General features: G+C 39.2%; 44 protein-coding genes (2 of these 44 cut by a window edge). 13 read left to right on the top strand and 31 right to left on the bottom strand.

The window, feature by feature from the left end:
- The 14 genes from ACP6L2_RS08200 to nagA form a co-directional block, all read right to left on the bottom strand.
- On the bottom strand, positions 1 to 302 hold the start of the coding sequence (locus tag ACP6L2_RS08200) for a putative porin (protein ID WP_440508768.1). The gene continues 1687 nt to the left of window position 1, outside the view; only the first 302 of its 1989 coding nucleotides appear in the window; its start codon is at positions 300 to 302; its stop codon lies off the left edge, out of view.
- 53 nt (positions 303 to 355) lie between these two features.
- A complete protein-coding gene (locus ACP6L2_RS08195; protein WP_440508767.1) occupies positions 356 to 1171 on the bottom strand; it encodes a purine-nucleoside phosphorylase in 816 nt (271 codons plus the stop codon).
- A gap of 277 nt (positions 1172 to 1448) precedes the next feature.
- Positions 1449 to 2966 (bottom strand): sodium:solute symporter, encoded by a 1518-nt coding sequence (locus ACP6L2_RS08190; RefSeq protein WP_344673319.1) that lies wholly within the window; start codon positions 2964 to 2966, stop codon positions 1449 to 1451.
- An 8-nt stretch (positions 2967 to 2974) separates the two neighbouring features.
- Complete coding sequence (gene murQ, locus ACP6L2_RS08185) at positions 2975 to 3805, bottom strand: N-acetylmuramic acid 6-phosphate etherase (protein ID WP_440508766.1); 831 nt, start codon at positions 3803 to 3805, stop codon at positions 2975 to 2977.
- 73 nt (positions 3806 to 3878) lie between these two features.
- Positions 3879 to 4538 carry a polysaccharide deacetylase family protein gene (locus ACP6L2_RS08180; protein ID WP_440508765.1) on the bottom strand — a complete coding sequence of 220 codons (660 nt, stop codon included), beginning with the start codon at positions 4536 to 4538 and terminating at the stop codon, positions 3879 to 3881.
- 20 nt (positions 4539 to 4558) lie between these two features.
- Positions 4559 to 6352, bottom strand: a complete 1794-nt coding sequence (locus ACP6L2_RS08175; protein ID WP_440508764.1) for a glycoside hydrolase family 9 protein — start codon at positions 6350 to 6352, stop codon at positions 4559 to 4561.
- A 10-nt stretch (positions 6353 to 6362) separates the two neighbouring features.
- Positions 6363 to 8210 carry an outer membrane protein assembly factor BamB family protein gene (locus ACP6L2_RS08170; protein WP_440508763.1) on the bottom strand — a complete coding sequence of 616 codons (1848 nt, stop codon included), beginning with the start codon at positions 8208 to 8210 and terminating at the stop codon, positions 6363 to 6365.
- A gap of 38 nt (positions 8211 to 8248) precedes the next feature.
- Complete coding sequence (locus tag ACP6L2_RS08165) at positions 8249 to 9697, bottom strand: glycoside hydrolase family 10 protein (RefSeq protein WP_440508762.1); 1449 nt, start codon at positions 9695 to 9697, stop codon at positions 8249 to 8251.
- Positions 9698 to 9800: 103 nt separating this feature from the next.
- Complete coding sequence (locus ACP6L2_RS08160; protein WP_440508761.1) at positions 9801 to 11219, bottom strand: DUF4623 domain-containing protein; 1419 nt, start codon at positions 11217 to 11219, stop codon at positions 9801 to 9803.
- A gap of 31 nt (positions 11220 to 11250) precedes the next feature.
- Positions 11251 to 13053, bottom strand: a complete 1803-nt coding sequence (locus tag ACP6L2_RS08155) for a RagB/SusD family nutrient uptake outer membrane protein (protein ID WP_440508760.1) — start codon at positions 13051 to 13053, stop codon at positions 11251 to 11253.
- A gap of 19 nt (positions 13054 to 13072) precedes the next feature.
- Positions 13073 to 16486, bottom strand: a complete 3414-nt coding sequence (locus ACP6L2_RS08150; RefSeq protein ID WP_440508759.1) for a SusC/RagA family TonB-linked outer membrane protein — start codon at positions 16484 to 16486, stop codon at positions 13073 to 13075.
- A gap of 205 nt (positions 16487 to 16691) precedes the next feature.
- Positions 16692 to 17927 carry an exo-beta-N-acetylmuramidase NamZ family protein gene (locus ACP6L2_RS08145; RefSeq protein WP_440508758.1) on the bottom strand — a complete coding sequence of 412 codons (1236 nt, stop codon included), beginning with the start codon at positions 17925 to 17927 and terminating at the stop codon, positions 16692 to 16694.
- A 413-nt stretch (positions 17928 to 18340) separates the two neighbouring features.
- Positions 18341 to 19993 carry a glycoside hydrolase family 10 protein gene (locus ACP6L2_RS08140; RefSeq protein ID WP_440508757.1) on the bottom strand — a complete coding sequence of 551 codons (1653 nt, stop codon included), beginning with the start codon at positions 19991 to 19993 and terminating at the stop codon, positions 18341 to 18343.
- Between the two features lie 78 nt (positions 19994 to 20071).
- On the bottom strand, positions 20072 to 21181 hold the full coding sequence (nagA, locus tag ACP6L2_RS08135) for an N-acetylglucosamine-6-phosphate deacetylase (protein WP_440508756.1): 1110 nt from the start codon (positions 21179 to 21181) through the stop codon (positions 20072 to 20074).
- A gap of 138 nt (positions 21182 to 21319) precedes the next feature.
- On the opposite strand from nagA, the gene ACP6L2_RS08130 reads away from it, so the two are divergent.
- From ACP6L2_RS08130 to lipB, 5 genes are all read left to right on the top strand, one after another.
- Positions 21320 to 21706 (top strand): RidA family protein, encoded by a 387-nt coding sequence (locus tag ACP6L2_RS08130; RefSeq protein WP_440508755.1) that lies wholly within the window; start codon positions 21320 to 21322, stop codon positions 21704 to 21706.
- A gap of 215 nt (positions 21707 to 21921) precedes the next feature.
- On the top strand, positions 21922 to 22671 hold the full coding sequence (locus ACP6L2_RS08125) for an SDR family NAD(P)-dependent oxidoreductase (RefSeq protein WP_440508754.1): 750 nt from the start codon (positions 21922 to 21924) through the stop codon (positions 22669 to 22671).
- 668 nt (positions 22672 to 23339) lie between these two features.
- On the top strand, positions 23340 to 25445 hold the full coding sequence (gene recG, locus ACP6L2_RS08120) for an ATP-dependent DNA helicase RecG (RefSeq protein ID WP_440508753.1): 2106 nt from the start codon (positions 23340 to 23342) through the stop codon (positions 25443 to 25445).
- Positions 25446 to 25531: 86 nt separating this feature from the next.
- On the top strand, positions 25532 to 26722 hold the full coding sequence (gene hflX / locus ACP6L2_RS08115; protein WP_344673337.1) for a GTPase HflX: 1191 nt from the start codon (positions 25532 to 25534) through the stop codon (positions 26720 to 26722).
- A 20-nt stretch (positions 26723 to 26742) separates the two neighbouring features.
- Positions 26743 to 27441 carry a lipoyl(octanoyl) transferase LipB gene (gene lipB / locus ACP6L2_RS08110; RefSeq protein WP_440508752.1) on the top strand — a complete coding sequence of 233 codons (699 nt, stop codon included), beginning with the start codon at positions 26743 to 26745 and terminating at the stop codon, positions 27439 to 27441.
- On the opposite strand, the gene ACP6L2_RS08105 is transcribed toward lipB, so the two are convergent.
- From ACP6L2_RS08105 to ACP6L2_RS08090, 4 genes are all read right to left on the bottom strand, one after another.
- Positions 27438 to 28265: an MBL fold metallo-hydrolase gene (locus tag ACP6L2_RS08105; RefSeq protein WP_440508751.1), complete on the bottom strand. Its 828-nt coding sequence runs from the start codon at positions 28263 to 28265 to the stop codon at positions 27438 to 27440. The genes lipB and ACP6L2_RS08105 overlap by 4 nt on opposite strands.
- Before the next feature lie 114 nt (positions 28266 to 28379).
- A complete protein-coding gene (locus ACP6L2_RS08100; protein WP_440508750.1) occupies positions 28380 to 29807 on the bottom strand; it encodes an L-serine ammonia-lyase in 1428 nt (475 codons plus the stop codon).
- Between the two features lie 95 nt (positions 29808 to 29902).
- Positions 29903 to 31609, bottom strand: coding sequence for a glycoside hydrolase family 3 protein (locus tag ACP6L2_RS08095; protein WP_440508749.1), 1707 nt, complete (start codon positions 31607 to 31609; stop codon positions 29903 to 29905).
- 101 nt (positions 31610 to 31710) lie between these two features.
- Positions 31711 to 32253, bottom strand: a complete 543-nt coding sequence (locus ACP6L2_RS08090; protein ID WP_344673342.1) for a TetR/AcrR family transcriptional regulator — start codon at positions 32251 to 32253, stop codon at positions 31711 to 31713.
- Between the two features lie 131 nt (positions 32254 to 32384).
- Here ACP6L2_RS08090 and ACP6L2_RS08085 point away from each other — a divergent pair, with 131 nt between their 5' ends.
- Positions 32385 to 35222, top strand: a complete 2838-nt coding sequence (locus ACP6L2_RS08085; protein WP_440508748.1) for an outer membrane beta-barrel protein — start codon at positions 32385 to 32387, stop codon at positions 35220 to 35222.
- A gap of 87 nt (positions 35223 to 35309) precedes the next feature.
- On the opposite strand, the gene pncA is transcribed toward ACP6L2_RS08085, so the two are convergent.
- Genes pncA through ACP6L2_RS08070 form a run of 3 tightly spaced genes read right to left on the bottom strand, consistent with a single transcriptional unit; the run spans position 35310 to position 38026 of the window.
- A complete protein-coding gene (gene pncA / locus ACP6L2_RS08080; protein WP_440508747.1) occupies positions 35310 to 35900 on the bottom strand; it encodes a bifunctional nicotinamidase/pyrazinamidase in 591 nt (196 codons plus the stop codon).
- A gap of 22 nt (positions 35901 to 35922) precedes the next feature.
- Positions 35923 to 36597: a response regulator transcription factor gene (locus ACP6L2_RS08075; RefSeq protein ID WP_440508746.1), complete on the bottom strand. Its 675-nt coding sequence runs from the start codon at positions 36595 to 36597 to the stop codon at positions 35923 to 35925.
- A 1-nt stretch (position 36598) separates the two neighbouring features.
- Positions 36599 to 38026 (bottom strand): sensor histidine kinase, encoded by a 1428-nt coding sequence (locus ACP6L2_RS08070; protein WP_440508745.1) that lies wholly within the window; start codon positions 38024 to 38026, stop codon positions 36599 to 36601.
- Positions 38027 to 38303: 277 nt separating this feature from the next.
- Here ACP6L2_RS08070 and ACP6L2_RS08065 point away from each other — a divergent pair, with 277 nt between their 5' ends.
- Entirely contained in the window at positions 38304 to 39662 is a 1359-nt protein-coding gene (locus ACP6L2_RS08065; protein WP_440508744.1) for a DUF4270 family protein, read from the top strand.
- Between the two features lie 3 nt (positions 39663 to 39665).
- Positions 39666 to 40652 (top strand): Kelch repeat-containing protein, encoded by a 987-nt coding sequence (locus ACP6L2_RS08060; protein WP_440508743.1) that lies wholly within the window; start codon positions 39666 to 39668, stop codon positions 40650 to 40652.
- Between the two features lie 588 nt (positions 40653 to 41240).
- On the opposite strand, the gene ACP6L2_RS08055 is transcribed toward ACP6L2_RS08060, so the two are convergent.
- The gene (locus tag ACP6L2_RS08055; RefSeq protein ID WP_440508742.1) at positions 41241 to 42230 is read right to left on the bottom strand and encodes an aspartate-semialdehyde dehydrogenase; all 990 of its coding nucleotides are present in this window, start codon (positions 42228 to 42230) and stop codon (positions 41241 to 41243) included.
- Between the two features lie 433 nt (positions 42231 to 42663).
- Here ACP6L2_RS08055 and ACP6L2_RS08050 point away from each other — a divergent pair, with 433 nt between their 5' ends.
- The 4 genes from ACP6L2_RS08050 to ACP6L2_RS08035 all read left to right on the top strand — a co-directional run bounded on the left by ACP6L2_RS08050 (position 42664) and on the right by ACP6L2_RS08035 (position 47205).
- A complete protein-coding gene (locus ACP6L2_RS08050) occupies positions 42664 to 43614 on the top strand; it encodes an NAD-dependent epimerase/dehydratase family protein (protein ID WP_440508741.1) in 951 nt (316 codons plus the stop codon).
- 1 nt (position 43615) lies between these two features.
- Positions 43616 to 44341, top strand: coding sequence for a YebC/PmpR family DNA-binding transcriptional regulator (locus tag ACP6L2_RS08045; RefSeq protein ID WP_440508740.1), 726 nt, complete (start codon positions 43616 to 43618; stop codon positions 44339 to 44341).
- A gap of 945 nt (positions 44342 to 45286) precedes the next feature.
- Positions 45287 to 46396, top strand: a complete 1110-nt coding sequence (locus ACP6L2_RS08040; RefSeq protein WP_440508739.1) for a hypothetical protein — start codon at positions 45287 to 45289, stop codon at positions 46394 to 46396.
- A gap of 65 nt (positions 46397 to 46461) precedes the next feature.
- Positions 46462 to 47205, top strand: a complete 744-nt coding sequence (locus ACP6L2_RS08035; RefSeq protein ID WP_344673353.1) for a DeoR/GlpR family DNA-binding transcription regulator — start codon at positions 46462 to 46464, stop codon at positions 47203 to 47205.
- A 2-nt stretch (positions 47206 to 47207) separates the two neighbouring features.
- Here the strand turns inward: ACP6L2_RS08035 and ACP6L2_RS08030 are convergent, their stop codons facing one another.
- From ACP6L2_RS08030 to ACP6L2_RS08020, 3 genes are read right to left on the bottom strand one after another with little or no spacing between them, the layout of a single operon-like run.
- A complete protein-coding gene (locus ACP6L2_RS08030; RefSeq protein ID WP_440508738.1) occupies positions 47208 to 48314 on the bottom strand; it encodes a CapA family protein in 1107 nt (368 codons plus the stop codon).
- Positions 48307 to 49671, bottom strand: a complete 1365-nt coding sequence (locus ACP6L2_RS08025) for a hypothetical protein (protein ID WP_440508737.1) — start codon at positions 49669 to 49671, stop codon at positions 48307 to 48309. Before ACP6L2_RS08025 ends, ACP6L2_RS08030 begins: the two co-directional genes overlap by 8 nt.
- Positions 49672 to 49676: 5 nt before the next feature.
- Complete coding sequence (locus tag ACP6L2_RS08020; RefSeq protein ID WP_440508736.1) at positions 49677 to 51125, bottom strand: lipopolysaccharide biosynthesis protein; 1449 nt, start codon at positions 51123 to 51125, stop codon at positions 49677 to 49679.
- 124 nt (positions 51126 to 51249) lie between these two features.
- On the opposite strand from ACP6L2_RS08020, the gene ACP6L2_RS08015 reads away from it, so the two are divergent.
- Entirely contained in the window at positions 51250 to 52176 is a 927-nt protein-coding gene (locus tag ACP6L2_RS08015) for a glycosyltransferase (protein ID WP_440508735.1), read from the top strand.
- On the opposite strand, the gene ACP6L2_RS08010 is transcribed toward ACP6L2_RS08015, so the two are convergent.
- The 6 genes from ACP6L2_RS08010 to ACP6L2_RS07985 form a co-directional block, all read right to left on the bottom strand.
- Positions 52173 to 52862: an FkbM family methyltransferase gene (locus ACP6L2_RS08010; RefSeq protein WP_440508734.1), complete on the bottom strand. Its 690-nt coding sequence runs from the start codon at positions 52860 to 52862 to the stop codon at positions 52173 to 52175. The two genes, ACP6L2_RS08015 and ACP6L2_RS08010, sit on opposite strands and share 4 nt — an antisense overlap.
- Before the next feature lie 93 nt (positions 52863 to 52955).
- Positions 52956 to 53777, bottom strand: a complete 822-nt coding sequence (locus ACP6L2_RS08005; RefSeq protein ID WP_440508733.1) for a hypothetical protein — start codon at positions 53775 to 53777, stop codon at positions 52956 to 52958.
- Positions 53778 to 53840: 63 nt separating this feature from the next.
- Positions 53841 to 54842 (bottom strand): DUF4302 domain-containing protein, encoded by a 1002-nt coding sequence (locus ACP6L2_RS08000; protein WP_440508732.1) that lies wholly within the window; start codon positions 54840 to 54842, stop codon positions 53841 to 53843.
- Between the two features lie 11 nt (positions 54843 to 54853).
- Positions 54854 to 55735 (bottom strand): putative zinc-binding metallopeptidase, encoded by an 882-nt coding sequence (locus ACP6L2_RS07995; protein ID WP_440508731.1) that lies wholly within the window; start codon positions 55733 to 55735, stop codon positions 54854 to 54856.
- Between the two features lie 9 nt (positions 55736 to 55744).
- Complete coding sequence (locus tag ACP6L2_RS07990; RefSeq protein ID WP_440508730.1) at positions 55745 to 57193, bottom strand: RagB/SusD family nutrient uptake outer membrane protein; 1449 nt, start codon at positions 57191 to 57193, stop codon at positions 55745 to 55747.
- 10 nt (positions 57194 to 57203) lie between these two features.
- Positions 57204 to 57671: the final stretch of a SusC/RagA family TonB-linked outer membrane protein gene (locus ACP6L2_RS07985; protein ID WP_440508729.1), read on the bottom strand. Its footprint extends 3153 nt past the window's final position; the window shows 468 of its 3621 coding nt (coding positions 3154-3621); the start codon falls outside the window, past its right edge; its stop codon occupies positions 57204 to 57206.

The raw sequence follows: 57671 nt of genomic DNA, 5'->3' as shown, positions 1-57671 counted from the left end.
CGCGTAGCCAAACCATAGGAACCTAAATTTATCGAAGGATTCCAAGGGAGATTTTGTTTATTGTAATATTGAAAATTGACGTGTGAGGTATCTATCTGATACGTTTTGGTCAACCTTTTAAGCGTAGCTAAATTGGTATACCGCACATATTTAGCGGTAAAGACTACAGAGTCCTTCTTGTTATCCTCTTTTGCACGAGCTGAGTCTAATGCTGAACTAAACTCCTCTTCCACCTGCGCATATAGCTTAGGGGTGACACTCAACAAGACCAGTATGAACAACAAGCGTTTTAATATACTCATGTAGGGATAGCTTCGAAAAATTTATTCAGCAAAAATAGTTCAAAAAAGCAGAATTATTGCAATGCAACCAATTCTTTTAGAATATGCGTCATTTTAGGCTCTGCTTCGGCTGCTACAGCCACAATCTCTTGTAAAGAAACAGGTTTCAAATCTTCATGAAAACCCTCATCTGTGATAACAGAAATGGCAAAAACAGGCAAGCCCATATGATTGGCAACTATAACCTCTGGAACTGTACTCATACCAACAATATCTCCACCAATAATGCGCATGTAACGGTATTCTGCTCTCGTTTCCAGATTAGGTCCGGGTGCCGATACATAAACGACCTTATGGGCCTTTACTCCAGATTCAGAAGCAATCTTTAAGCCTTGTTCGATCATCTCGAAATTATAAGGTTGGCTCATGTCAGGAAAACGTGGACCAAAGGATTCGTTATTACGTCCGCGCAAAGGATTATCAGGAAGCAGGTTAATATGATCTTCAATAATACCAATATCCCCTTTCTTAATTTCAGGATTTAAAGAACCGGAAGCATTCGATACAAAGAGTTTTTGAATGCCTAATTCTTTCATCACACGGATTGGAAAGGTGATTTCCTGCATACTATAGCCTTCATAATAATGCAGGCGCCCTTGCATGGCAACGACTTTTCGACCATTTAACGTACCGAATATCAACTTTCCAGTATGGAACTCCACTGTAGAGATCGGGAAATTAGGAATATTGGAATACATCATCTGAAATTCCACGTCAATTTCATTGACCAATTTGCCTAAACCAGTTCCCAGGATTATTCCAAACTCAGGTGTAAATTCGCCAATTTTACGGCGTATAGCGGTAGTAGATTCTTGAATCTGATGGTACATGTGTGTAATTCTTTAGTACCCAAACTTACTGTATTTTTTTTGCACAGACAAATCAGTAAGTTTTGATTAACAATAGTTAACAAGCAGTATTAAAACCCCATTACAGTTCATTCAAGCGACAAATAGAATCGGATTTATGAGTTAAGATTCTGACCAATTCTTCACCTTCCATGCAAAAACAAAAGCCCGAATAAATCGGGCTCTTGTTGTTATTATTATAGTTTGTTTTTGATAGGTCAAATTAAGACGCCTGATAAGGCGACATCCTTATTGTTTATTAAGCGTGACGACTACCAGCTACTCTTCCTTCCACCTTTCCTGGAGAAGTAACTAATAGTAATAAATAAGTCAATAAACCATTGTACACAATAAGCTCAAACCCGATCTTATAGGCGGTATGTGGCAATACATACGTGGTTAATAAGAACATTAATATTGGAGCTAATACACAGATGTAAGGCACTAGATTATCATTTACTCTACGTTTGGTTAGGATACCAAAAGAGAATAAACCTAATAATGGCCCATAGGTATATCCAGCAATCTTAAAGATGGCAGATACAACTGATTCATCATTGATCCAATGGAACAACAAGATCACCAATAACATCACGATCGAGAAAGCGAAGTGAACATAGTTACGTTGTTTGACCAATTTTGGATCATTAGGATTCTCCTTCTTATTGAAGTTCAAGAAATCTACACAATAAGAGGTTGTCAATGCGGTCAAAGCCGAGTCGGTTGTAGCAAAAGTAGCTGCAGTCAATCCCATCATAAAGATGATCCCTGGAAGAATACTTAAGTGACGTAAAGCGATTTCCGGATAAAGGTAGTCGGACTTGCCTAAATCTTTAATGCTGATTCCATTTGCTTCTGCGTAGAAATACAATAATGCACCAACAGCTAGGAAGAAAAGGTTGATAACAACGAAGATGGAGGTAAAAGTCATCATGTTTTTCTGCGCTTCACCAATGGTCTTCATACTTAGGTTTTTCTGCATTAAATCTTGATCCAAACCTGTCATAGCAATCGTTACGAATATACCTCCAATGATATGTTTCCATATATTACGGGTATCTCCTAATAGATTTTCCCAGATAAAGATTTTGGAGTATGAACTTTCCTTAACTTTTTCAAAAGCCTCTGTTACGGTCCATCCAAGGCCATCAGCCATGAAATATATGGATAATACAACAGCTAATAAAAGGAAAGTTGTTTGCAGTGTATCCGTAATGATGATGGTTTTAAGACCTCCTTTATTGGTATATAACCAAATGAGGACTAAACATACCGATACAGTTAGAATAAAAGGTACATTCCAGGCATCAAAGATATACCGTTGCAACACAATAGCCACGAGATACAAGCGGAAGGCAGAACCAATGGTTCTGGAAACCAAGAAGATCATAGCGCCCGATTTGTAGCTTTTATGCCCTAGACGTTCTTCCAAATAGGTGTAAATGGAGGTCAGGTGCATACGGTAGTACAGCGGCAAAAGCACATAGGCAATGATGATAAAGCCGATGGCATTTCCGAGTACGAACTGGAAATAAGAGAAATTGTTTGGTTCGGTTAACCCAGCCGGGGTATTACCCACGTCTCCAGGAACGGAGATAAAGGTTACACCCGATAAGGCCGTACCAATCATTCCGAAGGCAACCATATACCACTTGGAGTTACGGTTGGCAACGAAGAAGGTAGAGTTATCTGCGGAATTCTTGGAGGTAAAGTGAGACACCGCCAAGAGAATACCGAAGTAAACGACCAAAAAGGATAATAGGATGATAGGTGACATACTGTCTTTTAGTGTTTGTTTTTCAGATTGTAGTTATCGATTGCTTGACGCACATTGCCGAATTCTTCAATTAGTGCAGCTGCTGTTTCCTCATCGGTTCCAGTTTCCGCCATCACCATACGAACTCCCCTACCCACTAGTTTGTGGTTAGACAATTGCATATCGACCATTTTATTGCCTTTTACACGACCCAATTGAATCATGACAGCCGTACTGATCATATTAAGCACCAATTTCTGTGCAGTACCTGCTTTCATACGCGTAGAACCCGTAACGAATTCAGGACCTACGATTACTTCCACTGGGTATTGAGCACGTTCAGCAATAGGTGAATTGCCATTACATACAATACATCCAGTAGCAATACCCATTTCATTGGCTTTATCTAAACCACCAATGACATAAGGTGTAGTACCTGAAGCAGCAATACCGATAACCACATCGTTGGTGTTTATGGCGTACTCTTCCAAATCTTTCCACGCTTGTTCCAAATCATCTTCAGCAAATTCTACTGCTTTACGAATTGCGGAATCACCTCCTGCGATTAAGCCAATAACCCAATCAAAAGGAACTCCATAGGTAGGTGGACATTCTGAAGCATCCAAAATACCTAAACGGCCACTGGTACCTGCTCCAATATAGAACAAGCGACCTCCGCCCTTCATCCGATCTACTATAACTTTTACCAGTGATTCTATCTGAGGAATTACTCGCTCTACCGCCAACGGAACGGTCTTATCTTCTTGATTAATGTTACTTAGGATATCCAAAACCGACATTTTGTCTAAGTTTTGATAATTTGAATCCTTCTCCGTTGTGTTGATCATAGCCTTCTGCATGTGCAATACTTTCAATAACTTTCCGTAAATATGCGACTTTTTAGTAAAAAACGCAAAAACCCGCACTCTTATTTTATAATTCGTTTAGCGGCACGAATTTATAATTTTTATCTTTCAGTAGCTCAATCAATTTTTCCAATTGATTAAAAAACTTATCCGTTCGATTAGGATTGCTTCCAATATGTATAATAATGATAAACCCATGGAGACCTTCTTTTACTTCATAATTTACTAATTGGTCAAGAATTGCCTCGGAGCTCATATACCGACTTCCCATTCCTGGATCGGTATAATCTGCCGCAGTACGTAAGCCAGGGGTGAAATTATAAAGACTTAAGCCCAATTCTTTCGTCCAAGCTGCAATATGTGTGTTATACCATTCATATGGCGCCACAAATTTATCAATATTCACTATACCTAGTGCATGTAATTTCTGGATGTTGACAGTTAAATCTTTGTTAAACGTTTCTTTTGTAACGAGGAGGCTATCTCTCTTCTCCCAAGGGGCATAAAGTAAGTGCTGATCGGAATGAGGACCTACCTCATGTCCTTCCTCGTAAAGCTTCTTCAATACTGATTTAGCTAGTTCATCTTCCAGAAATCTTCCAGTAACAAAAAAACTCCCCTTTACGTTTTGCTTATTAAGGCTTTTACGTATATGCGAAATCCCTTCCCGAAATTCATCTCCGGTAAAGATTAGGCTGATTTGTTTTTTTGTTGCATCCCCTCGCACGATCGCGCCTTGGGAATCAATTACTCTTTTTTTTTTGACTCGTTCTCTTTTGCAGATAACAAGTAAATCAATGATGCCGTACCATCCATGGTTGGCTCATTAGTACTGTAGTCGCCAAAATCATCGTGATAAACCACCAGGTCACTTTGGAATTCAGCATACTCATCTGGATTATTTAATTTAATTCCGATGAGGTTCTTGTAAATATTGGAGTAGACTGGTCCATCGACCAATCCGCCATCAATAGGGTAATTATGCAAATAGGTGAAGGCAGAATGCGGATCTACAGGTGTATCGCCATCACTTGGAAAGCCATAAACCATACTGGTTCCCCAAGGGTTTAGCCCGAATAACCAGTCAATATTGGCTTGTTCCAATTCTTCAAACTGTTTGTCTTGGCTTTGTTCCCTATACCAAATACATTGTATAGCAAAGGACGTTGTCAGGTTATTACTGCACCAAATAAAGGGTACACCTCGATAAAACATGTTTTCCTTTGCGCGATTCCATACTTGCTCTATTCCTTGTTTATAATATTTTAAAGCTTCTTTTCGGGTTTTCTTATCGGCCGATTTCACTAATTCATAATGTCCTAAATTGATAAAAGGATAATATTGATAGTGATTGGCAGTATCTCGCAACATCCAAGGAGTAATACTTTCTTGTCGGGCATAGATCAAAGCCTTTTCAAGATGTTGGGGATCTTGATTTAACTGGAATAAAGTAGCTTCAGCCAATTCCATATCATCCACCCAGTTATCTTCGGCATAGATGTATGGGGATTTAACCGATACGGTCTGTGTAACTCCAGGTTTAATATGCGCATACTGATAGGCTGTCCCAGCTTTTTCTTTTAATACTGCAGCGTAGTTTTGATCTTGAGCTTGGAATAACTGATAGCCTAGACCAAATGCAGACACAAATTTAGCAGCGGTAGAACTGGTTCCGGTAGTGTTATTCAGGAATTTGCCACGCTGTTGGGGTTTTCCATCAATAAAATAAACAGGTCTTTCGTGACCTCTACCATATAGGGAGTCTTGTCCAGGCATTCTCAAACGCGTATGATCACGATCATCCGCAATCTGATTATACATGATGTTTGGTTTAGGATGCATTTTTAGCAACCAATCCAATCCCCACTTGGCTTCATCTAACACATCGGGAATTCCGTTTTTACCGTCCAATCCATTGGACTGCTTATGATCGGTGAAAACGTTAGGGAAATCGCGATATGCTGCTAAAAGATGATAAGTTGCATTGGCAGATGTTGTTGCATACTGCAAGTAATCCGAGGCATCATGCCATCCACCTGCTACTTCAACACGCGTACTATCTGGCATTCCTACCGATGAGGCATACATGGTAAACCCATCGTGCGTATGGCAGCTATCCTGTAAGAAGGGGTTAAACAAGGTTCTTTGCTGACGCATATAACGTAAGGCAAAATCAGCTGCTCCATCATATACATTGGCATTGATGTTAAAATTCGGAGATCGCGTACCATCGTCCGCTTGTAAATAGAATTTTCCTGAACCTTTAAACTTGGAGAAATCAAAGCGATATCCCATTTTAAAGGGGCCATATTCACCAAAAGCCTTCCCTGCTTTATTGGAAAACACGACCTGATTGGTTAGGGCATTCCGAAGTTCAAAGCGCTTGACGGTGTTTGTCTCTTTACTTACCCATACAGCCACCTTTTTATTATTGGGTAAATAGCCCAACTGGTTGATGCGTATCCATGAGTTAATGGTCTGCGCATAAAGGTTCAGGCTCAGAAAGCCCACAAGCAGTGTGATGAATAACTTCTTCAACATAGGTATGCCTTTAGTAGGTTAAAAGGACGATTTTGCCGTCCATTGTACTTACTGCAATCTTATTCTTTAATACCAATGGCGGATTAATCATACCATTGGATATTTTATATTGCCATTTCAATTCTTCAGTCTTCGCATCAATTGCGCTCAACAGTCCCTTGTCAGAAGGCATAAAAACAGTTTTTTTATCGCTATAAATGGCAGTCGGTGCCAATTCATAAGGTAGTTGCGTTTTTGCCTTCCAGGTAATATTCATCGTCTCAGCATCTACAGGAACAGCAATCAATTCACCATCCATGGTTTTAGCATAGACCAATTTCTTATCATTGGATAAACCAATTGACTCCCTGACACGGTATTCATCTTTCTTTTCACGCCATATCATCTTACCAGTTTTTAAATCCAGGGCTGTCATATAACGATCTGGCGCTACAATAAACACACGGTTATTGGCTATAACCGGATAAACCGCAGCTGCAGAGAACATTCTGTTTTGATGTCCATTGTTCCATTCCCAAACTAAAGCGCCTGTCTTTTGATCTAAGGCATAGAAGCCATTGCTCCAACTACCAAAAATCACCTTTCCGTCGGCTAAACTTGGAAGTGTGGACACATAACCTTTTACTTGGTCAAAAGTCCATAATACTTTTCCATCCTTCACTTGAATGCAACGAAAGATTCCATCAGAACCACCAATAAAAGCTTTTCCATCTTTTACAGCTGGAGATCCCAATACGGCCTTATTCGTTTCTAGTTTCCATTTTAAAGCGCCTGTCTTGGCATCCAATCCGTAGATAAAATGGTCAGAAGAACCTACTACAACAACTCCCTTGTGCACAGCTGGAGTGGAATATACTTTGCCACCGGTTTTATGAGACCAGACACGTTGTCCGGTTGCTACGTTTAAGGCATAGACCTCGCCTACCGTATTGGCGGTAAACAACAATTTACCATCGCTACTAATACCAGCACCAATATCGCCATGGTCTTCATATTCCCATAACAACTTGGCCTTGCTTTGGCTGTTTACTTGATAATTCGGTCTTTTTACGCCTAAAGATGAATTTGCAGGCACTGGTTTCATTGCCAGTTTCAACCAAGGATTCGCTGTGTTTTGTCCTGGTTTACGAACTTGGAAAAACACAGAGTCAGTTGTAAGCGTCACGATGTTATAGCCACCGATAGGGTCTTTTGCTCGAAGATTCGATCGAGCCATAACGCCAGGTATCCCTTCCCAATCGTATAATTTATTGATATGTCCATGCCCACATAGCGCCAATTGAACATTACGCGTTTTTAGTCGATCAATAGATTCATACCAGTTATTTAATGAAGAGTCAAGAGGGTAATGATTGATAGCGATTAAGGGCTTCCGGGAATCTGGATTCGCCTTAAAGATGGAGTCCATCCATACCAAATTCTCTCTTGGAATCTGCCCAGGACTCATTCGCATATTGGGACCAGAGGTTGTTCCAATGAATTGGAAACCCTTATGTTCAAAAAAGAAGGTTTCAGCACCGAATACTTTTCGGAAGCTATTAGCACCACTTTCGGACCAATTGCTATCGTGGTTTCCTGGTACCACGTATAAAGGTAATTTCAAGCTGTCCAGGATTTGCTTAGCCAATGCTAATTCGACATCAGAACCAAATTCCGTAACATCGCCGGAGAGAATAACGAAGTCGATATCCTTTTGTTGGTTAAGATCTGCAACAGTACGACGAAGATCATCAGCACCAGTAGAACCGCCAACATGGGTGTCAGTCACTTGGGCAAACTTGAAAGATTGAGCGAATAATGGATGGACAGTTAGTATGCCCAACACGAAGTAAATACCTACTAAAAATGTTCTCTTCATAATTCGCTCAATTTTACTCATTTTTTTAAAGTCTATTCTTATTTCTGAACTAATTCTGATTCCTTACTTTCTGCGTTATCTACATTCACACTGGTCACACAATAGAAACCACTTTTAGAAATCTGTAGTTTATTAGCAGAAGTTACGCTTAATAATTCACCAACGGATTCTTTGGTAGCAAAATAATAGACAGCAGCTCTCACGTTCGAACCATTCAATGTCCATGAGAGCTCTGTACCATTAATTTTCACATTGGTGGGTGTGGTTGGTTTAGCCGCTACCTCGCGTCCAAAGAATGGCATAAGCACATCTTTGGCATATAATGTTTTTAGTTTATCGGTTATACCAATACGATTCGCCAATACATCGCGAACACTATAGATTGCACTACCGAAAACTTTATCGTTCTTTCTTACTAAAGTAAATTGTTTTTCCAATTCATCGACGGATTGGAAAGCAGCACCACCATCTGAGGCGCCAAATTTATAATATCCATGGCCTACGACTACTTTTGCATTACCTCTGAATTGTACCCAAGTCGTTAGATTTACTTCAAATGGGTTGTAGGAGTTACCAATTTCTTGGTATAACTGTGGAATTAAGATATCGACCCAACCGGAAGAAGTCCATTTAGCGACATCAGCATATAAACTATTGTAATTGTCATTTTTATTAGGAGCTGGAGAAACAGAAAACACTATATCACGTTTTGTTTCTGAGATCGTTTTGAAGACCCCTTCAATAGCTTTGTCTACATTGCCTCTTCTGAAATCAGCAATAGTATTATAACCTGCTCCATATTTTTTGTAATCTTCTGCATCCTTGTAATCTTCGCCAGAAGGATAGAAGTAATCATCAAAGTGGATACCATCCACATTGAATTTGGTGATAAAGTCTTTAACGATATCGTTCAAACGTTGCCTCACTTCAGGCAGCGCAGGGTTATAAATTCGAATTTTGGACAAATCCAATACCCACTCAGGTTTAACCGAACTGTGTAGAGCGGGGTAAGCATCACCAGCACCAGCACGAGTGGAGATACGGTAAGGGTTCATCCAAGCATGGAATTCCATACCTCTAGCATGAGTTTCATCGATTAAGAATTTCATCACATCATAACCAGGATTTACACCTCTGGTACCAGAGATTGCAGCAGACCAAGGTTCATAAGGGGAGTCATAAAAAGCATCTCCCATTCCTTTTACTTGAAAAAACACAGCATTGAACTTTAATTCTTTCAATCTGTCTAATTGCTGAATGTACTTTGCTTTTTGAGCAGCCTCACCACGTACCCCAGGCCAGTCAAGTTCCCAGACAGTAGCAATCCAAGCAGCACGCATTTCCTTTGCAGGAAATTTCAATCCAGTAGGTTGAGGCTCAGGTTCAGGAGTTACCGTCCCTGGACCATTCGAGTCCTTACTACAGCTCACCATCAATAAGGTCCAGCTTAAAAACAAACAGGTATAAAAAGATAGCTTTTTCATCATAAAAAGGATATAAAGGTTAATCGATAAAAAAGAAAGGACAACGGTTAATAAAGCCTATAAACTAAATAAGTTGTTGTCCTTTCAATGGGTAAAATTGTAATTATTAATCTTCTAATACATTCACTGGGAATTCTACAATTGTAAATCCGAAGTCAGCTGAAGCTCCATAGATCATCAGTTTTTCGTCTTTACCCTGTGCATTTTTCACGATATGGTATCCAGATTGTGTACCTGGAGCAGTCGTAGTATTGCCAGAGATAGAGAATTCATAGATCGGTTTCTTATCACCTTGTTCGAAGGCAGTAATTGCATCTACAATATTTGCACCTTTAGTAATGTTATAAACGCGCATCACACAGTCAGAAGCTGTACCACCACGAGGAACAGTCACCACTAACAAATAACGCTCTCCGTTAAATTCGATAACACGAGGGTCACCAGAGTGTACCGGAATTGAAGCAGCACCCATATTGTAGCTTAAACCACCTCCATTGTTAGCAATAGAAATCACTTTATCGTGGCCAGTCACCAAGTAATTTTCTGTATTTCCAACACGGTTGTAGTATGACCATTGACCATATGCCGAAGGCGTGTTAATTACGGCCGTTTCAGTTACGTTTTTATATCCTTCAATTTTCAAACGGATAACTTGTGTACCCATACTGATAAAGAAAGCATAACCATTTCCGTTGTTATCTAATCCGATAGAGAAGTTATCACCATGACGAGCTCCAGCTCCTGCTAAAGAACCTACGTTAATATTTGCAATAACTTGAGGAGCAGCAGCAGGATCTTCCCAGAAATAAAGTTTCAATGGAGAGGTTGCAGCTGTAGATAAGGAAGCAATGTATGTACGTCCATTTACTTGAGCACCCATGTTATAAGGATAGGTTCCTCCAGTAACACCAGTCGTGTTAACTGGAATAGGTTTAGTAACATTGTTTTTCAAGTCTTCTACACTTAATAAATGTACACCCATGCTCGCTCTATTAATCACAAGCACATGTTTACCATCAAAACCTGAACCGCGAGTCATCAATCCACCGAATCCAGCATAGGTAGGATTACCTACAGGATTTGAAGAATAGTCATATACAGTACCTTTCGTGAAGTCAGCACCATATACAGGCACTTTGAAACGGATTACCGCTTTGTATTCTTTAAATCTAGGTGAATTAATAACTTTCAAGATGACATCTTTCTGCGTATCTCCTTTTTGAAAAGGAATAGTCACGACATCTTTTTCTAAGCTCGCACCATCTGAAGTAACAGCTTCAAATTTCACGGCTGAGAAATCCGTCAAAGTATCCAATCTTGGGAAAGTAATGGTTTTAGTAGCTTCATCAATAGTACCTTCCAATACTTCAGTTCCTTGCGCCCCAGCATTTACGATCTTAATGGACTTAAGATCGGTGTATTTATCCGATTCCACATTTGATGGGAAATCATCAGAACAGGATGTAAATCCGACGAAGCCTATTAAAGCGATCAGGACACCTCCTATTGTACGATTAAAATTCATTTTCATATCTCAAATTAATTAAGATCCATAATTAGTTTTGCGGCCAACCTTCGGTTTGATCCAATTTATAACCTTGTGCCTCGTATTCATTGATCTGGTTGGTTCCAACCGGTGATAAATATGGGTTCACATTGGATTGGTTATAGAAAGGTAGCCTATCCTTGTTCAGGGTGTAACGGTAGAAACCTAACATTTTATCCTTACTAGTTGGATCAGCTGGATTGTAAACTTCGATTTGACCATTCAATTTCACCACAGAAACGGTAGCTTTTAGATCACCTGCGGCTTCTGTAGGGAAATTAACCCATCCGCCTGCTAATAAATCTGGATTTACTTCGGTATCCATATATTGCAACTTAGACCAACGTTTAAGGTCAGCAAAACGAGAGTGCTCGAAAGTTAACTCCATACGACGCTCGCGTCTGATTTCCCATAATAGTGGACTAACAGTAATATCGCGTTCAGGATCTGTTGGAAGATTTGCTAAGTTCATAGCAGCTGTTTCCTTCACACCTTTATCGGCAGCATCTTTAGCGATAGGTCTTTTTCTAAGTGCGTTGATAGAAGCATCAATCTCTGCTTGGGTAACAGCCGCACCGCCAACTGTAGCAAGTTCTGCTTTTGCCTCAATCCAGTTCAATAATACCTCCGCATAGCGTAATACAGGCGCATCAGTTACGTTGTTAGCACCTGAGAACTCTGTACCTGGCGCACCGCCTGCTGCAACTCGAGCTTCTACTTCACGTGGTAAGAACTTCGTAATGTATAAATAAGATGCTCTATTTCTTCCCGTTGGTTTGGTGTGGAAAGTAGCCTCAAAACGAGGGTCTCTTGTTTTAACCATTTCCGCAGTAGTGAAGTTACTAGCATTGGCTACACTAGAGTTTTGCCAAGTCTGTCCATCTGTACATAAGTAGGATTTCAATAAATCTGCAGTTGGTCCGTATGTTACGTTATCTGAAAGGTTGTGAATAGATAGAATAGAATGCTTCACGTTCATGGCAGCATCATATTGTCTATACATCACCATATCCTTATTACCGGCTAAATTATCAGATGTAAATTGCGAACGGTAATCGGTTACAATCGCATATTTTCCACTTCCTTTAACGATATCTCCAGCCTCAACAGCTAGTTCTAAGAATTTCTTAGCACGGTCGTTGTTTTTGTAATAATACTTCTGCCAAGTTCCTTCAGATAAAGCGATTCTAGAAATAAATCCAGCAGCAACAAATTTGTTTACAGTTTGAGCCCCGTCATTAGCACGAATATTTGCCAAAGCAAATTTCATGTCTTCATAAACGGCATCCATTACTTCGTTGCGTGGAGTTCTCTTTTTATATAATTCATCTAATTCCGTATCGTTGATTGGACGGTCATAATAAGGGATATCCCCATATGCATATACCAATTCCCAATAACGGAATGCGCGGAAAAAGCGGCCAACACCCATCCAGTGGTTGTAAGCTTCTGGAGTCAATACTCCTTGCATTCTGTCCTGAATACGATTTACCATAATGTTTATGGAACGAATCGTACCGTAACCCCAGATAGAACTTGCTGGAACAGATCTGGTAAAGTTTGATTGATTTCCTTGATATAAAACGTCATCGCTGAAGGTATAAGATGCTAATAAAGCACCATCCACATTGAATCCTAATCCATATCCTGTAAAGAAATCGGTATAAAATTGTGCAGCATAAAGACGAACATTTTCTTCTGTTGTCCAAGCTGTTTCATCATTTGCTTCGGTAAGCTGTGGCCTATCCAAGAATTTCTCACAACTGGTCAACGCTAAGGCTGCAGCAATGAATAAGCTATATTTAATTTTCATAATAATATCCTCCTATAAATTATAAACCTATTTGAATACCAAAGGAAGCGGACTTAAACGATGGGTTTCCAGTTCCTGTACGACCTAGGTTATAGTTTCCATTTGTCAATAGCATGCTGTTTCCAGAAATTGCCTCTGGATCAATAGGTAAGCCTCTCAAATTATCAAATGTGAAGAAGTTCTCTAATGACACATACACACGAGCATTTTTCAAACGAGCATTCTTCAAAACAGATTCAGGAATAGAATAGCCTAAATTGATGTTCTTGATTTTGAAGTAAGACATGTCTAATAAGTAGCGAGTCTGCGGACGCATTACGTAGCCCTCGTTAGAACCACCTAAGTTCCATGCTCTAGGATAGAAAGCATCCGGACGATCTTCTTTCCAGAAGTCTCCAGCGATCGCCTGTGGCATAGCACCATCTTTTACGTGGTAACCTGGAATAGCTAATTGACCAGCTCCCCAGATTTCGCGCTTACCAATACCTTGCATAAACACTGCTAAGTCAAATCCTTTATATTCTGCTCCTAAACGGATACCAAAGTCAAAACGCGGAGTCGAGTTACCAATTACTACACGGTCACCTGGGTCTCCATTCGTGCTCTTTCCTGGTGTGATATAACCATCACCATTCACATCCACGAATTTTACATCACCTGGGTGCATTTTTAAGACGTTTCCATCTTCAAAGTATGTTTGGTAAATCGGATTCTCACCTGCTAATTGATTAGTAATCTTTGCAGATCCTTCATGGATAATCGTAACAGGGATAAAATCACCATTCGCATCATACATGAAATCGTCCTTTTGGAATAAACGATCCGTTACATAACCATAGATATCACCGTAGCGAGCGCCAGTATTGAATCCACCGCCAACAGTACGATTTTCCCAAGGAAGATTCCATTGTAAACCTTTGGTTGTAATGGTGATCGCATCAGCAATATTCGCATTACCAAACAATCTTAAACCATTATCAAATCGATGCGAATAATCTACTGCTAATTCCCATCCACGTGTTCTCAAGTTACCGAAGTTACCACGTGCTGCAGCAGTACCTGCAGTTGCTGGAAGTGCTTCACCAGGGATAATCATATGTTTGGTACTTCTTTGATACCATTCAAATACTACTCCCAGTTTATTGAAGAATTTAAAATCAGCACCTACGTTTAAATGTTCAATATCTTGCCAATTAATGTCAGCACGAACGTTTGCCGGTGTACCCAATTGGTAGAAATAGTTACCTGAACCATCTAACCAGTTGTTTGTACCAATGCCCATGGTAGGCACATACAATGCATTACCAACAGTTTGGTCACCAATACTACCCCATGATCCACGGAACTTCGCAAAACTTAAAACATTTTTGATGTCCTCCATGAAGTTTTCATTAGACACTACCCATCCTGCCGATACAGAAGGATACCATCTCCAACGCAAGTCTGATGGGAATTTTGAAGTACCATCATATCTTAAACTGGTCTCGAATAAGTATTTCTCTTTGTAAGAGTAATTTAACCTTCCGAAGAAACCTGCTTGTGAATCCCAGTTGGTATTACTACCGTTGGTTTGTACACCAATAGCAAAGTCAAACTGTGGATTAACCTCATTGATAAGATTTGTTCTTCTTGCATAGTGATCTACCCACTCAAAAGCAACGATGTTAGTTCCTAACATCACTTTCATGTCATGATCTTCATCGAATTTTCTACCAAAGGTTGAAAAGGCATTGAATGTATGTCTTTTTGAGTTAAAAGAACGTTTGTAGATATTGGATTGTTCCTTGGTAATGTAGGTTTCCGTAGGGAATTCAAAACCTGGGATACCACCATTATCTGTAGGGTTTCCATTTTCGTCTACATAGATTCGATTTCCATCGTTGTCATTCCATGCAATTGGTGAATACCAATGGTTTTTACCTCTGAATGATGGCATGGATGAATTGTTACCATTATTTTCAGCACTAAAGGTATAATCAGCATTTAAATCCCAACCTTTAAGAATATTTATCGTCGTACCTAAGTTCAAATTGGTATAACGGTCAATCTTAGAAGCTGTATGTGCTTTTTTAGTATCGAAATAAGGGTCACGAATGTCTACACCATTTTCTTGAACGCCAATTGGGAATAATCTAGACCAACGGTAAAGATATAACCAAGGGTCAGCTGTAAATCCTGTTGCGGAGTTGGCATAACGTTTTGTACCGTTGGAATACATCGCACTTCCACGCATGGTTAAGAAGTCTGTAACTTTGGTCGATACACTTAAAGTCGCATTATAACGTTTGAAATCGTCATGCTCTGCAGCTTTCATCATACCATTTTGGTTCAGGATACCGGCACTAAAGTTATAAGATGTTCCACCAGACTTTCCATTAAGACCAAGGTTATGGATGTTGGTCATCGCATTATTCTTGATCATAACATCAACTGGATCATAAATGCGGTAACCGTATTTATCAACACCATCAAAGTACCAGTCACGTCCATAAAGTACAGGATCGGAATTTCCAACACTGCTGCCGTATTTCTGTTGCCATTCTTTAACTTTTTCAAAGCTTTCACGACTAACACGCCAGAATCCACCAGCAGGGCCTGAGCCATTCATGTTTTCATGAGCCTCCAATGTATATTCCAAACCATCTACACCAGCAATATCAATTGGCTTGAATGGTGATTGGAAAGCAAAGTTGTTGTTGTACGTGATGTTTTGTACTTCAGATTTAGCACCTTTTTTGGTCGTAATTAAAACTACCCCAAAAGCCGCTTTAGAACCATAAATCGATGCTGATGCCGCATCCTTTAACACCACGATATCTTCGATATCATTCGGGTTAATCACGTTGATACTTGGAACTTCAACGTTATCCACTAAAATCAAAGGATTACTACCTCCAGAGATAGATGCTACCTGACCACGGATTTTCATGATCGGATCTGAACCAACCTCCCCAGAAGGAATAACGATTGATAAACCTGGTACAGCACCTTGTAAACCGCGACCTGCATCAGGAATAGGACGAGAACCTAAGGTCTTCTCCACATTTACTGATGAAATAGCACCTGTTAAGTGTTGCTTTTTCTGCGCACCGAATCCCACAACTACCACCTCATCCAACACATCGCTGGACTCCGATAAAGTCACATTCATGGTGCTACCAGTTACGGTTACATTTTGTGTTTCCATGCCGACATAAGAAATTCTTAATGTGGCACCTACGGCTGCTGCGATGGTAAATTTACCATTGGCGTCCGTTACGGTGGTTGAATTTGTGCCCACTACGCTTACCGTAGCACCAGCTACCACGCCATCAGGCCCGCTAACAGTACCTGTTACGGTATTCTGCAAAACAGCAGTGGCTTTTGTCCAACCCGCCGTGTTTCCTAAGATCATATTTGCGGAGTTGTTAGCAAAAGATGCATAACTCGGCATTGTTAGACCCAGAGCGAGAGAAAAGAGTAGAAGTCTTCGCATTGCTTAATGATTAATAATTAATAATTTGTTGCTATCATAATCTGGTCTATTCTTCAAAATCTTGTAGAATTCGACTCGAATTAATATTGTTTGGCACTACGCCTTTAAATCCCTATCCCGAAACGCGAATAGGCCCAATCGAATTGAGCCATCCACATGTTTTTCATTTGAAATCTGGGTAGAGTAGATATTTTTTGCGCATCTGCATGTATTCCATCAATTCAGGTTTCCAACTTTCACGGATTTCCGCCTCAGTCTTGCCTGCAATGATTTGCTTACGTAATTCGTCTGTACCTGCTAGTTTATCGAAGAACTCTGCTCGTGCAAAGAATTTCGATTTGTCTGGCATTTTATTATAGAAGTGAAGTATGTACTTCAAGGTAAATTTCTGATCTGCTGGATTTAGATTACGAAGGTCTAATCCATAATTGGTGGCCCCTTTGCCTTCCACATGTTTTACCATGCCTGCTTTTTCCCCCGGGGTAAAAGTAAAATCACCATATACTGGATTGGTATAACCAACCACTTGGAACGGCCAATCTGTACCACGGCCTACTGAAATGTCCGTTCCTTCAAATAAACATAAGGATGCATACAAACGCACCGATAATGCATTAGGCAAACTTGGTGAAGGAATTACTGGTAAATCATATTGGCTATCATGAGTATAGTTCTGAACAGGAATAACTGTAACCTTACATTGTCTTCCTTGTTCTAACCATTTCTCACCATTGATCATATTCGCCAATTCACCGACAGTTAATCCGTGAACCATGGCAATCTTATGATAAGAAACATTAGATTTAAATTTATCGTCTTTACGAACTGGGCCATCAACTTGATCTCCACAAGGGTTTGGACGATCTAATACGATCAGTTCTTTATTGTGCTTAGCACATAGTTCCATCACACGATGAAGAGAAGTGATATAGGTATAGAATCGCGCACCTACATCCTGCAGGTCAAAGATCATGACATCAATAGACTGAACAATGGAATCTTGTTTTGCATTACCACCGTAAAGGGTAAACAATGGCAATCCAGTCTTCTGATCAACATCATTGGAAACCTTTTCACCGCGCTCAATATCACCACGGAAACCATGCTCAGGAGCAAAGCCAAATTTAAGGTCAACTTTCTCACGAATTAGCACATCAACCAAGTGCTCTTTATTAGCCCCAACAATAGATGTCTGGTTACCCATCAATCCAACTTTCTTTCCTTTCAATAAAGGAAGGTAAGCAGATAGCTGATCAGCAGCAGGAACAATAACCTTAGCGGTTAATGCTTCTTTTGTTGCAGAATCTTTTGGAGTAGTCACAGGCTTGCGTTTGCTTGTGCCACAGCTGTTGGTTAATAAAACCCCGAGTAATAAAGTGTGAACTAAGAAGGTTCTCATAAAGTGATGATTTCGTTTCTTTGCGGATTTACTGCTAAAAATTCCCTAAAATTAATAGAAATAACGCACAATAAAGCAATTCGCTACAGCTTTTGCGTCATTTTCAGCAAATCAATTTGCTAAAACCGCATAAAGCAGAACTTTACTATTACCTATAAACTTCCTTAAAATCATTAGAAAACTGCTTAATTAGCTAATAGCGATGGTTTTACAATGCAATCGGTTGCATTACTTAGTGTAATTTAAACACATTTAAGTAACATTTATGTGACTATATGCCTTTTTGTAAAGAAAATATCTTGAGAAAAATAGGGAATGGAAAATCAATACTTTAACAAACAATCTTCTAGTATAGAAATCAAAAAAGGCCAAATCTTTCGATTTAGCCTTTTCAATTCTATTTATAACAGCGATTATTCTGTCACTTCTTCTGCGATGTAGTCACCTTCATTTCCTAAACGGTCTACTGGTTTAATCGCGATAGCATTTAACTTCTGACCATTCTTTGTTTTAGGGAAACTGAATTCTGTTTGTGGCGCATCAAAGATCTCCACATCCCAAGTGTTTCCATATCGAGCATAGGCTACCCATTTAAACACTTGCTCTGGCTGTTTGTGCAACCATTTTGCAAAGACTGAACTTGTTTGTTTTGTTAACAACAAGGTTGGTTTAAGAATAGGATTATGTGCCAACCAAGGTGATGCTGGAACCAATGCCGGTTGACTATATGGTCCTTCATGAAGGGCTTTCAACATGGAAGGGTTCTTTGTCAATCCTGCAATACTCCAGTGAACAGCTCCTGTACTATTTGGAATAACCTCACGGGTTACTTCAATTTGATTCTTGATCTCTTGTATACGATTAGATGTGGAAACAGCCACCGTATTCAATCCTGGCCATAAATGGCGCTTATGTGTATTCTCCGATTCCCACCATTTCAACAATGCCGTGAAACTTTGTTTTGGCGGATTGATTGGCCAATATAGTTGAGGCGTAAAATAATCGATCCAACCCTCATTTAACCACAATTTTGCATCGGCATACAATTCATCATATTGGGATGAACCTGTAACTCCTGCTGGATAACCTGGTTTCCAAATACCAAATGGACTCAAACCAAACTTAACTGCCGGCTTCTCTGCCTTAATTTGTGTATAGATACGTTTAATGAATTTATTCACATTATCACGACGCCAATCTGAACGGCTCAGATTACCTCCCGATCTGCGGTATGCCGACCAAGTTGCATCATCCGGAAAATCTCCACCCCCGTTATACGAAGCATAAGGATAGAAATAATCATCAAAGTGAACACCATCGATATCGTAACGTTTTACAATATCCATCACTACATTGGAAGCATGATCTTGTGTTTTCTGACTTGCAGGATCAAACCAATACATGCCATTACGTAGTCGAACCACATAATCAGATGCCTTGTTCACCATGGATTCGCTCGTTACTTGTCCACCATTCGAGTGGTGAGCGCGGTATGGATTCAACCATACGTGTAATTCTAATCCACGTTTATGTGCTTCTTCTACCCAAAATTCCAAAGGATCGTAATATGGAGAAGGTGCTTTACCAATTGAACCGGTCAAGAAATATGACCAAGGCTCATAATTGGATTTATATAAAGCATCTGCTGAAGGACGTACTTGAAAAATAACTGCATTAAAATTATTCTTCTTAAGCATATCCAAAAGCGTAATAGCTTCTTGTTTCTGTTGTTCTGTACTCAGGTTATTCTTACTTGGCCAGTTGATGTTTGCTACGGTAGCTACCCAAGCAGCACGAAACTCTCTAGGAGCTTCCGGAAGATTCGCACGGAACTCTTTCTTTATCGCCTCCTTTATTGCTTCGCTTTTTTTCTTTGCTACATCTGCACCAGGTTTTACTGCTACTTTGTTTTCCTGATCGGTCACTGGAGTTTGCACTTGCGTTCCTTGGGCTACTTCAGCCTTTGGTTGCTCCAATACTTTTGCCTGTTTGTTCTTCGATCCACATGAAGCCATAATCGCTACGGCAAGGATTAAAAAACAAAATTGAAAAAATCTTCTATTCATATACACTTATCTGCTAACCTACAAAACTACGGTTTTTATATCCGCAGTTTCAAATTGTAACTCATTCTTTATAGTTCCTTACAGCTCTTCGCCCTCTAAAACAACCGTTTTAACTTTAAAATCTTCATCAAATACCAACACATTGGCAACAGTTCCTACCTCTAATGTTCCTAAGTCCTCCCTATTTATTAACCTTGAGGGATACAGCGTAGCCATTCGCAAACTCTCATCTAAAGGAATGTCCGCCTTTTCCACACAGTTTTTTACCGCTTGCAATAAAGTCAATGCAGAACCCGATAAAGTTCCATCAGGAAGTACATAGTGATCCTCATTCAAGATATGTTGGTAAATACCTTTTTGACAAGCCGCCACTGCATCCGTTATCAGGAACAAACGCTCTTGCATTGCTTTTTTACTAATCTTCACAGCTTCATAGTCCACGTGAATACCATCCACAATGATAGAGGCACATGCAGTAGCATGGTTAAATACCGCCCCAGGCAATCCAACCTCACGATGTTGCAAAGGAGACATGGCATTCCATAGATGTGTCGTTGTTGGCACACCATTGTTGAAAGCATGGGTAGCCTCGCTATATGTTGCCATACTGTGACCCGCAGAAAGCAAAATATGCTGCTCATTCAGATAATCCACATAGTCTTGTTCCACCAACTCCGGTGCAATGGTCATCATTTTCACTACATCTGAATTCCCATCTAACAAACCTTTTAAAACAGGCAGTGTTGCTTGTTGGATCAATTCAGCAGGATGTGCACCTCGCTTCTTGGGATTTAGGAATGGCCCTTCTAAATGCAAGCCTAAGGCCGCTTTTGTTTTTGTATCGCGAAAAACACGAATAGCTTCTTCAAAAACCTCCAAAGTATTGGTTGCCAAAGTAAGCATATAGGAAGTACATCCTTGATCCAAGAGTTGTTGATCAATGCTGAGCAAAGACTCCTTAGTTAACTCGGAAGAGAAGAGATCCACCCCCGTACCATAAATCTGAAGATCAATCAGTCCCGGACAGATATTAGCACCTTGAACATCTCGAATCTGATATTCTTCCGGAATCTCATTTTCCCAAACGATTCCCTCGATATGTCCATTATTTATCAATAAAGCTTTGCCCTCATGTATGGAATAGGCATCGAATATTTTCCCGTTGGAATAGGCAAGTTTAAGTTTCATAATGCAAGTTAGTTAATGTTGAGCGTTGTTGAAAATGCCATAAGCTAATCGTATATTTACCCATGAATGTTAAGCAGGATTTCTTGTTCTAAGTATTCAAAAAATAAAATTGATTAAAGTATTAAACCTGAAAATCTTATGTCTAAGAAAGAAATTTTAAATACCGATAAAGCACCAGCAGCCATTGGTCCTTACAATCAAGCGGTAAAAGCAGACAAAACCTTATATGTATCGGGACAGATCCCACTAATTCCAGAGACAATGGAGTTAATCAGTACAGGAGTAGCAGATGAAGCACACCAAGTATTAAAAAACATCGGTGAAATCCTTAAAAATGCAGGTTATGGTTATGAGGATGTAGTGAAAACTTCCATCTTTTTAAGCAGCATGGATTATTTTGCTACTGTAAATGAAGTTTATGCTGGTTATTTCACTGAAAACCAACCTGCACGTGAAACAGTAGCCGTAAAAACTCTTCCTAAAGAGGTAAATATCGAAATCTCTGTAATTGCTTGGAAGGCATAAAAAAAACTTATTCTTTATCAAAAACAAAAGCCGAATATGAAAATGATATTCGGCTTTTTTATTTCTAGTCCCTCTTACCCATAAACCACTCTTTTAATTTCAATTTGCTCAAACAATTAAGTGTAAAATATCTTTTAAGAAAGTAACATCGATCATGGAATTGGAACAATAAAAGGTCGTAATTCGATAAAAAGAAAAACATTAAAATAAATCATATGAGATTATCAGGAAAAGTCGCCATCATTACCGGAGCAGCCTCTGGTATGGGCGAGTCTATGGCCTATCTTTTTGCTCAAGAGGGTGCTAAAGTAGTACTAACCGATATACAAATTGAAAAACTCAATACTATTGTTTCGAAAATAAAATCCCAAGGACAAGAAGCTATCGGCATCATGCACGATGTGTCAGATCGTAAAACTTGGTTCGAGCAAGTTGTGCCAACTGCTTTGAAACAATTCGGTACTATCGACATATTGATCAATAATGCGGGAATATCTGTTCCGAAACCTTTTGAAGAACAAACAGAAGATCTTTGGCAAAAGACTTACAATATCAACATCAACTCCATTATGTTAGGTATGCAAGCCGTATTGCCACATATGAAAGAAAAAGGCGGAAGCATTGTCAATATTTCTTCCATCTCAGCTTTAACAGGTATGGCAGGTCCAGGATCATACACCGCATCCAAAGGTGCAACCTCAGCCATTACCCGTGCTGCATCGGTTGATTTTGGTAAATACCAAATCCGTGTCAATGCGATCAATCCAGGTTATATTATGACCCCAATGAGCGAACCTCATTTAACGAATCCGCAATACAAAGAATACATCAAATCCATCGTTCCATTAAAAGGTCCAGGTGATGCAATGGATATTGCGCATGCTGCGCTGTTCCTAGCCTCCGATGATGCCAAATACATCTCCGGTGTTAATTTACCAGTAGACGGCGGAACAACCATTCAGTAATTAGACCGCTGTCGCTGTTAGATGTGAGATTTGAGATAGTAAACAGTAAAAAAACGACAGAAACTAAAGGTGAGGTTTAGGATATTATCTATTAGCGGGCGATGCATGCATCGCCCCTACAAACAACCGTGAAAATATTGACGATAATAACCAAAACTGTAGGGTCGAAGCATGCTTCGACCGAACCTTATCTTCCTATATTTCAACCTCCTTACTTAATTTGATGGGCATCATTTGAAGTTCTTGCATCTTCGCTCTGAGTGGTAAATAACAAATTTGCTATCCCGCCAAAGGTCTAACTACTAAATACTCCGTACTAAATACTATTTAAGCTCCACTCTCCCTTCAGTTTGCTTCGATACGCCTAGGGAATTTCTAAGGATATAATACGGATCTTATTCGGATCTCGTTCGCTTCTAACCGAACGAGATCCGAAGGAGTTCCGAACAAGTTCCGAAGGAGATCCGAAGGAGTCTCGAAGCAAACCCCTAGGAAACCCCTACAAAACACAAGGAATTCTCGAAGAAAAATGCACTTAATAATAAGGTTACTAATCGAAAAAGTAATTAGATGCTGTCGCATTTTTTCAAGGATATCCAAAAACTTGCAGAGCGATGATCAAATTTGAAGGATAAGCAGTATTTTCCTTAATTTAGTGGGATTATCTCATGGCTGAACTTTCATTAATTACTCCAATAGACTATTTAAAAGGTGTAGGTCCTCAGAAGGCAGAATTGCTGAAGAAGGAGTTACAGGTATTTAGCATTGGGGATTTATTGCAACAATATCCTTTTCGGTATATCGACCGGACGAAATTCCATAAGGTTCGGGAATTGCATTCGGAGATGATCGGTGCGCAGGTATTGGGTCGTTTAATCAGTTTGCAAGAGATTGGAGAGAAGCGAGCTAGGCGTTTGGTTGGACAATTTAAGGATGATACCGGAAGGATGGAATTGGTTTGGTTTCAGAGCATTCCTTGGTTGAAGAAAAGCTTGCAGGTTGGATCGGCTTATATTATCTATGGAAAACCTTCTGAATTCAATGGACAACTGTCCATGAGTCATCCAGAGATGGAGCTATACAATCGGCAGGCACAACGTATCGGTAACATGACCATGCAGCCGGTCTATTCCTCCACCGAAAAACTTAAAAAAGCAGGATTAGATACTCGAGGGATACAGAAACTCCAGGAAACGGCATTACATACCGTTCTGAGGACTGTCGATGAGACGCTACCTCATTATTTAATCGAAAATCATCAGCTATTGGGACTTGCTCAATCGCTTTTGAGTATTCATTTTCCACAGAATGAGGAGATATTGCATGCCGCAATCCGTCGATTAAAATTCGAAGAGCTCTATTTTATACAATTGCGATTATTACGCAATAAGCAATTGAACACACAAAAATATAAGGGACATCGATTTGATCAAGTGGGCGATAAATTCAATCGCTTCTTTAACGAACGTCTTCCCTTTCCATTAACCAATGCGCAGAAGCGTGTTGTTAAGGAAATACGCATCGACTGTAATACCGGAGCTCAGATGAATCGATTGGTTCAAGGCGATGTAGGATCCGGAAAAACGGTGGTTGCCCTTATGAGCATGCTCTTAGCCATTGATAATGGCTATCAAGCATGTATGATGGCTCCGACGGAGATCTTAGCTACCCAACATTATCATGGCATTAAATCGCTTTTGGGAGATGATATCTGCAATGTTCGTCTATTAACAGGTTCTACACCCGCAAAAGCGCGTCGCCTAATTCATCAAGAATTGGAAGAAGGCACTTTGGATATTCTCATAGGCACGCATGCATTGATTGAGGATAAGGTGAAGTTCAAGAATATTGGATTTGTGGTTATTGATGAGCAACACCGTTTTGGCGTGGAGCAGCGCGCCAAGTTATGGCGTAAGAACGTGATTCCACCCCACATGTTGGTTATGACCGCAACGCCTATACCTCGAACCTTGGCGATGACCATGTACGGGGACCTGGATATTTCCATTATCGATGAGTTGCCAGCAGGTCGTAAGCCAATTAAAACCGTACATTTCTTTGAGAACCAGCGTCTCCGAGTATTTGGTTTTATCCGGGAAGAAATAGCTAAAGGAAGGCAAGTTTACATTGTTTATCCGCTGATTAAGGAGAGCGAGAAGATGGATTTGCTATACCTGGAGGCTGGATTAGAAGGATTAATGCGGGAATTTCCCCTTCCAGATTATCGAATCAGTATTGTACACGGTAAAATGCCCGTGAAGGATAAAGACTTCGAGATGCAGCGATTTGTCAAAGGCGAAACACAAATTATGGTTGCCACGACCGTTATTGAAGTCGGTGTGAATGTACCGAATGCCTCGGTGATGATTATAGAGAATTCGGAGCGTTTTGGACTATCCCAATTGCATCAATTAAGGGGTCGGGTAGGTCGTGGTGCCGAACAATCCTTTTGTATACTGATGTCTGGCGATAAATTGAGTAGAGAAGGCAGAACTCGCCTGGAGACTATGGTTCGTACGAATGATGGATTTGAGATTGCCGAGGTAGACTTGCAATTACGAGGTCCTGGAGATATATCCGGAACACAGCAATCTGGTGTATTGGATATGAAAATCGCCGATTTGGCAAATGATCAAGCCATATTGAGTGAGGCTAGACAATCGGTCATTCAGCTATTTCAAGAAGACCCCGAATTAAACAAAGCAGAGAATAGACTACTGTATAACTATTTGCATCGTAGTCAGCCCAGTATTTCATGGGATAAAATCTCTTAAAAACTTTACCTTTGTAAACTTGTTCCTAAAAAACAGGGTTCCGCATGAAACCTTACAGGAATAAAGTTTGATCATTAATAACATACATGGCAAGAACGAAAATATATGACACGGCGTTAAAGCCTGAAACTGCGGTATTGGTAAGTGTAATTACACCGGATGTTTCAGACGAAACCGCCAAAGAATACTTAGAGGAACTGGAATTTTTGGTAAGTACAGCTGGCGGAGTAACCAAAGGCATCTTTACCCAGAAATTGGCCTATCCCGACCGTGCAACCTTTGTGGGTAGCGGAAAATTGGACGAGATCAAAGAATTCATCAAGGCTGAGGAAATCGACATGGTGGTTTTTGATGATGAGCTCTCCCCTTCTCAATTAAGAAACATTGAGAAATATTTTGAAATCAAGGTACTGGATAGATCCAATTTGATCTTGGATATCTTTGCTAAACATGCACAGACCGCACAAGCGAAGACGCAGGTGGAATTAGCACAATTACAATACTTATTACCACGATTGACCCGTATGTGGACTCACTTGGAGCGTCAGCGTGGGGGTATCGGTATGCGTGGTCCCGGGGAATCGCAGATTGAAAGTGATAGACGGATGATCTTGAATAAGATTTCCTTGTTCAAAGAACGGTTAAAACAAATCGATAAGCAAAATGAAACCCAACGCAAGAATCGTGGCGATATGATTCGTGTGGCTTTGGTGGGTTATACCAACGTTGGAAAATCGACCATCATGAACATGATTTCAAAATCTGATGTTTTGATTGAAAACAAACTTTTCGCGACATTAGATACGACGGTTCGTAAGGTGGTGATTGAAAATTTACCTTTCTTATTATCGGATACGGTAGGTTTTATCCGCAAGCTACCCCATCACCTGGTGGAATGTTTCAAGTCGACCTTAGATGAAGTTCGTGAGGCGGATGTATTGATCCATGTAGTGGATATTTCACATCCATATTTCGAAGATCATATCATCGCGGTGAATGAAACCTTAAAGGATATCGGTGCGGTAGACAAACCTATCATCACGGTATTCAATAAAATTGATGCTTATAAGCCGGCGGTTGAATTTGATGAAGATGGAGAAGAAATAAAGATTGGCTTAGATGATTTCCGTAATTCCTGGATGGCTAAGAATGCTGATCCGGCAATTTTTATTTCAGCAACGGATAAAATAAATGTAGAAGAGCTGAAGGATAAGCTTTATGAGATTATTGTCAAGTTGCACAATGCTCGTTATCCATACAACAACCTACTTTATTAATTGGAGAGGTATTTTCAAACATGCAAAATAAAGAAGTAAAATTTATTGACTGGGGATTGCAGGATTACCAGACAGCTTGGGATAAGCAAGAAGCAATTTTTGCCGAAACCTTGGCTATAAAACACGATAACCGGGTTAACAACAGTGAAAACCCAACACCAAACTACCTGATTTTCACAGAACACCCCCATGTGTACACCTTGGGTAAAAGTGGTCATTTGGAATATTTGCTATTGGATGAAGAGGGCTTAAAAGAAAAGAATGCTACGTTTTATAAAATCAACCGTGGAGGTGATATCACCTATCATGGTCCGGGGCAGATTGTGGGTTACCCTATACTTGACTTGGACAACTTTTTTACGGACATCCACCTTTATCTGCGCACCTTGGAAGAGGCTATTATCCTAACCTTGGCGGATTATGGTATTGAGGCGGGTCGTTATCCTGGATATACGGGTGTTTGGCTGGATGCTGATAATGAAAAGGCGCGTAAGATATGTGCTATGGGAGTTCGGGCATCACGTTGGGTGACCATGCATGGCTTCGCTTTCAATGTTAATGCTGACCTAAGTTACTTCGGCAATATCGTTCCTTGTGGGATTGACGATAAAGATGTGACTTCGATGGAACGTGAATTGGGCTATAAATTAGATATGGAGGAAGTGAAAGCGAAACTAAAAGGTCATTTAGCCAAGCTTTTCGCTATGCAGTTATCCTAAGTATACTGAATGACTCGTATCGACTGGTAAGTAATCGTTGTTTGTATTTGCTCTTGTTCCAAAAGGGAGATTTCAAACAAAGGGGTTGCACAGCTGCGTAATGCCACGGATAACTTGATGTCGGAGCAATGCGGAGCAAATAACTCTTCCACCAGTTCAGGGTGATTATTTTCACCAGAAAGGTGACCTAAGATCAGGTGTTTTACACGATTGGATTTATGGGCGATAAATGCTTCTAGGGAAATACGGTTAGAAAGGTGACCTAGACCACCACGGATTCTATTTTTTAGGTAATAAGGATATCGACCCTTATCCAACATTTCTTCATCAAAATTAGACTCTAAGAAGATCACATCGGATATTTCTATTGCTTTCTGCACATTAGCACAAATTCTACCCAGATCAGTTAATACAGAAATATTCAGGTGTCCATCAGTAACCATAAAACTGCAAGGTTCTTTTGCGTCATGGTATTTTGGGATGGCATATATGGAAAGTTCTCCTACGTTGACAATAGAATCAGCCTTTATAAAATTCAACAGGTAATCTGGGAGTTGCAAACGAGAGGACTCGTAAGTTCCTACCGTCAGGTAGACCGGAATTTGAAAACGCTTGATGAATACTGAAAGTCCTTGTATATGATCGGTATGTTCGTGGGTGATAAATATGGCGTCAATATTGGCTGGGTTAATTCCTAAGCTAGCCATTCGCAACAGCATGTTTTTGGTATTAATACCGACATCGACCAAGACAGCGCTATTGCCCTTAGCTATATAATAACTATTCCCATTACTCCCTGATGCTAAAGCACAATATCTGACCATTGTCCAAAGATAAAAAAAGATGCGCAGAGTCATTTGTAAAAAAGCCTAAACAATTCATTTGTTTAGGCTTTTCTACGATAGGCTATTAGCTAGCCCTATATTTTAATTGTCGAATTAACATTCTGGTAAGCTCAGAGGCACCTTAATGGCTAGTCCCCCATCGGCCGTTTCCTTATACTTGACATTCATATCCAAAGCTGTTTCCCACATGGTACTTACCACCGCATCTAAACTTACTTTGGCTTTATCCGGGTTTGATTGTAAAGCAAGTTGAGCTGCAGTAATGGCTTTGATAGCTCCCATAGTATTTCTTTCAATACAAGGGATCTGCACCAATCCACCGATAGGATCACAGGTTAGTCCTAAGTGATGCTCCATAGCAATCTCTGCAGCCATTAAAGCTTGTCTTTGTGAGCCACCTAAGCACTCGGTCAATGCTCCGGCAGCCATAGCAGAGGATACACCGATTTCTGCCTGACAGCCACCCATAGCTGCTGAAATGGTAGCTCCCTTCTTAAAGATGGAGCCTATTTCTGAGGCAGTAGCGATAAATTGAATGATTTTATCTTCATTATAGGCATCGTAAAATGCCAAATAGTATTGAAGGACGGCAGGGATAACACCCGCAGCACCATTTGTTGGAGCAGTCACCACGCGACCAAAAGAAGCGTTTTCTTCATTAACAGCTAAGGCGAAACAACTCACGCAGTCAAGAATGTAACCGAAGTCGCGTCCACCTGCACGAATAGCCTCTAACCAACTGTCATAATCGTTATAGGTTCTGCCCTTCAGCATTCGTTTATTCAATTTAGCTGCTCGACGCTCCACGTGTAATCCTCCAGGTAATACTCCATCGGTATGGCATCCTTTATAAATACATTCCTTAATGGTATTGAAGATTTGCATCACCCCATCACGAGTTGCTTGTTCTGATCGCCAAGAGCATTCATTCTCCAAAACAAGTTCGGAGATTTTCAAGCCCGTACGCATACAAGCCACCATGAGCTCCTGTGCTGTATCAATCGGGAAAGGTAAATCAATTTCAGAAAGTACACTTTCGGAATCATTTTCTTGAACGACGAAACCTCCACCTATGGAATAATAGGTTTCCGAAATGGCAGTACCATCTTCTAAGAAAGCCTGAAAAGTAACGGCATTCGGGTGAAATGGTAGACTTTGGTCATAAAGAAATAAGAGATTGTCAATGTAACAGAAGTCAATTTCTTTCTGTGCGCCTAAGTTTAACTTTTTATTGGATTTTATGCGTTCCACTTTAGGAACCACATCATGTACATCAAAGGTTACTGGATCATCACCGCTCAATCCTAATAGAACAGCGATATCCGTACCATGCCCTACCCCAGTTTTCGCCAAGGATCCGTACAATAGAATATTGACGGTTTGGACATGGCTCAGCAGATTACGGTCCACCAACACTTGTACGAACCGCTGAGCCGCACGCCAAGGACCTAAAGTATGGGAACTGGAAGGACCAATCCCAATCTTAAACATATCAAAAATAGAAATCTGCTCTTTTGCCATAATTTAATTTATTAAAAGCAAAAATAGACTTTCTTTCATCAATAAAAAAGCCAGTAAAAATTACTGGCCTTAAATATGTGTTAAATTTTACTTAACTATAACCCTTTTCCGTACTTCAAATCTTTGGAAATGGTAACTGGTAATTTCCCTGTAGGTTTTAGTTGTTTCAAAACTGCTTTCAATGCTGCCTTTTGCATAAAGAAATCATTCTGATAAGCCAACAATACCGATGCACTACGCATTACATCTACCGAATTCATCGCGTATGGATTAGTAAACATCACAGAGATCGTTCTTCTACCTGCCAATTTATCAATAAATTTTACAGCTGGCTCATTTAAAACTAACTCACTACGTGGTCTTGAGCGATTATCGTGGATAGCCAAAACAATTTGTTTATGCTCTCGGATTTCGTTCAATAATTCTTTCAATTGCTCTTCCGTTTCATCTCCTTTGATGAAGTATTGCTTATGAGCAGTTAATTGTGTGGTTAATCCAGTTTCAAAGTCTTGCGCTTTCTCAATACCAACACTTACGATAGCAGTTTCCTTTGTCTTATCGAAACGGTTGATTCCACGATCCGATTTTAACAAAGTGATTGATGCATCAGCCAAGCGTTGTACCAGTGATTGAGCAGACGGTGTATTTAAATCCTGGTAAAGATTATTGGTATTCACCACCGTTGAACGGTTTAAACCTAACCAAAGTTTAGCTGCCAACACTTTCTTTACACGTCTATCAATATCTGCTTGAGATATACGACCTGATTTTACTGCATTTTCAATTAAACCGATAGCACGTCCACTGTTTTCAGATACTTCTAATAAATCATGTCCTGCTTCGATCGCCATAACATCAGCCTCACCATTCGGGAAGAATTTCTTAACCCCTTTCATATCCATTGCATCCGTAACTGTAAGGCCTTTAAATCCTAATTCATTACGAAGAAGGTCAGTAACTACTTTCTTAGAGATAGAAGAAGGCATATTTGGGGTATTATCCAATGCAGGAATGTTCATGTGGGCAACCATCACTGATGGTGCTCCCTCATTGATTAGCTCTTTAAAAGGATAGATTTCCAGGCTTTCCAAACGCTTACGATCGAAGTTTAGTTGTGGAAGGTCATAATGCGAGTCCACATCGGTATCACCATGGCCAGGGAAGTGTTTAAGCGAAGCTAAAATACCGCCATCAACCATTCCATTCATGTAAGCTTTGGATTTTCTAACTACGTTAAACTTATTGTCACCAAAAGAGCGGAAATTGATCACCGGATTTTTAGGGTTGTTGTTAATATCAACAACTGGCGCAAAGTTAAAATGCATTCCGATACGTTGGAAATCCTTGGCCACTTGTCTACCCATATCGTATAGGAGTTGATTATTTTGAATCGCTCCTAGCGTCATCTGGTAAGGGAAGGAAATTGTTGAATCAGGCATACGCATACCTAATCCCCACTCACCATCAAAGGTGATTAACAAAGGAACCTTACTTACTTTTTGGTAGTTGTTAAACATGTTCGCGTGCCGAACAGGTCCACCTTGAAATACGACTAATCCACCCAATTGCTCTTTTTCTATGACACGTTGAACCGAGTCAATATATTTTTGACCCAAGTTGGTATGGGCGCGAACCAAGAATAATTGCGCGATTCTCTCCTTTGGGCTCAAGGTTTTGAAAACCGAATCTACCCATGCATGATCTTGATTCACAAAGGTGATAAAATCAGGCCTTTTTTGCGCCAATACTGAGGTCGCAACGAATAGGGTAAATAATAAAATAGTTGATATTTTTTTTATCATCACAAATTAGTTTGGTACGAAATAAGGAAATTTTGGTTATTTATGGAAATCTTATTGCGTATTTATATTTGAAGCATACAATAAACATGCACAAACACGCATTAGATTAAATGATATTTTTGCTCGATAAGCCTAGCTAACTCTGCCGAATTCTCAATATCTCCACAAGCTTCCTTCTTCCAAAGCATATCAATAATGAGAAGTAAAAATTGTGTTTCAAGTTCTGGATTTTCATAACCTAGCTCCATAAAAGCACGTAACAAAATTGGTTGCACAGGCTTAATAAAGAGCTCATGTTGTGTTCTGGAGAAGGAATGATGTGACAGTCGTTCTTGTAACTTCCAGAAAAGCGGCTCTTCAGCGACCAATTGACTAGGAAGAAGCACCATATTCTTGAGAAAATCCTTTGCACTTTTATAGGACATCATCCCTTTGTGCTGCATCAGCACCTTCCGGTATCCAGCTTTCACAATATGAGCCAACAGGGCATCCTTATTTCCGAAATGCTTGAAAATAAGGGCTTCAGAGACACCAGCTTGCGCTGCAATCTCCTTAGTTGAGGTATCCAAATAACCATTCGTTGCAAACAGCTGTAGGGCAGTTTGCCAAATCTTTTCTTTTCTACTTAGGGTTGTTTCTTTCATTTTAACTTAGGAACAAATATATCCTTTTTTCAAATAGCCTGTTAGAATGTATCTTTTTTGTGATTTGTGGATTATATAAAACAGATTTCAAGATTTTGAGTTATTATTACACAATTAATCAATCCTTTATCATGAAATACATTTTGTTTCTCCTATTATGTTTGGGACTAACGACGAACATAGAGGCACAGGTGAAACTTTCCGGCAAAATTACCGATAAAACTAAACGTGACGTTCTTTCTAACGTGACGGTTCAATTGCTTAATAAAAAAGACTCCACAAAACATGCGGCAAAGACCAATGACAATGGAGAATTTTCCTTTGACAAGTTAATTGCAGGAACCTATACAGTTAACAGTACCTTATTGGGTTTTAAGCCATATCTGGCAGAAGTTCAATTGACTGACCGACCTGTACAATTGAGTTTTGAGATGGAGCCTGGGGAAATTATGATTGAGGAAATCGCCATAACCGCAGCGCCAATGGTTGCCGTTAAAGGAGATACCATGGAGTATAATGCAAAGAACTTTGTCACTCGGGAATTTGCTGATGCAGATGAAATGGTGGCACAAGTCCCAGGAGTTACGATTGATGAAGACGGGAATGTAAAAGCTCATGGCGAAGATGTAAAGCGTATTTTGGTCGATGGAAAGGAATTCTTCAGTACAGATCCTAGGATTGCCTTGAAGAATCTACCTGCAGATATCATCGATAAGCTGCAAATTATAGATGAAAAGAGTGAACAGGCTCGTTTCTCCGGCTTTGATGATGGTAAGCGTAGTAAGGTTATAAACATTGTCACCAAGCCCGATAAACGGAAGGGTTACTTCGGCCGTGCTAATGCCGGGAAAGGTGATTCTGATAAATTTGCTTTAAGTACAGCCTTAAATTCATTCAATGGGGACCAACGGATTTCCATGACTTTAATGGCCAATAACATCAATGAAACTAGCTTGGGGGAACAAGGAAGAGGTGGCGGAAGACGCGGCAATAACAATACTGAACGTGGATTAGCAGACACCTATGCCGGTGCTGCCAACTATTCCAACAGTTTCCTAGACAAAAAACTCGAAGTCAATGGAAACTACAATTTCCGCTATTCCAACACTTTTACAAACACCCTATCTGATATTGAATACCTCGCTGGGGCAAGAGCAAATCAGTTTCAAAACTCACATCAGTTGGCAACTGCCATCAATAACGAACACACCTTTGGAGGACGTGTAAAATGGCAGATTGACAGTATGAACAATTTGGACTTTACTCCTAATCTAACATTTAGGGGCACGGGAAGGGATAATTCGTCTAGTAGCCAAATGACAAAAAATCAAACGGAGCTGATCAATAAGTCTGACCGTAAGAACAATAATGACAACAATAGCTTGAATTATGGTGGTTCATTGTCCTATATGCACCGATTTAGAAAATCGGGCCAGACTATCAGCTTAAATGCGAGTGGAAATAAAAGTTCCAATGATGCTTTAGGGCAAACTTTAGCCTTTGTAGATTATTATAAGAATGCGGTGTTGGATCGAATTGATACCAATGACAGACAGAATGTGACCAATGGTTATGGCTCTGGATTTAATGGAAAAATCAGCTTTACACAGAATTTGAATAAGTTTTCTAGATTACAAGCGAATTATGGACTTCGGAATACCAATAACTATTCGGACCGTAAAACTTTGGAATTCTTAGCAGAGACTGGACAATATGAAGAGCTGAATGCTCGCCTATCCAATGAGTTTAGAAATGACTTTACTCATCAAAGTGCAGGATTATCCTATTCTTACAACAAGAGAGATACATTACGTATTCAGGTAGGATTAGATTATGAACATGGGGTTCGTGTAAATGACCGTACCGTTCCTTATGATTTACGCACGGTAGCAGACTTTGGTAGTTTCTTACCAAACTTTACAGCAGTTTATTTCTTCAATAAAGAAAGAAATGTGGAGTTCAACTACAACACCAATACCAATGTACCTTCGATCGATCAATTACAAGATTATATTGATAATGGCAATGAACTAAACATCAGACGTGGTAATCCGGACTTGAAACAAGAGTACAGACACGATTTAAGATTCCAATATCGGGATGTCAACAAAGTGAATGGCCGTAGCTTCACAAGTAATGCCAGTGTGAGTTTTTATAAAAACAGAATTGTTGACAACCGCTTTATCACAGATACCACGCTTCAATTATTTGATGATGTAATCTTAGGTGCCGGTGGTTCCTATACTGTTCCAACGAATATTAGTGGACAATACGATATCCGTTCGACAACCAGCTATGGTTTGCCGTTAAAGAAATTAGGGTTCAATATTTCTTTGAACACCAACTTATACCTTAATAAGAATTTCACCTATTTGAATGATGAATTAACTCCAAATTATGGATATGGTGTTAGCCAACAAATAGGCATGAACACAACTTTCAGTAGAAAGGTTATTGTGGGCTTCCATTACAATTACAGCACTCGATTTAGTGATAATCCGACAGCAAGGGTAACCCATTACCGGGTAACGGATCATCGTCTTAGCAACACTTTGGTTCTGGAATTCTGGAAAAATATGATCTTCAGCTCCCAATATTCCTACATCTATAATGGTGGAATTATGAATTCTGGAGGTAATAATATTTCCTTACTAAATGCTTCATTAGGATACAAAATGCTGAAGAGGAAGAATGCAGAAATCTCCATTAAAGGATTTGACTTGCTAAACAATGCGACTAACATCAATCGTAATGTAACCGGTTCATCGATCAACAACATTCAATCGAATACCTTGAATCGTTATTTCTTGTTGAGTTTAACCTATAACCTACGCAGTTTTGGTGGCCGGAGCAGCAATAACTCCGAGAGAAGTATGGATGGTCCTAGAGGGGGGCGTTCTGAAGGAAGAGGAGAAGGATCTAGATCAGGAGGTTCGGGTGGATTCGGTGGAGGCCGAAACAGAAACTAGTAAAAGATCGCGGTATTTGAATGCCCATTTAAATTATGTTTCACATGAAATTAACATATAATTTAAATGGGCATTTTTTATTTCTACTCATAGCAATATACCGCCAGCTTGTATAAAGTCGTTCTTTTTCTCCATAAAAGCACCTTTATCAATAGCCTTGGTTGCTTTTGAAATGATGGCCGACTTAAAACCTACAGATAAAGCATCCATAGCTGTAAAGTATACACAAAAGTCTGCTGCCAACCCACACACATGTACTTCTTCCACATTTCTAGCCCTCAGGTATCCCGCAAGTCCGGTGTCTTTACGTTTTCCGTTATCAAAGAAACCAGAGTAGCTATCAATCTTAGGATCCATCCCTTTACGGAAAATAGCCTCTACCCGATCCATCTCCAGCTCTTCTGAAAATTCAGACCCATAAGATCCCTGAATACAGTGGTCTGGCCATAACACCTGATCTAAACCATACAAGTCTATCTGTTCGAATGGTAATTTCCCCTCATGTTGACTAGCAAAACTCAAATGATTAGCGGGATGCCAATCTTGGGTTGCCACAATTAAATCGTAATCTTTCTGAAGCTGGTTGATAATGGGGATAATCTCATCTCCTTTGGACACAGCTAAAGAGCCTTCTGGTAAAAAATCGTTCTGTACATCTACAATAATCAGTGCCTTCATTTTCTTATTCAATTTTGATTCATTAATCCAGCGTCAGCATATAGCCTACTCCGCGGATATTGGTAATCTTAATTCGTTCATCTTTGGACAAGTATTTCCGGATTCTGCTGATAAACACATCCAAACTACGACCAGTGAAATAGGTATCATTACTCCAATAAGTCCGAATAATTTCATCACGTGGCAATACTTTATCCTTACTCTCTATAAGTCTTTTTAATAGTTCTGCCTCCCTATAAGACAATTTCTCCTGTTCATCACCTATACTGAGGACATTTTTGACGGTATCTAGGGTATAATTACCCAATACAAATCTGGAGGAAGACATTCCTTGCCCACTCTTCTTCAGGGCGGCTTCTATTCGAACAATCAGCTCCTCAATCTTGAACGGTTTGCGGATGTAATCATTGGCTCCCAATTTAAAACCCTTAACGACATCATCAGTTTGCGTCATGGCGGTAAGAAAGATGATGGGGGTATGTAAATCCGTCTTGCGGATATCCTTGGCCACTGTAAAGCCATCCATTAGCGGCATCATCACATCCAGGACAATGATATCTGGTTTATATTTATTGTGAAAAAGCAAGGCTTGTTGACCATTTAGCACATGACGAACCATAAAGCCATTGGCTTCCAAGCTATCCGAGACAATCATTGCCAAGCTTTCCTCATCCTCTACATATAAAATATTGATCATATCAATCTTTTGGTAAAGTCACTATAAAAGTACTGCCAAGGCCTTCCTCGCTCTTGACCTGTACCTGTCCTTGATGTTGTGTCACGATCTGCCTTACATAGGCAAGACCTAATCCAAAGCCTTTCACATTATGTATGTTGCCAGATGGAACACGGAAAAACAAATCAAAGACGCCCTTCTGATAAGCCTTCGGAATACCTATACCGTTATCTTGAATTTGAATCTCAATTTCTTTATCAGAAGCATGAACACGAATATTTAATTGCACTGTTTCTTCAGCATATTTAATCGCGTTGTCCAACAAGTTATTGAAAACATTTTTAATATGCGCCATATCGCCCATCAAAGTATAGCTTTCGGCATTACTATCCCACGTAACTTGTACTGCCTTTTTAGCAAATAACTGGGCATTCTCCACACATTCTTTCAACAGAAGGACAATATCAAAACTGGACTTATCAAGCACCAGACCATTTGTTTCCGCAACATCAATCTGCAATACACGTTCAATCATATCAGATAAATGTTCCAGCTCATTTCTAGAAATAGCCAAATAACGATTCATTCTTTCTTTATCATCCTTAGCACCAAATCGTTGAATGGATTCTACTGCAGCCATTACTGTTGACACAGGTGTTTTCAATTCATGGGTCATGTTATTGACAAATGCCTTGCGCATTTTGGCTAGCTGATTCTGTTTCTTGATGGTATCCAAAAGATAGAAGAAGGTTCCGATAAGTAAGCAGATGAGTAAAATAACAATACAGATCTGCCAAAAAATAGCCATGACTATATTTCGCCAAGGGTTATCAAAGTCCAATTCAAGATAAAGGTTATCCCCCGGATCTACTAAAATCGGGCGAGACTTATTCTCTTTAAATCTTCCATGATAGAAGCTGGCATCCCTTTCTTGTTCATCCGGCAGGTTAAGCATATGGAGTTCAAAAGGCGTATCCATATCCCTTTGTTTCAACACGACAGATAAGCGTTGGGCCAATGTATCCAATACTTCCTCACTCCAATTGATATTGCGGAACACAAAGGATGATATGAAATGACGACTCATTCTCGCTCGACCATTGGCTGTTGTATCCGTTGAAGGCTTATCGTTATTCGGTCTTCGCCAAAAATTCTCCGATTCAAAGAGTCCTTTTACGGTATCAATATCCACCATAGGATACCTTTTCTTTAAGGCTGTGGAGAATCGATCCATTCTTCCTCGACGTTGATTTTGATTATCTCGTTGAATTTCAGCCTCATTATCTTGGTAGAAACCTTGTATAACATCGAATAATTCTCTTTCCGCAGAACCTAAATAATATTGCTTGCGGGTCTGATAACTTCCATACAACCAAATACTAAGCACCAGAATCACTCCTGTTGCCGTTAGGATGATGGCTAGCATCAATATTTTATACTTTTTTAACATAATTAAAACAAATTTAAATTAGTAGATTTGCACGGCATAAAGAAATGGATGCTTTTAACAATTTATAACACTGATTAACAGTTTAACAAATAAGTTGTCGCATATCAACCGTTTTAACCGTTGAATATAAAGCATAAGATTTATGAAATTTGATAGCAGGTGTTGCTAGGTTGCTTTTTCCTTTAAAGCTGTTAAAGATTATTAAATGGTGATTTTTAACATAATATAACAAGGAATAACAACAAGGTTTCAATACTTTTGCATGACTAATGAATTTATGATTAAAAATTTACGTTTTTCTCTTTTTGCTACTTTCAGTTTAAGTGCTGCATTATTCTTGTCGAGCTGTGATAAGGATATGGCTATATCGTTGAAAAACGAAAATCTTAACAATCTGAATGTAACAGCTATAGACAGCTTAACAGCAGTTGTCAAAACGATACAGATGCCGAATATACCAACTGCGGCAACTGGTTCTTTATTGGTGGGAAAATTTACCCAACCAGCAATTGGCTCTTTAAGTGTTAGTACTTCGTTTAGATTAAGCCCTGCGGGCATTACGAAAGATTTCCCAGCAAATTCAGTATTTGACTCCTTGAACTTGGTGATTCGACCAAATTCAAACAGATACGCATTTGGGGATACTTCCAAATTTCAGAAGTTCACCGTTCACCGTTTGACGCAAGCTTTAGAAACCACTACCTTAAAACCATCTCCGGTAGGTGTATCATTTCCTATTTATTACCCAGGAGCTAACATCTTTGCAGATCAGAAATTCAAATATGATGCTGCTGAATTAGGATCTATCCGTTTCAGACCGCATATGCATAAAATCGACTCCTTAAATATCCGTTTGGATGATGAATTAGGTGAAGAGTTTTTCCAAAAGATTAAGAACTCGGATGTTGCCTTTAACTCTGCATCGAATTTTGCAGATTATGTAAAAGGATTAACGATCGTGCCTGATGCTACAAATACGGCTATGGTAGGTTTCAAAGACACTTTGCAAGTAACATTAAACTATTCTTATATTGGATCTGATGGTTTCCGTAAGAAAGGAACTAAAGTATTGAACATGGGTGAAAAAACCTTCCAATACAACCAATATGATGCTGACCGTTCAGGAACTGCTTTTGCAAATTTGAGTACATCGAAGGCTATTCCAAGTTCAGAAACCAATGGTGTAAGTTATTTTCAAGCAGGATCAGGTGTAGCAACAGAGCTTACCTTCCCAGCATTGAAGGACTTCATGCAAGAACCGGGAATTGCCATTAACAAAGCCGAATTGGAGATTGAGGTTTCCTCTTCCCACTTAGGTTATTATACGGCAGCTCCACAACCTATTATATACATTGCAAATCTTGGTGTACCGACCAGTTTCTTGACGGTACCATTTACAAATACCCTACAAACAGGAACTTATATTATTGGTAATAACACGGGGAAACCTGGCAAGTATATCTTTAATATGATCCAGTACATTCGTACTGTAAACAGTCCAGACGCACAAAATAAATCTTTATACTTATCTTTGGGCTCTCCGGCATTGTTTAATACGGGAAATACCAGCATCTTGGCAACCCAAAACAGTAAACCGAAAGTTAAATTAAATATCGTATATACAAAATTTAAATAATCTATGAATAAGAAAAACTGGCTAGTACTAGTTCTAGTAGCCGCTTTAGCAATTACATCCTTCAATTCCTGTAAAAAAGATGAAGAAGGCGATACCGAGAAAGGACCTACAGAATGGACTCGCTCTACAGTATTTCCTGAGGATCCACGCAATGGAGCTTCAACATTCACGATAAACAATGTTGCTTATGTTGTAGGTGGATACCTTAAAACAAATGAGGTATTAGCAGACAACCACGCTTTTAATGGTTCTCAATGGAGCACAAAAGCAAATTTCATTGGTCCAGCAAGACATAGTGCTGTTGGTTTCGCAGTGAACGGTAAAGGTTATGTTGGATTAGGTTTTGGTGGTGAAGGTGTTGGTGAATTGAAAGATTTCTACCAATACGATCCTACAGCAAACACTTGGAAAAAAATCGCTGACTTCCCAGGAGAAGCTCGTTTTGGAGCAGTTGCTTTCTCTATCGGTAACTACGGTTATGTTGGTTTAGGTGCAACTTCTACAGATAAAACTTTCAGTGATATCTACAAATACGATCCTGCTGCTGACAAATGGACTAAAGATGAAACTACTTCATTTGCATTCAAAAAAGCATATGCTTACGCTTTCGTAATCAATAATGTTGCTTATGTAGGTGGTGGTTATTCTAACAATACAGCTACTGATGATTTCTACAAATTCGACGGTACTAAATGGGAAAAATTAGGAAGTCTTAAAACCGATAGCTACGATGCAAGACGTTATAACGCTTCTACTTTTGTAATTGGTAACAATGGTTATGTAGTTGCTGGTCGCTCTGCTTCTGGTTTATCAGGTACAGTTTGGAAATTCAGCCCTTCAGATAACAGCTGGACTGAAAAACACGAGCCTTTACCTTCAGCACGTGAAAAAGCAGTTTCTTTCGCTATTGGTGATAAAGGATATATTGCTACCGGATCTAGCGGTACAAGTTACTTCGATGACAACTGGGAATTCGTTCCTGTAAGATAAGAATAGTATATAGTAGTAAGTATTTAGTAGAAAGACCTATTGGCGGGAAAGGTAGAAATGCCATTTCCAACTCAGAGCAAAGCGAAGAGTATCTACTAATCCTCGTTATCCCGAGGCTAGCTGAGAAAACTTAAAACTATAGAAATAAAAAAACCGACAGTATATTAATACTGTCGGTTTTTTTATGCTTTTTGTGAGATCGCTGCACTATTGGATGTGAGATATGAGATCGCTGCGCTGTTAGATAGGAAATGTAGAAATATAGGGTTGAATTAGATATTTGATGCTCAGCGTAAAGTGAATTGTTTCTACTTACCTTCTACTAGGCATTATCATTTCAAGGCAGGTTGAGAGAACTTAAAAGGGTATAAAACCAATGTTCTTAATTCTTCCTTTGGCCTCTAAAATATAAACGGTCGAAGCAAGCTCCGACCGTATTAAAATATTCTTGGAAGTTCGATCATCTAGGATGCTCGATGATGATCTATAGTAGTGGCTAATAAAACCGTTGCGCTTCACTCTCAGTTGGAAGTAGCAAAGCTATTTTCCAACCAATAGGTCTATCAACTAAATACTTACAACTATATACTAAACTAATCCTTTTTTGTTCAACAATTCTGCAATTTGCACGGCATTAGTTGCTGCTCCTTTACGAAGGTTATCTGCAACGATCCAAAGGTTCAAAGTTTTGTCTTGCGACTCATCACGACGGATACGGCCAACAAACACCTCATCTTTACCATGCGCATCCTTAGGCATTGGGTATTCTAAGTTTGCAGGATTATCCACAACGATGATACCTTCTGATGCAGCTAATAACTCACGTACTTCATTTACGTCGAAATCATTCTCAAACTCAATATTCACAGACTCGGAGTGACCTCCCATAACTGGGATACGAACTGTAGTAGCGGTTACTCTGATGCTATCATCGCTCATGATCTTGTTGGTTTCCTGAATCATTTTCATTTCCTCTTTGGTATATCCATTGTCTTGGAAAACATCAATATGAGGAATTACGTTTAAGTCAATCTGATATGGATAAGCCTTCTCACCTTCTACCCCGTTACGCTCGTTCATCAATTGATCAACGGCCTTAACACCAGTACCTGTAACCGACTGATAGGTAGAAACAACTACACGTTTGATTTTATATTTCTCATGCAAAGGTTTCATCACCACCACCATTTGAATAGTAGAGCAATTCGGGTTTGCAATGATTTTATCATCATTAGTTAACACATCACCATTTACTTCAGGAACCACTAACTTCTTGCTTGGGTCCATACGCCAAGCAGATGAGTTATCAATAACCGTAATTCCAGCTTCAGCGAATAATGGAGCAAATTCAGTGGAAGTAGAACCACCGGCAGAGAATAAAGCTACATCTGGCTTCAGTAATATAGCTTCCTGAGGTGTAACCACCTTATACTTCTTTCCCTTAAACTCGATTTCCTTACCCTTACTTCTTTCAGAAGCTACGGGGATCAATTCCGTTACTGGGAAATTACGTTCCGCTAATACTGTCAACATTTCTGTCCCGACAAGACCTGTCGCGCCAACTACTGCAACTTTCATAGTTTTTCTTTTACTTAAGATTATAAAAAAGAAGAATTTTAATTAATTAATTCAAGGTAGCAAACATACTAAATAAAGCGCATTTTCCATCATATATTTCCCTAATTCACAATACTTTTTGGCTGATGAGGAATAATATTCAACAGATCGCAAGAATCCATGAAATATATTCAGTTATTCCATAAAATTATTGACATAATATCATTTTATAGGCAGTTAATACGAAGGAAAGGATTTTCATGGATAAAAAATTATTAAAATATCGATGATTTTGGTTGATTATTAATAGATTTTAATCAAAAAAGGGCAAATCATACGATTGCGTAAAATCTCAAATAAGCATCATTTTCAGCCATTTAATTGGTAATTTCGCCTTATTCCAATGTCATTGGATAATTATAGATAAAATTTTAACAACACTATCTCCATAAGCATGAAAGAATGCATTTTGATGATCGGAGCAAACGGTCAAATAGGCTCAGAATTGGCAGCGGCATTACGTCTTAAATTTGGCAATGAAAACGTCATAACATCGGATATCCGTGAGCCTAAGGAGATCGCATCGGGAGAAATTTTTGAGACTTTAAATGTCTTAGACAAAGAAGCGATTAGAGCCCTTATTCAAAAATACAAGCCTACTCAAATCTACTTATTAGCAGCGATGTTATCCGCTACTGGTGAACAATATCCTATGAAAGCATGGGATTTGAACATGAATGGTTTATTGAACGTATTAGATTTAGCTGTTGAATTTGGTATTAAGAAGATCTTTTGGCCAAGTTCGATTGCGGTATTCGGTCCTCACTCTCCAAAAGAGCAAACACCACAATACTGTGTGATGGATCCGAATAGTATCTATGGGATCTCTAAACTTGCAGGCGAGCGTCTATGCGAATATTACCATGAAAAATTTGGACTAGATATCCGTTCGGTGCGTTATCCAGGAATTATCTCTTGGCGTACAGAACCAGGAGGAGGTACTACAGATTATGCTGTACACATCTTCTTCGAAGCAATCCGTCAAGGAAAGTATACATCCTTCTTATCGGAAAACACAGAGTTACCGATGTTGTATATGGACGATGCAGTTCGTGGAACAATTGAACTTATGGATGCCGATCCTTCGAAATTAAGCATCCGTTCAAGCTATAATTTAGCGGGCATCAGCTTTACCCCAAAAGAAATAGCTGAAGAAATTAAAAAAATTCTCCCTAATTTTGAGATTTCCTACTCAGAGAACGACCCACGTCAATCGATTGCAGACTCATGGCCTAAGAGCATCGATGATAGCGAAGCAAGAAATGATTGGGGCTGGGCACCAACGTTTGATCTGACAGGAATGACAAAAGACATGTTAGATAATCTTAAAATTAAATTAAACTAAAATGGGTAGAGCTTTCGAATTCAGAAAAGAAAGGAAATTCAAGCGCTGGGCTAAGATGGCCGTACAGTTTACGCGACTTGGGAAAGAAATTGCAATCGCTGTAAAAGAAGGCGGACCTCACCCAGAGAACAATTCACGCTTACGTACAGCGGTCCAAAATGCCAAGGCAGTAAACATGCCTAAGGACCGTGTGGAAGCTGCTATAAAAAGAGCTTCAGAAAAAGATGCTAAAGGATACGAAGAGTATGTATATGAAGGATATGGTCCACATGGTGTACCTGTCCTCATCGAAACTGCAACGGATAATACCAACAGAACGGTAGCTAACATCCGTAGCTATTTCACCAAATCTGGTGGTTCTTTAGGAAAAACCGGTTCTTTGGATTTTATTTTCAACCGTAAATCTATCTTCCGTTTCCCTGCTACAGAGGAATTGGATATGGATGAACTGGAATTAGAATTGATTGATGGTGGATTAGAAGAAATCTATGTAGAGGCAGATGAAGAAGGAAACGATGTAGTCGTTGTACAGACCTCTTTTGAAGACTTTGGCAATATGCAACGTTTATTGGAGGAGAAGAGCATTGAGGTGTCTTCTGCGAAGCTAGAGCGCATTGCCTTATCACATACCACCCTGACAGAAGAACAGGCTGCAGACGTCTTAAAATTGATTGACAAGATTGAAGAAGACGATGATGTGCAAGCGGTTTACCACAACATGGACTAAACGATAAGAAATTAAGAAGAAGGAGGACTAAGTCCTCCTTTTTTTGTTTCCATACCTTTGTGCCTGGTACTTTTGAAAACAAAATTGTATTCTAACTTCTCTACTACCCTTTAGGGTTTGTTTTAATTATTCTTACAAAGCTTCTATTCGGAGTTCTTAAACATTTAATTTCTTTAAAACTGCCTTAAATTCCAAAAGGACATACTTCGTCGATGGTTAAGATTTACGTGTATATTCCTTCGAGACTCTAATGGAATTTATTAGGATTTAACACGGATCTTCTTCGGATCTCGTTCGGTCGGAACCGAACGAGATCCGAAGAAGATCCGAACAAGTTCCGAAGGAGATCCGTTAGAGTACCAAAGAAAACCCCATTGTCCAACGGGCAGTATCCAGTATTAAGTAGTTAGTAATTAAACCTATTAGCGGGATAACAAATTTGTTATTTACAACTCAGAGCAGAGCGAAGAGTCTCTACTCCACCACCATTAGGTTCTGTCATCCAGAATCCAAGATGAAGGAAGTTCAAACTATATAAAAAAAAGCAACAGTTTTCACTTCTAATGCAATTTTACATAGTATTTGAATGTAATATTAATAAATAATTAGTCTGCGGGCGATGCATGCATCGCCCCTACATGAAATGGGTAAAATACTATCAAAAACAACCTTAACTGTAGGGTCAAAGCATGCTTCGACCGATAATAAACTTTCCCAAAAACCTCACATTTGATGGCTGATGGCATTCAACCATAATCTCCAAAAAGCGGGCGGACATTCCGTTCGTTCTCGTCGGGATTTTACCCTTTCTATCTCAAAACTCATGTCTCACATCTAATAGCATAGCGGTCTCATTTAATTCGTCTAAAATGTTTTTAGTGAAAAAAAGTGGATGCATGTTGTCTTTCGTGTTTCGTCTCTGTACATTTGTATATGCTGACCTTTTTGGAATTTTTCACAAAGAAGAAAATAGATTTAGATGCATTGCAGAAAGCCCGTCCGGAACTTTATCAGGAATTTGATCGGGATTATGCTTTGATGGGAGAAAAGAGTTTCGACCATAGTAAAAAATTCTGGTTCAATCGATTAAGAAAAGATTACCTGTTAGCGGAAATTGAATTAATCGAAAATAAGGAAGGCGGCGTACAGAAGCTCGTTACGGGAAGCTTATCAACGGATGGTGAAAAAGCAGCTACTACTGAAACGACTAAGCCTGCTACAGGTTTCAAACCGAGATTCAAAGCACAAGTTGCTACCAAGGCTTTTGAAAGTGTGGAAAGTACGGAAGAAAAACAGGCTGAGAGTCCAAGTCCAACAGCTAAACCTGCTGGCTTTAAACCAAGATTTAAGGCAAGCACTCCGCCAAAGACCGAAGAACCAAAAGAAGAATCTTCTAATACAACTGAAGCATCTAATGTTTCAGCATCTTCTGCGACAGAAGCGAGTAAACCTGCCGGGTTTAAACCAAGATTTAAGGCAAGCACTCCACCAATTAAAGTGGAATCCAAGGAATCGGCTGAAAAAGAAATAAAAGAGGAGCCAACAGATCAATCGGAGAAGGAAATTGAAAACAATAAACCTTCGGGTTTCAAACCCAGGTTCAAAGCGAGCAATCTACCAAAACAAGTAGAACCAACAGGGAAAGCCGAGGAAGTTGCGGAAAACAAACAAGAAAATCCTACTGAAAGCCCTAAAGCAGAAGAGACAGCGAGTAAGCCAGCTGGTTTTAAACCAAGATTTAAAGCGAGTAACTTTGCCAAGAAGGTAGAAACAGCAGATAAGCCTGCAGAAGAAATTCAGCCAGGCAAGGAGGATAAGAAAGAAGAATCTCCTAGTGTGGAGAACCAGAGCAAACCCACAGGCTTTAAACCAAGATTTAAAGCAAGTAGTCCGCCCAAGTCAGTTAACGTCGAACCTAAAGCGACAGCTGAAAGCAGCGAAGGCGAGTCTTCAAGCACAACAGATGAAGAATCAACAAAAAAGCCTACTGGTTTTACACCACGATTTAAGAATCAGAAAATAAACCCGCCAAAAAAGGAAGAAGATGACAATTAGGAAGATAAACCTAATTGCTTATCGAATATTTTTATAATTTTATATCCCATAAGTAAATTTGAATTATGTTAAAAGAAGAAAGGCAAGCCTATATTATTCATCAGATCAATATCCACAATAAGGTATTATCTTCGGATTTAAGTGTTCAGTTGAATGTTTCGGAGGATACCATTCGTCGGGATCTGAATGAACTTGCAGAAAGCGGACAGGTTCTAAAGGTTTATGGGGGCGCTTTATCAAGATCGTTTCAATATCCATTTCAAGAAGGAAACGTATATGCCAAGGAAGCGAAAAAAGAGATTGCTTCAAAAGCTATTACCTTAATAAAAAGCGGTATGACCGTTTTAGTGGGCGGTGGAACCAGTATGATCGAGTTGGCACGTTTAGTACCTAAAGATATACAATGTACTTTTTTCACCATTAGTCCTTTGGTAGCTTTAGAATTAGCTGAGAAAGAAAACATTGAGGTCATCTTATTAGGAGGAAAACTTTCCCGCAACACCAATGTCGTAACAGGCTCACAAGTAATCAATGAGTTATCGGAAATCAAGGTTGACCTGTGTTTATTGGGTACTAACAGTCTTTCCGTAGAGGAAGGAATAACCGATTCGGATTGGGAAGTTGTTCAGATTAAAAAAGCGATGATCAAGTGTTCTAAGAAATTAGGCGTATTGAGTATCGTGGAGAAATTAAATTCGAATCAGAAAATGCGTGTTTGTCCATTAAAAGACATCAGCTACTTGATAACTGATTTAGATCCAAAACATCCAAGTTTAGCAGAGTTCAGCAATCAGATCAGTGTGATCTAAGCTTATTTTGCTTTCAATTTATACCGAATGGCTCGCTCAACGAGCCATTTGTTGCTTTCAATAAATAGGTTATGCCATAGCATGTGGTAATCTACTTCTCGATTGAAAACACTACGTTTTACATGTTTCAGCAATGCTTTGATGCTATATTTCCCTAATCCGTTAAAAGGTTTGGCGTAATATTGTATGTGGTGTTTATCCCAATCTTGAACTGCAAAAGCCGTGACATAATCTTCGTAGGAATGGATATTTAGCTTTACATTCAAATCAGCCATCGTTTTTTCGGCTTCATTTTCATTAGCTAAGTCCAGGTTATTGTTCGTTTTTTTGACGACATGCATGGTAAAGCCAAGCAGTTTTTTACCATCATAACGAAGTTCTAACAGGCCTCCCGTATTCCATTGGGGATGATTTGAAGGATAATCGAAATAGAAGTTCCCCAAGCTATAGAAGATGGGTTTATTTTCATGGTATTCCATTCCTTGTAAAACATGGGGATGGTGCGCCACTACTGCATCCGCTCCGGCATCCAGCAATTGCTTATACCTTTCTCGCCATTCAGGTATTGGTACATCCAAAAGTTCTACGCCAGCATGCACTTGTAAGATTAGCACATCCACTTTTTCCGCAGCCTCTTTAACATAAGCCTCCACTTGTGGATCATTTACCCAAGCATGGCCATAGTCACGATCGGCATTTAAAGCGCCAAAACCATTCTCACCAAAGGCCATAAACCCAAATAGTGTGTCGTCAATTGTCATGGTATGGCAGGCATAGGCCTGTTTAGCATCTCCAGCCCCTAAGCAGTTATCTGCACCTATTGCCTCTATGGTTTTCTGTAGGGCAATATCGCCGTAATCTAAAATATGGTTATTAGCCAATGAAAAAAGATTGAAACCTTCTTGTTTCAACCAAGCCACCGCTTCAGGATCCTGCGCAACATGGGGACCTGTTTTCAAAATAGGTTTTCCAGCACCTTTCAACGGAGCTTCGAAATTGCAAACACGTAAATCCGCCGACTGAAAAAGATCTTTCAGTTTACTACTGAATACGGGTTTGCTATTCATCACTACATCTCCGGCGAATAAGAGTTTGCTGGTCTTAGACATGGGTATTTCTTTTCTTTAACAAGATTTCGATTGGCATAATGGTAATATACGCAAAATAAGCTTCTAATAAGTCGTTCTTAGCTCCCAAAAGCTTCAGGACACCCTTGACCTTCGGCGTATGCATTAAAGTCTGAAATAGGCGCTCTTTTCGGCCAATAGACTGAATCTTACCATTAATCCAATGCAAATATTCGGGATTGATGCATTCTTTTAAAACCTCCACGTCCAATGGTTCTAATTTTTCATGGAGTAAGGCATAATAATTCAAGGAATTTTGATAAGTATGGCTGTGTTTTTCCTCTTCAAAGAGCAGGTTGTGTTTTCTAAAGAAATCACGTTGCCAAGCCCTGTTTTCCTTTCTGTCCTTAGGCAGATTGAGCATGGCTAATGCAATGTCCTCTTCTACGAAAGGTGAATATCCTGGGAAACCCATTTGTGTAGGCACGGAAATTAAATATTGAAGGAGCATCATTTTAGTCCGCATAGCGGTAATGATACGAAAGTCTGGATCTGCTAAATGTTCTTTTTGCCGATCGAAGATCGGTTCAACCAAAGAAAGATAATCGGTATTGCAGGCCAATTTGGCGTTGGCACTCATACCATGGGTATAACCCAAAGTACGGTATTCATTGGCCGATTGTATTTGAGGTACATGAACTGCTCCTGCCCAAGCATCACCAATAATACCACTCAATAGATGTAGTTTTTCGTAGTTTTCCTTCTCTTTGATCTTCTGGTAAAATTCCATGTGGTAAGTTCCAGACGCCCCTACTGCAGGACCAAACTGCTCGTACCATTGCGGGATATATCCGTTAAATTTACCCAGAGGAATTCTAGACCATTGTGTACCTAGGCGTTCAGAAAGCAAGCCTGCATAAACTGATTCACGAGATTGACCTTGGTTAAAGGAGGTGCCATAGGTATAGGCATGGATTCGAGATTTATCTTCGATGAGCACATTCATCAGCCGAGAATCAAATCCTCCACTGGTAGGAATCAATATATTTTCAGAAAAACTATCTGCCCATTGGTTAAGGGAAGTTTTTATCTGATTCAGTACATCATCCTCCCTACTGGTTTTTCCAATCAGTTTTAAAGTGGTATCCTCGGTATTGTAGACCTGTAAACGGCCATCGATCAAGTTGAGACTTTGATGTGGCAAAAGGAATTTCACATGCTTAACGGGTGTATGTCCGAATACGGCATAGCCAAAATCAAGATAAGCTGCTAAACCTTCCGGGTCAATTTCTAAATTGCTATAATCAATAACTTCATTGATGTCCAACCCATATTTGCCCGTCTTCTCATGATAGAAGACAGTCTCATAGCCTACCCATTGTCCTTTTGCAACTTCCATTAACCTTATTTTGTAATTTTCTTTTTAACTAACCCCAAAATCTCCAACCAAGTTTCATTCTTCAAGATGTGATTGATTCCGATATACAGGACAGCGAATATACTAGTTTGTATGATTAGAAGTAAAAGATCATGATCTACCCAGTGGTAATAAAGCGGTAAATAAGCTATTCCAGCTGCAAAAACACTGATCAATAAACTTGGAATGATATCTTTAAATTGATTCATTATTTGGTATCCATAAACTTTACCACTCATGGCAGAAGCAATGATATAGCAGATCAAGCGGATAACCAATTGTCCATAAATGATCATCATAATGCCATGCTTATACGTTAGGAAATAAGTGATGATGGATGCCCCCACTTTTATGATTTCAAGGATCAAGGAGAATTTAGATTTGCCTTTGATATTCAGAAAATTCACATTGAGGTCAGTCATTGCGATAAAAATACCCACGAAGCATAACCATTGAAAAGGCACCACAGAAGGCATCCATTTTTCGGTAAGGAAATAACGGAAAGCAGGTTCGCCAACACATATAGCGAGCATATTGACTGGGAATAATACGAATACCAAGCTGGACATGGTTTTGCGACATGCATTCAAGAATCGGCCATATTGATCTTGTATAGGTGCCAAAGTTGACAAAGTAGTCCCCTGAATAATAGAGCTCATGAGCATCCCGGGCGTTTCTCCCCATTTATTACCGTTGTAGTAATATCCAGCTACAGTTTCTGTAAAATGCTTGGCATTAAAATTATAATACAATTGAGAAAGAGCCTTACCTAATAAATTGGAAAGCATGAAGGATATGGAAAAATGCAGGTGTTTTTTCAGGGAATGAAAACTAAAGGTAAAGTCGATTTTCCAGTCGCCCCATATCCACATAAACAGGGTTTGAAAGGTCGCATAATATACTGGTTGTAAAATCATCGCCCAGATAGGTGCCCCAAAATAAGTCATTAAAATAGTAAGTCCGCCTGATAGAAAAACCGCTAAGACATTACTCCGCATCATGAGGTTAAACTGAAAGTTTCGTAGTATTTTGACGTTCTGTACAATGCCAAAGGATTGAATAACAATTTGCAGGAAAAGAACCCTTGCGAACAAGGCTAAGCCTTTAATTCCATAAAACTGTTCCATATAAGGAGCAGCAAAAAAGAGTATGAGGTATAAACTAATACTAACCGTCAGGTTAAAGCAAAACATAGTGGAGTAGTCGAGTTGATCGACTTCTTTGCTACGTACTAGCGATGTTGCCAATCCGCTATTGACAAAGGTGCTAGCAATTGTGGAGAAGATCAGCAATACACTATACTGTGCAAAGGCCGAAGGATCGGCAATACGAGCGATAATAACACTGACCAAAATAACCATTGCCTGGTTGCCGAACCGGTCAATGGCATTCCAAAAAAGGCCGTTAAGGGTATTGCTTTTTGTATTCTCGCTCATGAATTTCTTTAATCAACAAATTTAGGAAAGATTCTTGTACAGTATAATAAAAAAGCATTATACTTAAGCAATACGAGTTTATCTCCATATATTTGATTTTGAATTGATTGATTTTTGTGATTACATGTTAGCACCAATTGCACTATTTGTTTACAACAGACCTGTTCATACCCGAAAAACCTTGGCTTCTTTAGAGGCTAATCCACTTGCCGAAGAATCTGATCTTTATATTTTTTCTGACGGGCCAAAAACGGCCAATGATATCGACAGTGTGAATCAGGTACGGTCTTTAATCCGTGAACCTTGGAAGTTTAAACATATCTACATTATAGAACGTGCGCAAAACAAAGGATTAGCGAACAGTATCATTGAGGGAGTCAGTCAGGTTATTCAAAAACATGGTCGCATCATTGTCTTAGAGGATGATTTAGAGAGTTCACCCTTTGCTTTAGAATATTTCAATGATGCTTTGAATCGTTATGAAAACGAGGAGAAGGTGATGGAGATTTCGGGCTATATGTATCCGGTTGAGCGACCAAAGAGTCTACAGCAATCCTTTTTCTTTCGGGTAGCGAATTCTTGGGGATGGGCGACCTGGGAACGAGCTTGGAAACATTTTAATCCGGACATTGAAGCACTCACAAAGGATTTTACCCGAAAAGACCGTAAGGCTTTTAGTGTAGACGGTACAGAGAATTTTTGGAAGCAGGTTCAGCAATTCAAAGCTGGTAAGATTAATTCTTGGGCCATTCGTTGGTACTTATCTATTTTTAACCAACAAGGATTGGTATTATACCCTCGTCGTTCCTACATACAAAATACGGGAACAGATGGTTCGGGGACACATTCGGATGTGGATCAGGTGTATCGTGTTGAATTAGCTAAAAAGGCAGTTCAGCGATTCCCTACTGTTATTCAAGAAGACCCAACGGCATATGCTGCCATTAAACACTTCTATAAACATCGTAAAGGCATATTCTTTGAACGACTCGCTCGTTTCCTAGAGAAGAAAATAAATGCCTATAAGGCCAAGAAAAACAAGCAAGCTTAATCTTCTTTACGTTTAAAAAACAAGGTTCTTTTTGTTTTGGCGACAAGACTATACCCTTGTTGAAGCATGAATTGGTAAATCTCGGATTGATGGAGTTCTGGTATGGAAAGTTCTTCTTCGACCAATACAAATATCGGCCTATATTTATTCCAGTCATTCGACTTTAGCACGATCAAATCAAATCCTTCGGCATCTACAGAGAGAAAATCAATTGGTTTTCCGGGCTTCAGGTATTTGTCTAATACCTCCTTTAAGGGTAAAGTCGGAACGGGAATGGTTTTAAGCAGCTTATATTTTGCGTGTAGACCATCGCGACTTTCGGATACTTCTTTTGAAAAACCATTTAATGCGGGTTCATTGAAGCAGTAATAGGTCAACTCTTGAGGACTTTCAGAAATTCCAATATTGAGATTGACATCCTTTGGGCGAAAGAACTTAAACCAGGGCATAGCATCAGGAGATGGTTCTATATTAATACCGCGCCATCCTTTTTTATAGAAGTAATTGGTATTGGAAAATCGGTAGGGATGGTGGGCACCAACATCGACGTAGACTCCTTTATAGCCTTTCTTAGCTTCATAAAATCCACGTATGACCATATCCTCCCCTTCCTGTGAAAAAGATCGAGCATGGAAGAACTTGTGAATAGGGATGTATTTGAGGATAGTTTGCTTAAGTGTTGGCATAAAAATTAAATTAACGCGCATTAATGATCATTAAAATTAGAGTTCTCCAAGGAGAATATTAAATAATTCAGCGTTAATTTAACATATTATAACTTAGGTTTTTGCATTTTCTGTTCTATCAAACTGTTTTTTCAACATGGGATAGTATCTTGACTTCAAAGCATCTCCTTTTAGACTTTCATAAGAATTGCGGAATTTGGAAAAATCCCGAAATAAATAGAGTTGATAAAAGAGAAAAAATGTACTTACTTTTTTATCGGCATTATCTTTTATGAGTTGGTTTAAATCTTGGAGGTAAACTTGGTCAATCCATACCCTTTGTTTTATAGAATCTGCTTTTAGGAATTTTTGCCTTAAGTTTTTATCATTTTGTTGAATGGCATTATAGTAATCTGTATTGAACTTTTTAGATAGGGAATCCTTTCTTTTAAAGAAGGCATTATAGTTTTCCCAATAGACTTCTGATAAAGCGCACTCTTCACATTTATCGGTTTTTAAGTTAAATTCTCGAATCTGATTTATCTCAATATCGTCTGGGTTTAATTTTTCGGTGAATCCAAAACGATAATCCCTCGAGTTTTCAGTATCCACATAAAAAGGCTTCGTGAGTTGATAATCATCTCCCTCCTCTCTATTAAAGAATTTATTTCTCATGACACTATGTGGAATATAGGTACGTGGCCAGTAGAAAACGGCTAAATACATGTCCTCTTTGAGGTTTTTAATTTCTATTGGTTTTCCAACAGGCATTAAGGTATCCAACAATTCAGTACCATCCATATATTGGATCATTCGGAAACCTATGGAGTCTGCGGCGATATTATCAAATTGAACATGAATATTTTTAGGTCCAGCTTGTTGATTACAAGCTAAGCAAAAAGGGAGTAAAGCGATAAAAATCAGGAGTCGAAACATACTATAAAAATAAGAAAAGGAAATCGGAATTTCTTCCGATTTTCCTCTTCATGAACATTAGGATTATCGTTTATTATCGTAAGACGCTTTTAGGATAACTTTTCCATCTTTACCATAAGCTTCAAATTCCATTTTAACATTATTTCCATTTCTGCTAATGCTTTTAAATGTGAGGTAATGAGATTTAATATTATTTTTCAATGCAGTGGCAGCTTGGTTTGTCCCAGTATTGTAGGAAAAAGGAAAGATGGAAACCGCATTATGACCTAAAGTCACGGTCGTATTTACCTGATTGGTAACTCCTCCAGCAATGATAAAATAATAATTTGGTTTAAAACCTCCAGTACCGATATTGACATTGATAGAAAAAGGATCGGCAGATTGATAAACAAAGGGATTACTCCAAGTCCAAAAACGCCATTCTACAGTCTTATCAGGAGTGTCATTTTGATAATCAAGCTTCATTTCCCCTATAACACTATTGATATTAGTTTTAAATACATCAGAGGTCCAATCGAATTCAATTTTCTGGTTAGCCCAAGTCCAATCATCGGGTCTTTTGAACATTTTATAAATCACGCCCCCTTCTTTAGAATAGACCATTCCACTACGATAAGGTTGTATTTGAATTTCATCATCTGAAACAGCAATTACGTTGTAAATATGGTCGGTAATATCCGATGCAGTTGCCCCTATACGGAACAGCGTGCTCATGATGGAACCGGTAGTAAAAATCAACTGTGGACTTCCCGTGCCTTTAGTTACACGAAAGAAATCATCGGTTTCAGAAGTCATTCCATATACGGTTGTAATCTGCACTTTATTCAGAACAGTATCAAACTGAAGTACAATAGGTGTATATACATCTGCACTTAATGAAGATTTAACCATCATTACCCATCCATTTGGAGAAGAGGCCATGGCTTTTTTTAGATTTGAAACCACCTCTTCTTGCCTATTTGGGTTTGCATCAAAATGGGCATTTGTAATATTATCTTTTTCACATGCTGCAAAGAGTGTTATAGCACTAAAACCGAACAGCATGTAATAAATTAGTTTTTTCATAATTTCTAGGATTAATAATTCACTTTATACACCACAGAATCAACTACTTTATACAAGTCATGTAAGTTGACTCCCATATCCTGATACATTTGGTGCACCATTTTATACTTAGTTTCTAAGTCTCTGTTTTTGGCGATGAATGTTTTGATCGTATTTTCCGAATATTTCACCATATATTCTACACTGGTTGCAAAATCTTCTTCAGGAGCATATCCACCATAAGGTTTAAAGAAACCATCTTTTTGAGCCTCATCATCTGTTCTTATATTTCCAGTAGCCGGATTTCTAAAATAGCCGCTTAAGCCATAGTATTTACCTTGAGAGACACGATCATATAGATAGCCTCGACCATATTTATGGTCAATCTGATGCGCATGCTCATGATATAGCGTTACTACGTGATCTTTTAACCAGGCCCTGTTAAGGGAGAAATTATTCACTCCACCCATACCTAAGCGATAAAATTGAGCATTCATACCAGCACCAGCTGCCGTAGCGGTAATAGTGGCACTGTTAAAATGTACATAGCCACCAGCTAGGATAAATTCAATAGGAGTTTCCTTTTTAAAGAATTCTGGAAATTTTTCCTTTAATGGACCTAACCACATTTTATCCAACACAACTTTGGTATATGGCAGAGCCAAATCGTATTGCGGTGGCATAAAAAAGGTATTACCAGAGATTATACGCGGTGTATATTCATAAATGATTTCTATTCCATAAGCTCTTTGCATGGAGTCGCATAAATAATCCAATTCGTTCCATTGAGATTTTGGTTTTACCTCTTTTTTGGAGAAATAATCAACATCTTCATCCACTTCACCTAGTGGATAGTTTTCCTTTGTACATCCGATACAAAGAATTATGGCGATAATTAGCAATATATTTTTCATATTCAGAGTTTATCTAGGGTTTAATTGATTTTCTAATTTTGGATTTCCAACACGTGCCTGAATAGGTATTTGAATGGCCGTCCTTAGATCATTAGGTTCTAGTACCGCATCCGGTTTCCCAGATGTTCTAACCAAGCGGTGTTCTATTCTAAGACCTAGACGTTTGATATCAAACCATCTATACCCTTGGCCTACTAATTCCAGCTTACGCTCATCCAACACGATTTTAAGGGCAGCTTCTACACTAGTAGGTTTAGTTAAAGCCCTATATGGTGTGATTCGTTCTTTACGAATAGCTTCAATATCAGCCATAGCTTTATCAATGTCTGGCGTAGCTTTCTTCAAGTTAGCTTCTGCACGATTAAATAGGACCTCTTCCATGGTAAAAGCGTCATATCGCGTAGCAGCAGCAGCAGGATTGTTCGGTTGTGTTGCATATTTGACGATTAGTGCCACAGAATCAATTACAGTACCACCAGAAGAGTATAATTGATTTCTTAAATCTGTACTAGGTGTTCTATAGAAAATATCATGAGCCAAGTAAAATCCCCCTAAACGATATCCAAAAGGTCTACAAAGAAACACGTTAGTCTGTGTCACTAATAATAGGTTTGGATGAATACCTGGATTCATGATTTCTTGAGCAAAATAAACTTCCGAAGTAGTTCTCTTTCTATTAATATCTTCAGATAGTTTTCTTACTACAGTTCCTCGATCATCTACAACTAAATCTGCATATCTTGCTGCCTCATCCCATTTACCTTTATAAAGATTAACTCTGGAAAAGAAGGCATATACACTCGCCATAGTGAAACGATAAGGAGATCTACTCATTTCATGAGCGCCTTCTTTTAATAAGGCTAATCCCTTTTCCATATCTGCATCAATTTGATCATAAACTTCTTTTACAGTAGCACGATCAAAGGTTCCTCTATTTTCTTTTGGCACTTCTGTGATTAAAGGGACACCCAGGTTTTGGGCATTTTTGGCTTCATCATAGTGCAAGCTGAAAAGGTTCACTAAAGAAAAGTAGCTATATGCTCTTAACATCAATGCCTCCCCTAGCAATGCCTTCTTTTTTAAGTCCGTACCGCTTACACGTTCTACCTCTTCAATTGCTAAGTTAGCTTCGTATATTTTCTTGTAATAATGCGAATAAGCATAAGATGGGGTAGCAGTGGTTATACTTTCTGAGTACTCGTCCTGCCAAAGGTAAATGGGAATATAAGTTGCTCCATTAGAGGCTTGCATGGTTGTCGCATAATGATGGAAATTGTCCGTCATTATTTCTGTAAACATGTCTGCTCGTAAAGGATACGCATTGGTAATTATCCCTTCTATCTCTTCAGTACTTTTTAGTTCAACCCTATTATCATAGGGTGCCTCTATAAAATTATCACAGGAGCTCAATGACAAAGCCGTCATTAAAGTTCCAATTATCATTATAATATTCTTCATCATAATAAGCTTAAAAACCTAAGGTTAATCTTACGGTATAGGATCTAGGGTTTGGCAAAGAAGTACCACCATTTAGGTATAGTTCCGGATCTACCCCTCTTAATCGACCACTTGTCCAATAATGTATGTTATTGGCGGAGAACATGATTCTCGAGTTTTTAACTGCCGGCCATTGTTTATTAACGACACGACCAATATCATAGGATAATTGGATCTCATTAATACGTAAATTATCGGCTTTGGCTACGCGGAAGTTACTTCTATTGTAAGCCACATCGTCGATATTGCTTACGGTTCCCAGGTGGATACGTTCAATTGTACTTATCAAACCAGGAATATTAGTATACTGTTCATCGCCAATGGTTTCCCATCTGTAGTTCATATCACCAGATTTTGAGCTAGCATCGTCGTAAAATCTCGAAATGGCAGGTCTAATAAATACTTTGTGACCATATGCGTAGGTTAAGAATACGCGAAA

The sequence above is a fragment of the Sphingobacterium lactis genome (assembly GCF_051951495.1).
GTDB classification, from domain to species: domain Bacteria; phylum Bacteroidota; class Bacteroidia; order Sphingobacteriales; family Sphingobacteriaceae; genus Sphingobacterium; species Sphingobacterium lactis_A.
This window is presented reverse-complemented; position numbering and strand designations above follow the sequence as displayed.

Excerpts from the sequence above, each read along its gene's own strand:
- ACP6L2_RS08165 (WP_440508762.1), bottom strand. The coding sequence starts at position 9,697 with ATGATGAAAAAGCTATCTTTTTATACCTGTTTGTTTTTAAGCTGGACC.
- ACP6L2_RS08075 (WP_440508746.1), bottom strand. The coding sequence starts at position 36,597 with ATGATCAATATTTTATATGTAGAGGATGAGGAAAGCTTGGCAATGATT.
- ACP6L2_RS08130 (WP_440508755.1), top strand. The coding sequence starts at position 21,320 with ATGTCTAAGAAAGAAATTTTAAATACCGATAAAGCACCAGCAGCCATT.
- ACP6L2_RS08085 (WP_440508748.1), top strand. The coding sequence starts at position 32,385 with ATGAAATACATTTTGTTTCTCCTATTATGTTTGGGACTAACGACGAAC.
- ACP6L2_RS07990 (WP_440508730.1), bottom strand. The coding sequence starts at position 57,193 with ATGAAGAATATTATAATGATAATTGGAACTTTAATGACGGCTTTGTCA.
- ACP6L2_RS08070 (WP_440508745.1), bottom strand. The coding sequence starts at position 38,026 with ATGTTAAAAAAGTATAAAATATTGATGCTAGCCATCATCCTAACGGCA.
- ACP6L2_RS08155 (WP_440508760.1), bottom strand. The coding sequence starts at position 13,053 with ATGAAAATTAAATATAGCTTATTCATTGCTGCAGCCTTAGCGTTGACC.
- ACP6L2_RS07995 (WP_440508731.1), bottom strand. The coding sequence starts at position 55,735 with ATGAAAAATATATTGCTAATTATCGCCATAATTCTTTGTATCGGATGT.
- ACP6L2_RS08045 (WP_440508740.1), top strand. The coding sequence starts at position 43,616 with ATGGGTAGAGCTTTCGAATTCAGAAAAGAAAGGAAATTCAAGCGCTGG.
- ACP6L2_RS08000 (WP_440508732.1), bottom strand. The coding sequence starts at position 54,842 with ATGAAAAAACTAATTTATTACATGCTGTTCGGTTTTAGTGCTATAACA.
- hflX (WP_344673337.1), top strand. The coding sequence starts at position 25,532 with ATGGCAAGAACGAAAATATATGACACGGCGTTAAAGCCTGAAACTGCG.
- ACP6L2_RS08025 (WP_440508737.1), bottom strand. The coding sequence starts at position 49,671 with ATGGAAGTTGCAAAAGGACAATGGGTAGGCTATGAGACTGTCTTCTAT.
- murQ (WP_440508766.1), bottom strand. The coding sequence starts at position 3,805 with ATGCAGAAGGCTATGATCAACACAACGGAGAAGGATTCAAATTATCAA.
- ACP6L2_RS08170 (WP_440508763.1), bottom strand. The coding sequence starts at position 8,210 with ATGAAGAGAACATTTTTAGTAGGTATTTACTTCGTGTTGGGCATACTA.
- ACP6L2_RS08095 (WP_440508749.1), bottom strand. The coding sequence starts at position 31,609 with ATGATAAAAAAAATATCAACTATTTTATTATTTACCCTATTCGTTGCG.
- ACP6L2_RS08160 (WP_440508761.1), bottom strand. The coding sequence starts at position 11,219 with ATGAATTTTAATCGTACAATAGGAGGTGTCCTGATCGCTTTAATAGGC.
- ACP6L2_RS08035 (WP_344673353.1), top strand. The coding sequence starts at position 46,462 with ATGTTAAAAGAAGAAAGGCAAGCCTATATTATTCATCAGATCAATATC.
- ACP6L2_RS08050 (WP_440508741.1), top strand. The coding sequence starts at position 42,664 with ATGAAAGAATGCATTTTGATGATCGGAGCAAACGGTCAAATAGGCTCA.
- ACP6L2_RS08030 (WP_440508738.1), bottom strand. The coding sequence starts at position 48,314 with ATGTCTAAGACCAGCAAACTCTTATTCGCCGGAGATGTAGTGATGAAT.
- pncA (WP_440508747.1), bottom strand. The coding sequence starts at position 35,900 with ATGAAGGCACTGATTATTGTAGATGTACAGAACGATTTTTTACCAGAA.
- ACP6L2_RS08010 (WP_440508734.1), bottom strand. The coding sequence starts at position 52,862 with ATGCCAACACTTAAGCAAACTATCCTCAAATACATCCCTATTCACAAG.
- ACP6L2_RS08060 (WP_440508743.1), top strand. The coding sequence starts at position 39,666 with ATGAATAAGAAAAACTGGCTAGTACTAGTTCTAGTAGCCGCTTTAGCA.
- ACP6L2_RS08175 (WP_440508764.1), bottom strand. The coding sequence starts at position 6,352 with ATGTTGAAGAAGTTATTCATCACACTGCTTGTGGGCTTTCTGAGCCTG.
- lipB (WP_440508752.1), top strand. The coding sequence starts at position 26,743 with ATGCAAAATAAAGAAGTAAAATTTATTGACTGGGGATTGCAGGATTAC.
- ACP6L2_RS08105 (WP_440508751.1), bottom strand. The coding sequence starts at position 28,265 with ATGGTCAGATATTGTGCTTTAGCATCAGGGAGTAATGGGAATAGTTAT.
- ACP6L2_RS08150 (WP_440508759.1), bottom strand. The coding sequence starts at position 16,486 with ATGCCGAGTTATGCATCTTTTGCTAACAACTCCGCAAATATGATCTTA.
- ACP6L2_RS08190 (WP_344673319.1), bottom strand. The coding sequence starts at position 2,966 with ATGTCACCTATCATCCTATTATCCTTTTTGGTCGTTTACTTCGGTATT.
- ACP6L2_RS08020 (WP_440508736.1), bottom strand. The coding sequence starts at position 51,125 with ATGAGCGAGAATACAAAAAGCAATACCCTTAACGGCCTTTTTTGGAAT.
- ACP6L2_RS08140 (WP_440508757.1), bottom strand. The coding sequence starts at position 19,993 with ATGAATAGAAGATTTTTTCAATTTTGTTTTTTAATCCTTGCCGTAGCG.
- ACP6L2_RS08015 (WP_440508735.1), top strand. The coding sequence starts at position 51,250 with ATGTTAGCACCAATTGCACTATTTGTTTACAACAGACCTGTTCATACC.
- ACP6L2_RS08065 (WP_440508744.1), top strand. The coding sequence starts at position 38,304 with ATGATTAAAAATTTACGTTTTTCTCTTTTTGCTACTTTCAGTTTAAGT.
- ACP6L2_RS08125 (WP_440508754.1), top strand. The coding sequence starts at position 21,922 with ATGAGATTATCAGGAAAAGTCGCCATCATTACCGGAGCAGCCTCTGGT.
- ACP6L2_RS08100 (WP_440508750.1), bottom strand. The coding sequence starts at position 29,807 with ATGGCAAAAGAGCAGATTTCTATTTTTGATATGTTTAAGATTGGGATT.
- ACP6L2_RS08055 (WP_440508742.1), bottom strand. The coding sequence starts at position 42,230 with ATGAAAGTTGCAGTAGTTGGCGCGACAGGTCTTGTCGGGACAGAAATG.
- nagA (WP_440508756.1), bottom strand. The coding sequence starts at position 21,181 with ATGAAACTTAAACTTGCCTATTCCAACGGGAAAATATTCGATGCCTAT.
- ACP6L2_RS08145 (WP_440508758.1), bottom strand. The coding sequence starts at position 17,927 with ATGAGAACCTTCTTAGTTCACACTTTATTACTCGGGGTTTTATTAACC.
- ACP6L2_RS08005 (WP_440508733.1), bottom strand. The coding sequence starts at position 53,777 with ATGTTTCGACTCCTGATTTTTATCGCTTTACTCCCTTTTTGCTTAGCT.
- ACP6L2_RS08195 (WP_440508767.1), bottom strand. The coding sequence starts at position 1,171 with ATGTACCATCAGATTCAAGAATCTACTACCGCTATACGCCGTAAAATT.
- ACP6L2_RS08090 (WP_344673342.1), bottom strand. The coding sequence starts at position 32,253 with ATGAAAGAAACAACCCTAAGTAGAAAAGAAAAGATTTGGCAAACTGCC.
- recG (WP_440508753.1), top strand. The coding sequence starts at position 23,340 with ATGGCTGAACTTTCATTAATTACTCCAATAGACTATTTAAAAGGTGTA.